Below are 57253 nucleotides of genomic sequence, written 5' to 3'. Positions count from 1 at the left end.
GGTTCGTCGTCTGCAGCCGTCGAGCGTTCTCGGGTTTACCTGGGGTCCGGAAACCGTTGCGGTAGCAGGATCTTTGCCAGACAAGGCGGCGAAGTGCTCGGCTGTGGTACAACTTGACGGCTCCATGACGGTGACCGACTACCAAACCGGTGTCGACTTCACCATCGGCCGATGTGCACAACAGTTGCAGGCCAATCCTATTCGCCTCAATGCTCCGCTATACGCCGACCCGGCGACTGTGGAGTCGATGCGAAACGACTCGGTCATCTCGAAGGCGCTGCAAGCCGGAACTGATTCCGACATCATGGTTTTCGGAGTTGGTGCCGTCTCGACTGCCACGACCTTGTTTGCCGGTAGCTTCGTCGACTCGACCATGCTGGACGAGTTGGAAAGTCGAGGCGCTGTCGGTGAAATCGGCGGCCGTTTCTACACGATCGACGGCAATCCAGTGGAGGGGCCACTGCCTGAGCGAACGGTCTCCGTATCGCTCGACGCAGTGAAATCCTGCGATCAGACGATTCTGATTTCGGGGGGAACACACAAACGCCAGGCCGTTCTGGGCGCATTGCGCGGAGGTTTGGCAAACGTACTCGTCACCGACGTCGAGTGCGCCCAGTGGCTGCTCGAAGGCTAGCGATCTCACGAGTTTCGCTGTCCGAGCGCGCGACTGACACGCAAGTGTGAAGGAAGGTAATCCGTGAAAACAGGAAGACGAGTGTGGGGCGCTGCCGCGGCGGCGCTCTGCCTCCTGGTGTCGGGATGTGCGGGCGCTGGTGCGCTCGGTGGTTCCGGCGAACGAACAGTCACCATCGCGATGGTGTCGAACTCGCAGATGCAGGACGCCATCAAACTGGCGCCGGCTTTCGAAGCCGAGAACCCTGGCATCGACCTCAAATTCGTCAGCCTTTCCGAGAACCAGGCGCGTGCCAAGATCACAGCGTCGACGGCAACCGGCGGCGGTGAGTTCGACGTCGTGATGATCAGCAACTACGAGACACCTCAGTGGGCCGCCAACGGTTGGCTCACGAACCTGTCCGAGTATGCAGACAAGACGCCCGGTTATGACGAGGACGACTTCATACCGTCGATCAAGACTTCTCTGTCATACGAGGACAGTATGTACGCGGTCCCGTTCTACGGGGAGTCGTCGTTCCTGATGTACCGCAAGGATCTGTTCGATCAGGCGGGGATAACAGTTCCCGAAGACCCGACGTGGCAAGAAGTTGCAGGTTGGGCAGCGCAGTTCGACAACCCGGATGCCAAGATGGCGGGAATCTGTTTGCGTGGAAAGCCTGGCTGGGGTGAGGTACTCGCGCCGCTGAACACCGTGATCAACACCTTCGGTGGACGCTGGTACGACGAGAATTGGAATGCGCAGCTGACCAGTCCGCAGGTCGAGGATGCGGTTCAGTTCTACGTGGACACGGTCAAGGAGCATGGTCAGCCGGGCCCTGCCACAAGCGGATTCGGTGAATGTGCAACACAATTCGCGCAAGGCAACACGGCGATGTGGTACGACGCGACGTCGGCTGTGTCGGTTCTCGAGGACCCTGCGTCGTCGAAGGTAGTCGGCAACATCGGATATGCGAAGGCCCCGAAGGTCGAGAAGTCCGATCCTGGTTGGCTCTACACCTGGGCGCTCGGAATCCCGGAGTCGGCAAAGAACAAAGATGACGCCTGGAAGTTCATTTCCTGGATGACGAACAAGGACTACATCCAGAAGGTCGGAACCGAACTCGGCTGGTCGAGAGTTCCCCCGGGAAGTCGCCTATCGACCTACGAGATTCCGGAATATCAAGAGGCCGCACAGGCATTCGGTCCGATCACCCTCGAATCGATCAACAATGCAGATCCGAAGAACCCGACAGTGCAACCGGTTCCGTACACCGGCGTCCAGTTCCTCACCATCCCTGAGTTTCAGGACCTGGGCACTCGCGTCAGCCAGCAGATCAGTGCTGCCATCGCGGGTCAGAAGAGCGTGAAAGAAGCACTCGAACAATCCCAGCAGTATGCCGAGGTGGTCGGCAAGACCTATCAGGAGAACCGATGACTACGGTTGCCGAGCCCAGAACTACGGTGGACGACGCGCCACCGGTCCGTGTCGAAAAGAAGATCTCCCGCGCCGAGGGTTGGCGTCGTAGAGGTCCCCTGTTGCCGGCGTTGATCTTCTCGATCGTCGTCACCCAGATTCCGTTTCTGTTCACCCTCTACTACTCGACGCAGTCGTGGAACCTTGTCCGGCCGGGATCGCGGCACTTCAACGGGTTCGACAACTACATCGAGGTTTTCAAGGACAGTCAGTTTCGGGAAGTCGCGGTCAACACGGTCATCATGATCGTGGGTACGGTCATCGTTTCGGTGATCCTCGGACTCGCGTTGGCACTGCTACTCGACAGAGCCTTCCTCGGTCGCGGGATCGTGCGGACACTGCTGATCACGCCATTTCTCATCACCCCCGTCGCTGGCGCGTTGCTCTGGAAGACAACAATGTTCGACCCGGTGTTCGGTATCGTGAACTTTGTCCTCCAGCCGTTCGGTGTCGGCCAGGTCGACTGGGTCAGCAAGTTTCCGCTCGCCGCCGTCATGATCAATCTGATCTGGCAGTGGACGCCTTTCATGATGCTGCTCATTCTGGCCGGCTTGCAGTCCATGCCCCGAGACATCCTCGAAGCCGCACGGGTGGACGGAGCCAAGCCGTTTGCGATGTTCCGCGAACTGACACTGCCGCACCTGCGCCGCTTCATCGAACTCGGTGCAGTTCTGGGTGCGATCTACCTCGTGAACACCTTTGACGCGGTGTACATGATGACGTCGGGCGGGCCCGGCGTGGCCAGTTCGAATCTGCCGTTCTACATCTACCAGCGCGCGTTCCTCGGCTTCGACGTAGGTCAAGCTGCGGCGATGGGTGTCGTGACAGTGATCGCGACCATCATCGTCTCGACACTCGCGCTCCGATTGATCTTCAAGAGCTTCACCGGCAACGAGGAGGCGGCGTGATGACTGCCGTAGAGACGACAAGCGCGACGACCGACAAACCCGTCGTCAAGAAAAAGAAGAGCAGTAAGTTCAGTCCGTGGTCGGTCGTGGCGTGGATCGCCGCTCTCGGATTCTTCTTCCCGGTCTTCTGGATGGTCCTGACCGCGTTCAAGACCGAGGCAGACGCCTACACGGACCCGCCGAAGCTGTTCTTCACTCCCACCCTCGAACAGTTCCGTGCCGTCCTCGATTCCGGTCTGGGTACAACGCTGGCGAACTCGGCATTTGCCACAGGAATGTCGACGATTCTTGTTCTGCTACTGGGTGTTCCGGCTGCGTTTGCATTGTCTCTTCGCCCGGTGAAGAAGACGCAGGATGTGCTGTTCTTCTTCATCAGTACCAAGATGCTCCCAGTCGTCGCCGCAATCGTGCCGCTGTACGTGATCGTCAACGACATCGGATTGCTCGACAACATCTGGGCGCTGGTCATCTTGTACACATCGATGAATCTGCCGATCGCAGTGTGGATGATGCGTTCGTTCTTTCTCGAAGTCCCCGGCGAGCTTCTCGAAGCCGCCAGCATGGACGGCGCGAGTTTGTGGACCTCGGTTCGAGAGGTGATCCTCCCGCTGATCTCGCCCGGAATTGCTGCGACTGCGCTGATCTGCGTGATCTTCTCGTGGAACGAATTCTTCTTCGCAGTCAACCTGACAGCTGTTCAAGCGCAGACGATTCCGGTCTTCCTGGTCGGGTTCATCACCGGCGAGGGACTGTACTGGGCTCGGCTCTCCGCGGCAGCGACCATGGCGGCATTGCCCGTCATCCTGGCCGGTTGGTTCGCCCAGAACAAACTGGTGCGCGGCCTGTCCTTCGGTGCAATCAAATAATTCTCCTCACCCTCTCAGGAGTTCGTCATGGCTGAAATCTCGTACCAGAAAGCGTCTTGCATCTACGAAGGTGCTCGGACCCTCGCTGTAGATTCACTCGATCTTGACATCAAGGACGGGGAGTTCATCGTGCTCGTCGGTCCGTCAGGTTCCGGAAAGTCCACGGCCCTGCGCATGTTGGCAGGGCTCGAGGACATCGATTCCGGTGCGATCACCATCAACGGCAAGGACATGACCGATGTCCCGTCGAAGGATCGCGACATCGCAATGGTCTTCCAGAATTACGCGCTGTACCCCAATAAAACCGTCGGCGAAAACATGGGGTTCGCGTTGAAGATGCGCGGTGTGCCCGTCGAGGAGCGTAAGAAGAAAGTTGCCGAAGCGGCCAAACTGCTTGACCTGACGGAATACCTCGACCGCAAGCCGGCCAAGCTTTCCGGCGGTCAACGGCAGCGAGTTGCCATGGGCCGAGCAATCGTTCGTGAACCGCAAGTGTTCTGCATGGACGAGCCGCTCTCCAACCTCGACGCAAAGCTACGCGTCCAGACCCGCACGCAGATCGCGGCGTTGCAGCGTCGTCTCGGAACCACCACCGTCTACGTCACGCACGATCAGGTGGAAGCGATGACGATGGGTGATCGCGTGGCAGTGCTCAAGGGCGGCAAGTTGCAACAATTCGCTTCTCCGACCGAACTTTACGATCGGCCGGCCAATGCGTTTGTTGCCGGCTTCATCGGATCTCCAGGTATGAACTTGGTAACGGCGCCGGTCAGTTCGGGTGGGGTGCGTTTCGGCGACGTCGAGGTTCCGCTGGACCGCGAGCAGATGGCGGCAATCGCCGCGGCCGGTCTGGCTTCGGTCACAGTAGGAATTCGGCCCGAGCAATTCCAGGTGGTTGCAGCCGGAGACGGAATCGCAGCTCAGATCGACCTGGTAGAGGAACTGGGCAACGAGTCGTACATCTACGCACACGTGCCTGGAACCGAAGCCGACCCGATCTCGCTCGTTGCACGCACCGGCGGGCGATCGAAGCTGCAGTACGGCCAGACGCTGGGCTTCGAGCGGGTGGACGGTCCTGTTCACCTCTTCGACCCGACTACGGGTGAGCGCGTGGGTAGCTGAATCCCACCACAATCGTGACCTGCTCGGCACCCGAACTCGTTCGTGCCGAGCAGGTCACATCCATCTTCGACTGGTGAGAAGGTTAGGGTCTACCGATGAGTGATACACGCGAACGATCCGTCGTGGTGTGTGGTGAGGGACTGGTTGATCTGGTTCCGGTGGGGGAGAACTTCTCACCCAAGTTGGGCGGTGGACCGTTCAACGTTGCGATCGCGGTGGGTCGACTCGGATCCGACGTGGGATTCGTCTCTCGCTTGTCCACCGACGCGTTCGGAGATCGGATGATCGACTCGCTGGCCGCGTCGAATGTCGACACGACCGGAGTCGAACGTGGGCCCGAGCCGACAGCTCTGGCCGTCGTGAACCTTGCGGCGGACGGAGGTGCTCGGTATTCCTTCTACCTCGAGGGAACGGCGGATCGACAGTTCGCGCTGCCGAAACTTCCCTCTGCCCGGGCATTCTCGTTCGGAACGCTGTCGCTGGTGCTCGAGCCCGGGGCCTCCGCTTACGAAGCCATGCTGCACGAAGCACACGCCCGCGGTCGACTCACCATGGTGGACCCCAACATTCGTCCGGCGGTGATCTCGGACCCGGAAGCATATCGACGACGATTTCGTTCGTGGTTGCCCGCCATCGATATTCTCAAAGTGAGCGACGACGACGCGAAGTGGTTGGGTTCGGTTGACGGCGCCGAGTGGCTCGACGAAGGCGTCGGCGCCGTACTGCTCACCCGTGGCGGTGACGGGTTGCGGTTGATCACCAAGGAACTCGATGTTTCGGTGCCGGCGCCCGCAGTTGACGTCGCGGACACGATCGGTGCCGGAGATACCGTTCACGGAGCCCTGCTGGCCTACCTTGATCGTCACGATGCACTCGACGTCGCCGTTGTGCGCGGGTTCTCCGAGGCAGACTGGTCGGCCGCGTTGACCTTTGCCGCACGCGCGGCAGCCGTCACCGTGTCACGACCAGGGGCGGATCCGCCGTGGTCAAGGGAGTTGGGCCTGCCCGTCTAGCACTGGGGACCACCGCCCTACTGCGAGCGCAGTACGTCGAACTGCCTACCTGTGCACGATGTGCGACGGGGTCGTGTATCGGCACAGTGATACGCATGTCGATATTCCTGTACAAACTCTCGCGACTCGCGTTTCGCCGCCGCTGGGCAATGGTGGGCTTCTGGGTCGTCCTGCTGGTGGCGGGCGGAGTAGGCGCAGCAACGCTGTCCGGTCCGACCGTCAATACATTGTCGATCCCGGGCACAGAATCGCAAGCGGCACAGGACCTTCTGGCTGAACGGTTCCCGGAATCGTCTACCGGCGGAGCCAGTGCTCGCATAGTCTTCGAATCTCCGGCGGGCACGACGCTCGCCGATCCGGCCATTCGGCAATCCGTCAGTGAATTGGTCTCTGCGCTCGGGAAGGACCCTGAGGTTGCAGCGGTATCGGATCCGTATGCCTCCGGCGGAGTGTCGCCGACTGGGACGATCGGATACATGCAGGTCTCCTATACAGCCGACTCGATGGACTTGCCGGACAGTTCGAAAGAACTGCTCGAGTCCGCTGTCCACGACGCCTCGGATTCAGGGCTGGCAGTCGATGTTGCCGGCAACGTGCTGATGGAAAGCAGCGCCGAATCGATGGGAGAGGTGATCGGAGTCGCGATCGCCGCGGTGGTGCTGACCGTCACCTTCGGTTCCTTGGTTGCGGCGGGGCTTCCTTTGATCAGCGCGTTGATCGGCATCGGCATCGCGATCTGCACGATCACCATCGCAACTGGTTTCATCGAATTGGGTTCGAGCACAACCGTCCTGGCAATGATGCTGGGGCTCGCCGTGGCGATCGACTATTCGCTGTTCATCGTCTCGCGCTACCGCTCCGAACTACGTGACGGACATGATCCGGAAATTGCTGCGGGCCGCGCAGCGGGGACTGCGGGTTCGGCCGTAGTGTTCGCGGGGTTGACCGTCCTCATCGCACTGGCCGGACTGTTCGTCGTGAACATCCCGTTCCTGACAAGCATGGGTCTGGCTGCAGCATTCGCAGTTGCTGTTGCAGTGGTGATTTCACTGACGCTGCTGCCCGCCACACTCGGATTTGCAGGGTCGCGCGTCCTGAGTCGGTCTGATCGTCGACTGCTGGCGTCCGGCGGTGAACTGACACACCGGAAACAGTCGGAGGGGGCGGGCTCGCGATGGGCCAAGTTCGTGATCCGGCGTCGAGTTCCGGTTTTGCTCGCGTCAGTCCTCGGGCTGGGATTGCTGGCGATCCCCACCTTCGGAATCAACCTGAGTTTGGCGAGCCCACCAGTGCCCGACACAACTGCCGTCAGGGCTACCGACCGACTATCCGAGGGGTTCGGTGCCGGGTTCAGCGGTCCGCTCATGGTGGTTGTCGACGTTGCCGACGCCGCAGATCCGGCAGCGGCATTGAGCGGCGCCCAGGAAAAGCTCGGTGCTCTGCCCGACGTAGCGGCAGTGACGCCGCCAGCACTCAATCAGGCCGGCGATACAGCAGTCATCACGGTGGTTCCCTCGAGTGGCCCGGAAACCGAGGCAACAAAGGCGCTCGTCGCAGATATACGTGAGGTCGCCGGATCACTGACCGACGAGACCGGGGCCACGATGTCGGTCACCGGTCAGACAGCGTTGACGATCGACGTCTCGGATCGCTTGGCTGATGCCCTCGTTCCCTACCTCGCATTGGTCGTCGGCCTCGCCTTCATTCTTTTGATGCTGGTGTTCCGCTCGATCTTGGTACCGCTCAAGGCAACTCTCGGATTTCTGCTCTCGATCGGCGCGACGTTCGGTGTGCTGGTCGCGATCTTCCAGTGGGGTTGGTTCGCCGGCATTCTCGGAATCGAAGGCCAAACCGGATCAGTTGTGGCGATGTTGCCCATCTTCATGATCGGCATCGTCTTCGGGTTGGCGATGGACTACCAGGTGTTCCTCGTGACCAGAATGCGTGAAGCGTTCGTCCACGGTGACGGACCGGACGAAGCAGTCGTGAAGGGCTTCGACCAGGGCGCCCGAGTCGTCACGGCCGCGGCGCTGATCATGATCGCCGTTTTCGCGGGCTTCATCTTCGGCGGCGACGCCTTCATCATGCAGATCGGACTCGGACTCTCGTTCGCGGTTCTGTTCGACGCCTTCGTGATTCGTATGACCGTCGTACCGGCCGTCATGTCCCTGTTGGGCTCGAAGGCATGGTGGTTCCCCTCATGGCTGGACCGGTTGGTCCCGAACGTCGATGTCGAGGGGGAGCAGTTGACTGCGCTGCTCGCAGATTCGAAGGAATCCAGTGAACCCACGAGCGACAAGTTGTCGGTATGACCCGGATACGGTAGATCGATGACTTCGACATCGACGTGGGGTCGATGGTGTGCGGAACACCCGCGCACCATCGACCTGGCACTGACGATCCTCGTGCTCCTAGCCACGTGGACGGCGCACCGCATCGCGCTCGATGGCAATGACACCCGCGAAGTAACAGTTGTGGGAGTCCTTGTAACAGCAATCGCAGCGGCAACCATCGTATTCCGGAGGCGCTACCCGTTCTCGGCGCTGGCGGTGGCAGTACTTCTCGGCGTATTGATGATTGCACTGTCAGCGCCGCCGAATGCCGGCACAGGTTCCGCGGCGATGGTGTGCCTCTACTACGTTGCCAGCACGAGTGACCGCCGGAGGACCTTCTTCGCAGCGGCGAGCACAGTCAGCTCGCTGATGCTCGTCACGATCTTCCTGGGAGTGGGGAACAATCTGCTGCAGGAGGCACTGGGGTTGTTGGCCTGGTTGCTGATGGCAAGTTTCGCCGGCGCCGAGGTCCGTTCTCGCCGAGCCTATCTGGAGTCCGTCGAGGCGCGCGCGGTGCAAGCGGAAAGAATGCGCGAGGACGAGGCCCGACACCGCGTCGTCGAAGAAAGGATGCGGATTGCGCGAGACTTGCACGACGTTGTCGCGCACCACATTGCCTTGGTCAACCTGCAAGTCGGGGTCGCGTCGCACTTGATCGGGAAAGACCCGGAGAAGGCGACGACTGCACTACGCGGAGTGGAGGAAACGTCCAAGGCGGCACTCGATGAAATTCGGGCCACGGTCGGAGTTCTCCGTGACGCTCAGGACGGTGATCGCTCGATGAAACCGGCACCGGGGCTTTCGGATCTACCGGCACTGGTGGATCAATTCGTCAGTGCGGGAATGGAAATCGAAGTGCGCGCAGTGGGTTCGCTGCGCCATCTCGGGCCAGCAGTAGACCTCACGGCGTACCGAATTATCCAGGAAGCACTCGTGAATGCGAGCAAGCATGCGTTGCCAGGGGCCGTCTCCGTGTCGTTGTCGTACGAAGCCGAGGTTCTGGTGCTGTCGGTCGAAAACTCCGGAACGGCAGTGCCTTCGACGTCGCCGCCCGGGTACGGACTGCTGGGAATGAAGGAGAGGGCACAGGCAATGGGAGGCGAGGTCTCAGCAGGATTCCGCGCGGACGGGGGATTTCGTGTGGACGCCCAACTGCCGCTGGTCTCGGTCTCCAGCGGTTCGGAGCGTGAGGAGTCGTGAGTATTCGGGTGGTAGTGGCAGACGATCAGGCGCTCTTCCGTCAAACGCTTGCGCTGCTGATCGGTTCGGAAGACGACATGGAGGTGGTCGCCGAGGCGGCAGACGGAGAGCAGGCATTCCAGGCGGCGCTCGAGCACCGACCCGACGTTGTACTGATGGACATTCGCATGCCGGGCACCAGCGGAGTCGAAGCGACCGCCATGATCGCCGATCATCCGGATTTGTCCGACGTACACGTACTGATCCTGACGACCTTCGAAGTGGATGAACATGTGGCACAGGCGATCCGGGCGGGAGCGAGCGGCTTCATCGGCAAAGGAATCCGAGCGGAGGATCTACTTGATGCTGTTCGGACGGTCGCAGGTGGGAACTCTTTGTTGTCGCCGATTGCGACCAGTGCGTTGATTTCTCGATTCCTTTCCACTCCGTCGCGGGCCGACTCGACTTCCGGGATTTTCGGTCAATTGACACCACGCGAACTCGAAGTGGTCACCCTCGTTGCCCTCGGGATGTCCAACGACGAAATCGCCGCGGAATTGGTGATCAGCGCGGTCACGGCAAAAACCCATGTGAACCGGGCGATGACAAAACTGGATGTCCGCGACCGCGCGCAACTGGTGGTTCTCGCCTATCAATGCGGTGTGGTGATTCCGGGACGCTCGGTGGATTGACTCGAGAAACTCTTGACTCGAACGGGTGTTCGAGTATTGTTGGGGGAGGGGATCGGGGGATTCAATGAGTGTTCTGTTGTCGGATGTGGTGTCTGGTTCTGCGGTGGGGTTGCGCGGACGACTGTGGCGGTTGTCTGCTGCGGAGTTACGTACCGCTGCTATCGAGGCGAGTGCGGAGATTCTTCGTCTCGAGGCTGTTCGTGTGGCGGTGGTCGACGAACTCTCGATGCGCCCGGATGATCAGGTGATTGCCAGCCGCGGGGTGGGTTGCTGGTTGGCGGCAAACACGATGCTGCAGGTCCGGGACGGGAAGAAGATCGCCGCGTTGGGTGCTGCGCTGCGACCGTTTCCCGCGGTGGCTGCCCGGTTCGATGTCGGGGATTGCTCGTTCGAGCACGCGGTGTTGATCGTGGCGTTCTGCGAGTCACCACCGAAGGGGATGCCGGAGGAAGCGCTCCCTCGCTGTATCGACTTGTTGTTGGCTGCCGCGTCGGGCGTGGAGGCGACGACCACGAAGGTGCGAAACATGATCGCGACCTTGGAGCGAGTGTTCGAGTCCGATGAGATTCCGCCCGCCGAAGATATCGACCGCAACGAGTTGCGGATCGCATCGACACTGAACGGTCGGGTGGTGGTGCGCGGCGATTTCGACGCCCTCACCGGCGAAATGCTGCTCTCCGCCCTGTCGAATCTGACGATGCCCACCCCGGCACCCGATGGAACCCCGGATTCTCGGTCGGCAGCGAAGCGGACCGCGGACGGGTTCACCGAACTGATCCGCCGCTACCTGGACTGCGCCAAGACTGGCACGGACGGTGGGCAGCGTCCGCACGTGAATGTGCACATCAACGCGCGTGATCTGGCTGAGCATCGGGACTGCGCCGCCGCACCCTCGCCCGATGGTGGTGGAGTGGCTGTGTCGGATCTTGATGTCGGACATATGCCCTGGCTGGGGCCGCTGTCGGTATCGCAGACCAGACTCCTCGGGTGTGACTGCTTCCTGTCCACTGTTCTGCTCGACGGTCACGGCGCGCCGTTGGATGCGAAACCCGGGAAACGGTTGGTCACTGCGGAGCAGCGAGTGGCGTTGATCGCCCGAGACAAGGGGTGCGCGTTCCCGGGCTGCACATGTGTGCCGGCGTGGACGGATGCGCACCATATCCGGCACTGGGCCAACGGCGGCCCGACGGTGATGAACAACCTTGTCCTGCTGTGCCGTTCACATCACCGGTTGATTCACCGAAAAGCCGGGTTCGTCGGGAAATGGGTGATCCGCATCGGCGTCGACAACAAACCGTGGTTCATCCCACCGCCCTCGATCGACCCCGGCCAGCACCCGCGGCCGGCGAACACCACATTCAAAACCTGAGGGGTCAAACCTCACATGCACCAGAACATGGCCAGGCCTGTTTCAGACCCGCTGCTCTGTGTCCGACCGATTGGTGGGAGGTGGAGTCGAATGGGTGCGTGCTTTCGGGGTGACTCTACTTTCGGGTGCCCGTGTGGCCTGTCCCACTCAGTGGGTCATTCCTTCGTCGTCGCCAAGCCGGTTGTGCCAGGTCATTTGGACGTCTGACCTGCAGTGCAAAATCTTTCGTTAGAACACGTTCCAATTTCGCGGATTTGTGGCTATGGTCACAGAGATAGATGCGGGTGTGCGAATGAAAGGGTGAAGTGACGTGAAGACCAAGGGTGCAATCCTGTGGGGCCTCAATGAGAAGTGGTCCGTCGAGGAGATCGAGATCGGCGAGCCGGTGGCCGGCGAAGTTCAAATTCGCATGGAAGCGGCCGGAATGTGCCACTCCGATCACCACATCGTCACCGGCGCGACCCCGATGCCGTCGTTCCCGGTCATGGGCGGGCACGAGGGTTCGGGCGTCATCACCAAGCTCGGCCCTGAGGTCAAGGGACTGGAGGTCGGCGACCACGTCGTTCTGTCCTTCATTCCGGCTTGTGGAACCTGTCCGGCGTGTTCGGCCGGACATCAGAATCTTTGTGACCTCGGGATGGGTCTCCTCAGCGGCCAAGCCATCAGCGACGGCACGTACCGGATCCAGGCTCGCGGCGAAAACGTGATCCCGATGTGCCTGCTAGGGACGTTCTCGCCCTACATGGTCGTGAACCAGTCGTCAGTGGTGAAGATCGACAAGGACATTCCGTTCGAGGTTGCCGCACTCGTCGGTTGCGGCGTCCCGACCGGTTGGGGATCGGCAACCCACATCGCCGATGTGAAGCCCGGCGAAGACGTTGTGATCATGGGCGTCGGCGGCGTCGGTATCAGTGCGCTACAGGGTGCGGTTGCATCGGGCGCTCGGTACATCTTTGCCATCGACCCCGTGCCGTGGAAGCGTGAGCAGGCTCTGAAGTTCGGCGCAACGCACGCTTTCGAAAGCGCTGCCGCTGCCATTCAGCCGATCATCGACGCCACGTACGGACGCATGGCGCAGAAGACGATCATCACCGTCGGCGAAATGAAGGGTGAGTACGTCGAAGAAGCCATGATTCTGACGGCAAAGGCTGGTCGTTGTGTTGTCACTGCAATGGGGCACTTGACGGACATGGATGTGAAGCTGAACCTGTTCCTGATGTCGATGCTTCAGAAGGACCTTCAGGGCAACATTTTCGGCGGTGGCAACGCTCGCCAGGACGTGCCTAACCTCCTCGCGATGTACAAGGCAGGCAAGCTGAACCTTGACGACATGGTCACTCGGACCTACACGCTCGAAGGCGTGAACGACGGGTACCAGGACATGTTGGATGGCAAGAACATCCGCGGCGTCATCCGCTACACCGAAGCTGACTGGTGATCGAAAGCGCAACTCTTGTGCCAGTAGTCTGATCGGGTGCCCAGTACTCACAGTCTCGACGTAATCCAGCAGTGGCCGGTCGACAATGCGGCAGCGGTCGTCCTCTCCGGGAATAATCCGGGTGAGGGCGACCGCATTCGTGGTTTCAGCGGCGACCAGTCGCATGTTTTCCCCCTGGCTTCGGTGACAAAACTGTTGTGCGCCTACGCGATTCTGGTGGCGGCGGAGGAAGGGGCGGTCGAGTTGGATGGGCCGGCCGGGCCTGAGGGGTCGACCGTTCGTCATCTCCTCGCACATGCTTCCGGGTTGGCATTCGCCGAACGTGTTGTTCAGGCGCCGGTGGCGTCGAAGCGGATCTACTCGAGTGCGGGATTCGAGGTGCTTGCCGAGTTGGTTTCCCGGGAGACCGAGATCGAGTTTGCCGACTATCTTGCCGAGGCGGTGTTCGCGCCGTTGGGGATGACCAGCGCGACTCTTGTCGGTCCTGCCGGTCACGGTGCACAGGCATCGGCAGACGACTTGGCCAAGTTCGCGGCTGAACTGCTCTCGCCGACCCTGATCTCGACGCAGACGTTCGCAGAGGCGACAACCGTGCAGTTCCCGGGGCTCAACGGAATTCTTCCGGGTTACGGCTCTCAGCGCCCCAACGACTGGGGACTCGGATTCGAAATTCGCGGCGACAAGCGTCCGCATTGGACAGGTCTCGAGAACTCGGCCGCAACCTTCGGTCATTTCGGCCAGTCCGGGACGTTCCTGTGGGTCGATCCCACGATCGATACTGCGTGCGTCGTGCTTACCGATCGCGACTTCGGTGATTGGGCCAAGCCTTTGTGGACTGAATTGTCAGATGGCGTGATCGGTGAAGTTTCGCGATAGAGCACAAATTTCTCTCCTTCCACTGGCGCAACACGGGTAACACAAGGCACACTGTTCAATCGAGCGTGCTGCACGAACTCGACAGAGGTCGTTGGGGAAGACGTCCCTCGTCGAAGCAGGAGGCTCGAGTGCGCGAAATGAATCAATTCGCGGACGTGACGACTGGTGTGGTTTACATCCACTCGTCGCCCGCGGCGCTGTGCCCGCACGTGGATTGGGCTTTGTCCGCCACGTTGGACAGCCCTGCCAAGCTCAGATGGACCTCACAGCCTGCCTACGACGGACTTCTGCGTGCGACGACGGACTGGACAGGTCCCGTCGGAACCTGTGCCCGCCTGGTCGATTCGTTACGGGCGTGGCCGATGTTGCGGTTCGAGGTCACGGAGGACCCGAGTCGTGGCGTCGACGGCGAACGGTACAGCCATGTACCCGGTCTGGGCTTGTGGCGCGGATCCACCAGTGCGAACGGTGATGTCGTCGTTGGGGAGATGAAACTGCGGTCCATCATGAATTCCGGTGGAGACATCGCCGCGGAGATCGATCGGGCGATAGGCGCACCGTGGGACGAGGAACTCGAACCCTTCCGGAGTTCGGGCGAAGGCGCCGAAGTGACATGGCTGCGAAGGCGTGTCAGCTGACCGAGGTCCATCCTGAAACTCGGGGCGACCCTTTAGCTGGAATGACACAGACGTGCAGACAAAGACTTGAATGACAAAGGTGGGCCCCGCCGTATCGGCGAGGCCCACCTTGCTGTCCAGGGTTGTCAGAGCGGAATGTTCTTGTGGCGCGCACGGACAGATGGTGCAGACGCGAGCGCAGCGGTGACGATGCTGCGAGTCTTCGCCGGGTCGATTTCCTCGTCGACGACGCCGATTTCGACAGCGCGGTCGACGCCGCCTGCGATCGCCTCGTGTTCGGCAGCGAGACGGTCGTGCAATGCTTCACGCTCGTCGTCCGGTGCCGCAGCGAGAGCCCGCTTGTGCAGTATGCCGACAGCAGCCTTCGCGCCCATCACGGCCACTTCGGAGTTGGGCCAAGCGAAAACGGCCGTAGCTCCCAGTGCTCGCGAGTTCATTGCGATGTATGCGCCGCCGTAGATCTTTCGAGTGACGACGGTGACGCGGGGGACAGTCGCCTCGGCGAAGGCGTGAAGTAACTTCGCGCCGCGCCGAACCACGCCTTCCCACTCCATCGACACGCCAGGCAGATACCCGGGAACATCGACGACGACTACGAGCGGCACGCCGAATGCGTTGCACAGTCGCACGAATCGAGCGGCCTTCTCTGCACTTTCGGAGTTCAGGCACCCCCCGAGTCGCAGTGGGTTGTTCGCGATGACGCCAACCGTGCGTCCGGCCATCCGGCCGAAACCGGTGACGATGCTCCGCGCGTAATTGCCTTGCAGTTCTTCGAAGCTCGACTCGCCTTCGACGTTGTCGAGCATTTCGTGAACGATGGGACGAACGTCGTATGCACGTTTTGCGGACGCAGGCATCATGGCGCGCAGATCGCTGTCGCCGAGTTCCGCTGCCCGCTGATCGAATTCGCCCTGCTCGCACATCATCGAGACCAGGCGGCGTGCGCGGTGCAATGCGTCGGCCTCGTCGTGTGCGGCGATGTGCGCGACACCCGACTTCTTGGTGTGTGTGTCCGGACCGCCGAGTGACACCATGTCGACCTGTTCACCGGTGACACTGCGAACTACGTCTGGGCCGGTGACGAACACTCGGCCTTCCGGCGCCATGATCACGACATCGGTGAGGGCTGGACCGTACGCGGCTCCACCAGCGGCAAAGCCGAGCACGACGGAAATTTGAGGTATGAGACCGGAGGCACGGACCATGGCCTCGAAGACCAGTCCGACTGCGTGGAGTGCTTCGACGCCTTCAGCCAGACGCGCGCCACCGGAGTGCCAGAGACCCACGATGGGGGACTCTTCCTCGATGGCGGTATCGATGGCTTTGACGAGGTGTTTGCAACCGTCGACGCCCATTGCGCCGCCCATGACGGTGGCATCGGAGCAGTATGCGATGGTGCGGACGCCGTCGATGTTTCCGGATGCAGCGAGCACGCCGGACTTGTCACGGGCGTGGAGCGGCACTGTTGTGCCGGGGTCGAACAGATTTTCCAGGCGCGCAAGAGGATCGCGCGGGTCTGTCGATGATTCGGACTTTGTCACGGGGGCCAGGATGGTCATCGCGTCCTCCTTCAGTACGAGCCTTGGGTGGAACGAAAGGTCGGTGTTGTCCGCGGGTGACGTTGTGTTGCAACGACACCCGCGGACAGGTGCAAACCGCGGTTCGGGCTAGGCCCGACCGAAGGCGAGCGCGACATTGTGCCCACCGAAACCGAACGAGTTGTTCAGTGCGAAATCGAAAGAGCCGGTTCGGGGTTCACCCTTGACGACATCGAGATCGATTTCTGGATCCTGGCTGTCAACATTGAGCGTGGGCGGGATGATCCCGTCACGCACCGCCAGAACCGTGAGGACTGATTCGAGGGCGCCGACAGCGCCGATCGAGTGTCCCAGCGCGGATTTCGGGCCGTACACCGCAGCGTGATTGCCGACCGCTGCGTTGATTGCCTTTGCCTCTGCGATGTCACCGATCGGCGTCGCAGTGGCGTGGGCGTTGATGTGCTTGATGTCGGACTTCGTCAGTCCGGCCATCTCGATTGCTCGGGTCATGGCTCGCGCCGCGCCCAGGCCTTCCGGATGCGGTGCCACGATGTGGTACCCGTCCGAAGTGATTCCGGAACCGAGCAGGCGGGCATGAATGGTGGCCCCGCGTGCCTTTGCGTGTTCCTCGGTTTCGAGGATCATCAGTGCGCCGGCTTCGCCGAAGACAAATCCGTCACGGTCCTTGTCGAAAGGACGTGAAGCTGCGGTCGGATTGTCGTTGTTGGTGCTCATTGCACGCATCATGGCGAAGCTCGCGATCGGAACCGCGTCGATGAAGCTCTCGACTCCACCAGCCACAACCATGTCCGCGTCACCCATGACAAGCATGCGGTGAGCGTGAGCAATTGCCTCGGATCCCGACGAACATGCCGAGACCGGGGTGATGACTCCACCGCGGGCCCCGAGTTCGAGCCCGACCGTTGCGGCCGGTCCGTTGGGCATGACCATCTGCACCGAGAACGGGGACACCTTGCGGTATCCGCCGCCACGGAGTTTGTCGACGGCGTCGATGAGCGTGTCGCCGCCGCCGAGTCCGGTGCCGATGACAACCGCGAGGCGGTCCTGATCGACTTCGGGGCTGCCGGCGTTGCTCCAGACCGTGCGGCTCAACGTGAGGGCAAGGCGTTCCACCCAGCTCATCCGTCGAATTTCGACGCGGGACAAGCCCTCGTCTGGTGAAACCTTCAGGTGCCCGCCGATGCGAATGGGAAGGTCGAACTCGTCGATGAACGGGTCATCGAGGATTCCGATGCCGCTTTCGCCGGCGAGTAGCGCCTTCCACGTGCCATCCACATCACCAGCCACCGAGGTCGACGTCGCGAGGCTCGTGACGACGATGTCGGGGAATTTCCCTTTGCGGGTAGAAGCGGAAGTCACGGTCGGCTCACTCTGCGTTCTTGGCTTCGGCGCCTTCGGCTTCGAGCTTCTGGATGTACGCGACGATGTCGCCGACGGTGCGCAGGCCTGCGAGATCCTCGTCGGGGACCTTCACGCCGTACTTGTCTTCGGTCTGAACAGCGATCTCGACCATGGACAGGGAGTCGATATCGAGGTCGTCCACGAAGGACTTGTCAACGGTGACCTCGGAAGGCTCGATACCGGTGACCTCCTCCACGATCTGGCCGAGTTCCGCGATGATTTCTTCCTGAGTGTGGGCCACTGGTGTGGCTCCCTTCTTGATCGATTGAGGTGGGGTGAAACGTCCGGCCGCCGTTCGGGCTGATCGGCCGGGTGGGCGTCCGAGCTAGGTCAGCTCGGACAGTGCGGAGATATCCTCCGGGTTCTTGAGGGCCACCGTCGGCGTGCCACGCATTTCGCGCTTGGCAATTCCGACGAGGGTTCCGGCCGGCGGGAGTTCCACGATCGCGCTGACTTCTGCTGTCCGCAACGACGCGGAGCAGAGGTCCCAACGAACGGGGCGGGTTACCTGCGCGGCAAGTTTGGTGAGGGCGTCGGCGCCCGAGGAGACGGGTGCGCCATCCGAGTTGGAAAGCAGCGTGCGCGTCGGATCGGACGGGGTGATCTTGGCGGCAGCAACTGCGACGGCGTCCTGTGCAGGTGCCATGAAGCGGGTGTGGAAAGCGCCGGCGACGGGCAGTGCGCGGACTCGGGCCTTTTCGGGTGCGTTTGCTGCGAGTTCTTCGAGCGCGGTGAGCAGTCCGGCAGCCACGATCTGGCCGGCCGCATTGCGGTTGGCCGCTTCCAACCCGAGTTCTTCGAGTCGTGCGAGCACTTCGGCTTCGTCGCCACCGAGAACGGCTGACATGCCGGTGGGCTCGAGCGCACAAGCCTTGGCCATCTCGGCGCCGCGGAGGGCGGCAAGCGCGACCGCGTCGTCAGCGGAAATAACACCGGCGACCGCAGCAGCGGCAAGTTCACCCACTGAATGGCCGGCAGCGATGACGTCGGCGCCGAGGAGCCCACGTGATTCGATTTCCTCGTACGCCAGCAGAGCAGCGGCAACGACGAGGGGCTGGGTTACCGAGGTGTCGGTGATTTCTTCTGCAGTCGCGGTCGTGCCGAGTCGGACGAGGTCAAGGCCGGCTGCCTTCGACCACACTTCGAGGCGGTCTTGCGCTCCGGGCAGTGCCAGCCATGGGCTGAGCATGCCGGGTGTCTGAGAGCCCTGTCCCGGGGCGAGCAACGAAATCACTTATTAAGAGAACACCGCCGCGAGTGACCTGCGAGATGTCGGTCGCGATGAACTCTGGCGAAGTGTTTTGTAGGGTTCCCACAAAATCCCACGTCGCGCCCGGCCATCGAAATTGGACGCTCGGGGGTTACAGGTTTGTTTGTCCGGATGTTAAAGATGTGACTGAAGTAACCGAATTGTTCGATTTGAGATCGATTTGTGTCAATCGGCCCACGGTAGCGGCGATCCGTAGTACGTATGCGTCGCGTGGATTCGTAGGATCCCGGCCGGTAACTTCCGCGATTCGCTTCAAGCGGTACCGAACGGTATTTGGATGAACAAACAGAAGACGTGCACAAGTCTCAACCGCACCTCCACAGTCGAGATAACTGTCTAAAGTGTCGGTCAAGACTGTGCCGGATTCCGCTAAAGGTGCGACCAGGAAATCGCGAAGAGCCTTTACGGCAGCGTCGTCTCCCAGTAGTGCCCGTTCCGGGAGTAGTTCAGTCGCGAAAACGGGACGAGGTGCGCCGCGCCACCCGGCGACGGCCTTGATTCCCGCGAGAGCTTCGGACGCACTGAAGTGTGCTGCGCTCAACGAGGGCGTTGTCGGGCCGATCACCACCGGCTCGTCGGCGAAACTCATGAGCAGGTCTTGAAGGAATTGGCTGCCTTCCGTCTTACTGCTCAGCTCGCCGCTGACGATCATCACCAGTCGCGGACCCTGCACCACGGCGAGAACAGCGCGCCCGTGCGCGGCGGCAGTCGCGTGGACGGTGCCGGCAACCGAGACCCGCTCGTCCGGCGGGGGAGACCCGACGATGACGGTCGCCGGAGCCGTGGCATCCCAGTTCAAGGTGGCGGCGCGGGAGAGCATGTCTGATCCGGTGTCGCCCTGCACGACGGCGTCGACGACGAGCGCTTCCAGTCGCGTGTCCAGGGCACCCCGCGATTCGGCGGCGCTTGCGTACACCGTCGCTGCTGCGAAACCGAGTTCACGCCCGTAGCGCAGGACCGCTTCTGTCAGCGCGATCAGCTGCTGATCGTTGCGGGCGAGAGCCGGCAGCCATTTCTCGAAGAACTCCATCGCCACCCGGACCATGTCGACGGTCTGGCGCAGCGTGAGCTGTCGAGCAAGATCCTGAGGGATGACCGGAAACGACTCGTATCCGAAGCTGATCTCCGAGTCGAGTTGCCGCAGCCATTCCAGGAAATTCACCACCGACGTCTGCACCAAGAGTTGAACGTCGGCACGTTGCGACGCGTCGAGACTGTCGAAGAACGGAAGCTGCTCCTCCATCACGGTCACGGCCTCGGTGGAGAGCCGACCGGAGAACTGTTTGACGCGGCGGAGCAAGGCTTCTGGAAGTGGATCGCGAACCTGACGACGGCGGGCGAGTACAGCCTGCAACCCGGACGACTGTGGTCGAGTGCGGCGTACGCCCTCTTCGGGTTTCTCGGGATCAGGTTCGGGCATGAGAAAAACCTACGCCCATCGCCGCAGCGGATGTCGAGATGACACCCGCGGCGATGGGCGTAGGTCTGTTTTCGATCGCTGGGACTGTTGCCCTACGACTTAGGCGCTACCGGTGTCCCCGGTCTGCTCGGGAGCAGCATTCACGTCGTCGATGCGGTATCGGCTCGCTGCTTCGACGGCCTTCGACCGCTCGATCGATCCTTCCTTCGCCAAACCGATCAGCACGGCAACGACGATGGACTCGGCATCGACGTTGAAGTAACGACGCGCAGCGGTGCGGGTGTCGGAGAAGCCGAACCCGTCCGTGCCGAGCGTGGTGTAGTCGCCGGGAACCCACTGACGGATCTGGTCCGAGACCGCCCGCATCCAGTCCGAAGCCGCGACGACAGGGCCTTGGGCCGAGGACAACGCCGTGGTGACGAAGGGAACCGGAGCATCCTCGGACGGATTGAGCAGCGCTTGACGTTCGCATTCGACGCCTTCGCGGCGCAGCTCACCCCAGGACGTGACCGACCAGACGTCGGCCGAGACGCCCCACTCGTCGGCGAGCAGCTTCTGCGCACGCAGACCCTCGGGCATCGCGACACCGGATACGAGGATCTGTGCCTTCGGGCCGGCTGCTTCGGACGTCTTGTAGAGGTAGATGCCCTTGAGCAAGCCCTCGACGTCGAGACCTTCGGGCTCGGCCGGCTGAACGTACGGCTCGTTGTAGATGGTCAGGTAGTAGAAGATGTTCTCGCCACCGAAACCGTCGACGCCCTCGGTGCCGCCGTACATGCGGCGCAAGCCGTCCTTGACGATGTGCGCCAACTCGTACGAGAACGCGGCGTCGTAGGTGACAGCGGCGGGGTTGGTGGATGCCAGGAGCAGCGAGTGTCCGTCGGCGTGCTGGAGACCTTCACCGGTCAGAGTGGTACGACCGGCGGTGGCGCCGAGAACAAATCCCCGAGCCATCTGGTCGGCAGCCGCCCACAGGCCGTCGCCGGTGCGCTGGAAACCGAACATCGAGTAGAAGATGTACAGCGGAATCATCGGTTCACCGTGGGTGGCGTAGGACGTGCCGACTGCGGTGAACGATGCCGTCGAACCGGCCTCGTTGATGCCCTCGTGCAGGATCTGGCCGATCGGGCTCTCCTTGTAGGCGAGCATGAGTTCGGCGTCGACGGAGGTGTAGAGCTGTCCGTTGCGGTTGTAGATCTTCAGCGACGGGAACCACGAGTCCATACCGAACGTACGGGCCTCGTCCGGAATGATCGGCACGATCCGCTTGCCGATCTCCTTGTCGCGCAACAGTTCCTTGAGGATGCGCACGATCGCCATGGTGGTGGCGACTTCCTGCTTGCCCGAGCCCTTGCGGATGACGTCGTACGTCTTGTCCTCGGGGAGCTTGAGCGGAGCAGCGTCGGTGTTGCGGGAAGGCAGGAACCCTCCGAGTGCTTTGCGACGGTCGAGCATGTACTTGATCTCGGGAGCGTCCGCGCCCGGGTGGTAGTACGGAGGCAGGTACGGATCCTTCTCGAGCTCGGCATCCGAGATCGGGATGTGCTGCATGTCGCGGAACGCCTTGAGATCGTCCAGCGTCAGCTTCTTCATCTGGTGTGTGGCGTTGCGGCCCTCGAAGTGCTTGCCGAGGGTGTAGCCCTTGATGGTGTGCGCGAGGATGACCGTCGGCTGGCCCTTGTGTGCCATGGCCGCTGCGTAGGCGGCGTGGACCTTGCGGTAGTCGTGGCCACCGCGCTTGAGGTTCCAGATTTCCTGGTCGGTGAGGTCCTTGACCAGTTCCTTGGTGCGGGGGTCACGTCCGAAGAAGTGATCGCGTACGAACGCGCCGTCGTTGGCCTTGTACGTCTGGTAGTCACCGTCCGGCGTCACGTTCATCAGGTTGACCAGTGCGCCGTCGCGATCGGCGTGCAGCAGCGCATCCCACTCGCGACCCCAGACGACCTTGATGACGTTCCAGCCGGCACCGCGGAAGAACGATTCCAGTTCCTGGATGATCTTTCCGTTGCCGCGGACCGGGCCGTCGAGGCGTTGGAGGTTGCAGTTCACGACGAACGTGAGGTTGTCGAGGCCTTCGGTTGCCGCGACGTGAGCGAGGCCGCGTGATTCGGGCTCGTCCATTTCGCCGTCGCCGAGGAATGCCCACACGTGCTGATCGGTGGTGTCCTTGATGCCGCGGTCGTTGAGGTAGTGGTTGAACCGGGCCTGGTAGATGGCGTTCATCGGGCCGAGGCCCATCGAGACCGTCGGGAACTCCCAGAAGTCGGGAAGCAGCCGCGGGTGCGGGTAGGACGGCAGTGCTCCGCCGAAGTCGGCGTGGGACTTCTCCTGGCGGAATCCGTCGAGCTGTTCCGCGGGGATGCGGCCCTCGAGGAAGGCGCGTGCGTAGATGCCGGGGGAGGCGTGACCCTGGATGAAGATGTGGTCGCCACCGCCCGGGTGGTCCTTGCCGCGGAAGAAGTGGTTGAAGCCGACTTCGTACAACGCTGCCGAGGATGCGTAGGTGGAGATGTGACCGCCGACGCCGACGCCCGGTCGCTGCGCGCGGTGGACCATGATCGCGGCGTTCCAACGGATCCAGGCGCGATAGCGGCGCTCGACCTCTTCGTCGCCGGGGAACCACGGCTCGTTTTCGGTCGGAATCGTGTTGACGTAGTCGGTCGAGGTGAGCGCGGGGAGTGCGACGTGCTTCTCACCGGCGCGTTCGAGCATGCGGAGCATGAGGTAGCGGGCACGCGTGGGTCCGGATCGATCCAGAAGTCCGTCGAATGATTCGAGCCATTCGGTGGTCTCGTCCGGATCGATGTCCGGCAGGTACGACGCAACACCTTCGCGAATGACGCGAACGCGACCGTCGGTTCCCCCCGGCGTGTTCGACGCGGGCGAACCCGACTCGCCGGCGGCGCCGGAATCGGCGTTCTGCCCGGACGCGGGACCCTGGATCAGGTCAGACAACGTGTGCTCCTCATTGGTTTGGGGACGCGTGGTGGGGCGTCCTTACATAGGTGATCGAGGCCTTGTTAGGTCCGACGCACTTCCATCGTGAATATGGCGCGTACCTCATCTTTCACCATCCCGGTCGGTCCGGCACACCTCGCCTCTGGTTACTCTCGGGTAGCGTTTTTCGGCGTGACGCAGGGGTGTGATGGTTCCCCGTAGTCACAGGCTTGGGGGATCGATCGGAACGTATGAAGGGGTGGGAAAAAATAAACAAAGAAATCAATTACGGCAGGGTCGGGGCGTGGGTCTCGGTCGGATCGATCGCAGTGGGACTGTCGGTGATCGTGGGATGTTCGGCGGCGGTGACCGGATCGGCAGTACCCAATGAAGCGCACGTGGCTGCATACCAATCCGAGGTGAGTATTTCGATGGCCGCCGTGTCCTCGTCGAAAGCGGCGGCAGATGCGGCAGAGGCAGCTTTCGCGATCTGTGAGGAAGCGGTCTCTCGATCGAAAAACGACGTGGTCGCGTTCAATGCCTACGTCGACGCCGGAAATCATGGTGAGACCGACCTGAGAGCCGAAGCAAGCGCTGCTGCTTCGTCGGCCAGGGACACCGCCTCGTGGTTCGACTCGGTCGCGAGTGAACTTCCGGCGCAACTTTCCGGACTGTTCGACGAATTGGCCGCGAACCTACGTTCATCTGCAGTCGTGATCGAGAGCGATCATTCGGCGGATGAAATCAATTCGATCAGCGATACGAGCAATTCGATTCGCAAGTCGATCTTCGATGAATGTGGATCCCTGTGACCTGCGGTAATCCGCAGGCGTAAGGTTCGCCGTGTGTCAGAAGACGATCTTTGGTGAAAGTTTTCGGCGTGGTCGGCTTGCGCTAACGCCTCAGACCATGTTCGCTTTCCCTAATTGATCGTCAAACGGTAGGTGTGCGGGGTCGCCACACACCATCAACAAAAGGAGGACCCCACCGTGGTCGCCGCGGCGGATGCCCAGAACTACGCTCAGAAACTCGGGATTACCACTGACATGGTGGTGCAGGAACTGGGCTGGGATGAGGATACCGACGACGGCATTCGTGCCGCGGTTGAGGAAACCATCGGCGGGGAAATGCTCGACGAGGATTCCGACGAGGTCATCGACGTTGTGCTGCTGTGGTGGCGCGACGAGGACGGTGACCTGGTGGATGCCTTGATGGATGCCATCGGGCCCCTCGCCGACGAAGGCTTCGTGTGGGTTCTCACTCCCAAGACCGGTCTCGACGGACATGTCGAGCCCAGCGAGATTGCCGAATCGGCGCCGACTGCCGGCTTGACGCAGACATCGGCAGCCAACCTCGGTGACTGGTCGGGAAGTCGACTGGTTCAGCCGAAGGCTCGTCCGGCCAACAAGCGCTGACCCGGCCCTTTCCTCACTTTCCCAAGGAATTGCACATGCCTCTCGAAGTTGGTGCCCAGGCACCGGATTTCACCTTGAAGGACCAGAACAACCAGGAAGTCTCGCTCGCAGATTTCCGCGGTAAGAAGAATGTTCTGCTGGTCTTCTATCCGTTGGCCTTCACCGGGACTTGTCAGGGGGAACTCTGCAAGGTCCGTGACGAGCTTCCGAAGTTCGAGAACGACGACACTGCCATTCTCGCGATTTCTGTCGGTGCTTCGCCGACTCACAAGATCTGGTCGGCTGAGCAGGGATACACATTTCCCTTGCTGTCGGACTTCTGGCCGCACGGTGAAGTCGCTCAGAAGTACGAGGTGTTCAACGACAAGTTGGGCTTCGCGAATCGTGGCACCTTTGTCATCGACAAAGACGGAGTCATTCGTTTTGCCGAGATGAACGGCCCCGGAGAAGCCCGTGACCACGGACTTTGGGCAAACGCGCTTGCCGCGCTAGAGTCTTAGAGCACTCCCGGTGAGGGTCTCACCGGGAGTTCGGGCGTGTAGCTCAGTGGTAGAGCTCTGGTTTTACACACCAGCGGTCGGGGGTTCGAAACCCTCCGCGCCCACCGAAGAATTCAAACCCCGATCTGCATGTCGACGCAGATCGGGGTTTTTTCATTTTCGGCAACGAATTGTCCGCAATACGCCATTCTGGACGCATGTCCAGTTCTGTGATCGAAGTAGCCGTCGACCCGACGCGCGTGCATCCCACCCGTCCACACATACACATCGCCGAGATGCCCAGTCTCAGTGTTGCGTTGTTCCCGGGGCAGACGATCCGGGTTCGTTCCCAAAGCGACGCACTGGCGACCGGGATTGCCCGAGTCTGGGAAATCAACCGAATGCACCGCTTGATCTACCTGACGATCGACTGGGACGGGTAGATATCAGCTCGGGCAGACACGTGACGGTTGGCCAGAGAACGAGCGTCGCTGCTACAACTACGCTCGTGCAGATTTCGGTTCGTTCGTCCCAATCTCGATTCAATGCGCGAGCTGCCGGGCTTCTCCTCGGCTTCGTTGCGGATCGGGCATTCGCCGATCCGGGGCGGTTCCATCCGGTCGCCGGCTTCGGAACCGCAGCTATCGCGCTGCAGAAGATGTCCTACCGGGACTCGCGCGCGGCCGGAACACTTCATGTCGCCGTGCTCTTGGCCGGCACCGCAGGACTTGGGCTCGCAGCCGAAGCAGCGTCGCGCCGGGCCGGTTGGGTGGCCGTCACGGGTACGACGGCGATAGCTACCTGGGCCGTGCTCGGCGGGACGTCGCTTGCACGCACCGGCATCGACATGGCCGCTCGATTGGAGGCGTCACAGGTCGACGGCGACCTGACGAAAGCGCGTGAGCTACTTCCTTCACTGTGCGGACGCGATCCCTCGGTGCTGGGCGAGGACGGCCTCACGCGTGCAGCGCTGGAGTCGGTTGCCGAGAACACCTCGGATGCAACCGTCGGCGCAGTGTTCTGGGGTGCAATTGGGGGCGTGCCAGGTCTGTTCGTCTACCGCGCTGCCAACACACTCGACGCGATGATCGGGTACCGCTCCGAGAAGTACCTCAGATTCGGGTGGGCTGCGGCGAGGTTCGACGACCTGGTCAACATCGTCCCGGCTCGGCTGACAGGTGCGCTGACGGCTGCGTGTGCACCGGTGGTGGGCGGCTCGGTTCAGGAATCACTGGCAGCGTGGAAACGCGACGCAGCGGCTCATCCAAGCCCCAATGCGGGCGTCGCGGAAGCGTCGGCGGCAGGGGCGTTGGGCATTTCGTTGGGTGGTCGGACCGAGTACGCGCACGGGGTGGAGATGCGTCCCGTCCTCGGCCGCGGGCCTGTGCCGACGCCGAACGATCTGCGCCGCGCGGCGAGGCTTTCGTCGGCGGTGCAGATCAGTGCAGCTGTGGTGTCAGCGGGTATTTCAGCGGGTATTTCAGCGGGTATTGCCGTATCGATCGGCAAGTTTGGCTTCCTGCGCCGTGAGCGGCACTGATTCCGGCTCGGGCTTCTTGCGACGGCTGAAGGTTCGAGCCGGTTCGCCGGGGGGTGCGGCAGGCGCGGACACTGCCGCTTCCGGGGTCGTCTCGGCAGCGGCGTCGTCGGCTGCGAAACCGTCCACAGCTGCTTGAGCTGCCTTTTCCTTGCGACGTTCGCGCCACTCGGCGCGAATGAAGTAAGCCAGTCCGAGCGGCGCCATGATGCCGAACGCCAGCCATTGGAACCCGTAAGAGAGGTAGGGGCCCGCGTCGAGTTGGGGGAGCGGGATCGTGCCGAGACCGCCGGGCTGGTCGGGTTCGAGTTGGATGTACGCGTCGATCAGGTCCGTTCCGATGAACTCGCCGATCGGCTGTGCGTCGATGGAGTAGACCTGCTTCGCACCGTCCTCGAACATCGGTACTCGGCCGGGTGCAGTGCCTTCCGACAGGCGCACACGGCCGTTGAGAGTGACCGGATCGGTCGGCGGCGCAGCGATGGGCGGTGCCTCGGCGCCGTTGATCGGCCGAACGTATCCGCGATTGACGAGGATTGTGCGACCGTCGTCCAGGCGGAAAGGCGTCAGGATCTCGTACGACGGCGCGCCCTCGATGGACTGCAGGCGGACGAGGATATCGGCGTCGGGTAGATAGGTACCTGCCGCGGTGATGTTTCGCCATTCGTCGTCCGGTGCGACCGTCGAATCGGCGACGACATCACCGATCGGCACGGTCTCCGCGTTGATCGAGTTCGAGATCAAATCATTGCGGTGCTCGGTCTTCGTGTTCTTGCCGAGCTGCCACGGAGCGAGCACGGTGAAGCACAGGTAGGCGAAGAGCCCGACCACAGCTGCCAGTACCAACCAACCGGGCCGCAACAGGAATTTCAGTCTTCGCACACGTCCACGGTATCCGTTGCCCGAACGGGAGTGAATTTTGCTCCGGGTTCAGGCTCGCTCGCGGATCCAGTCGAGTATGTCGGGAATGGCCGCTTCGATCTGGTCTCGAACCAGTTCGAAGTCCTCCTGATCCCCGTAGTACGGGTCCGGAACCGATTCTCCGTCCGCCTCGGGGTCGAACGATCGCAGTAGGCGCCGACGCTCGGTGGGCACGCCGAGATGAGCAAGCTCACGTTCGTGCCCGGTGTCGAGGGCGACGACAAGATCGGCGGCGAGATGATCTGCATTGACCTGCGCGGCGCTGTGGCCCGTCGGATATCCGGCCGATCGGAGCACGACGTTGGTCCGCTCGTCGGCCTCGCTACCGGTGTGAAACCCCTCGGTACCGGCGCTGCTGACACGCACCCGGTCGGCGAGGCCTTCACGGCCCAGATGCGCGAGCAAGATCTTTTCGGCCATTGGTGACCGGCAGATATTGCCGGTGCACACAAACGTCACATGTAGTGGTTCAGTCACACGGAGTGGTTCAGAGGCGGCCATCGAGAAGTCCTCCCAGTTCGGATGCCGACGATACGGAGCGAAACGCTTGCCGCGCTTCCTCGGCGGAACCGTAGCCCCATTCGACGACGACGGTGGGGATGCCGTACTTCGCGGCGCCGAGCACGTCGTGATCACGATCGCCGATCATGAGCACGTCGGGGGTTCCGCCGTCGGCGGCGAGGACGGGAGTGATCCCGAGTGAGGTCAGCGAGTGCGCGATCACATCGGGTTTCGCCCGACGAGTTCCGTCGTCACTTGCGCCGCCGATGAACTCGAAGTGCTCGGCCAGGCCGAAATGCTCCAGGATTCGAATGGCGAATCGCTCCGACTTCGAGGTGGCGACGGCCAGTCGGGTGCCGCTCGCGCGAGCTTTACCCAGGACGACGTCCATACCCTCGTACACCGAGTTCTCCTGCCACCCGGTCGCGTCGTAACGCTCGATGTACGCGGCGATCGCCCGATCCACGTCCGCCGGGGCCATGCCGAGTGACCTGAAGGTATCGACCATCGGCGGGCCGATCACCGATGCCAACATCGCTTCCGTCGGCTCCGGATGGCCGACAGTTGCCAACGCATGTCGGAAGCCGCCGTGAATGCCGGGAGCGGAATCGGTGATGGTTCCGTCCAGATCGAACAGAACTACAGGAAAACGGTCGAGGGGTGGTGTCGTCACGGCACTCATTGTCCCGGACGGCAGGGGTGATGTCCGCGCACGGTGCTCGACCGTAGGCTGACCGGGTGAGTACCGGAACGGTTGACCTGGAGAGCTTGCGACATCACGGAGATGTCGAAGCGGAGCCCGGGTTACTCGATTTTGCCGTCAACGTTCAAGGCTCCGGCCCACCGAAGTGGTTGCGGGATCGGCTGGCCGCAGGGCTGTCGACGCTCGGTTCGTACCCGTCGGCTGCAGCGGAACTGAAAGCCCGCGAAACCGTCGCGCAGCGGCACGGGCGCCGGCCCGAAGAGGTGTTGTTGCTCTCGGGCGGTGCCGAGGGATTCGCGATGCTGCCGCGCCTGGGCTCTCGGTCGGCAGCGCTGATCCATCCGTCCTTCACCGAGCCGGAACTGGCGCTGCGAGAGGCCGGTGTACCGGTGACGCAGGTGATTCTGGAGCCGCCTTTCGAGCTTCGGGCCGCGCAGGTACCAGAATCCGCGGACCTTGTCGTTCTGGGCAATCCGACCAATCCGACGTCCGTGCTTCACCCCAAGGCCGATGTGTTGGCATTGCGTCGGCCGGGCCGGATCCTGGTGGTGGACGAGGCATTCGGCGACGCGATCCCCGGCGAAGCGGAGAGCATCGCAGGTGTCGAGTCGGCGGATGTACTCGTGCTTCGGAGCCTGACCAAGACGTGGGCACTCGCCGGATTGCGGTGTGGGTACGCGATCGGCTCTCCGGATCTTCTCGCTCGACTGGCTCAGGGCCGAGCCCACTGGCCATTGGGCAGTCTGCAGATCGAGGCCATCACGGCGTGCTGCGAACCGTTCGCGGTCGAGCAGTCGAGGATCAAAGCCGAATCGATTGCCGCAGACCGCCGAGACATGTCCCGGCGACTGACCGAGATCGGGATTGCCGTGCACGAACCCGCTGCGGGGCCGTTCGTGCTCGTCGACGTCCGCGACGGCGCCTCGATGCGAGAGCACCTGCGTGCCCGCGGTATCGCCGTCCGCCGGTGCGACACCTTTCCCGGACTCGGGCCCGATCAGTTGCGCGTTGCCGTCCGTCCAGCCGAGCAGGTCTCGGTACTGATCGAAGCGATGAAGGAGATCTTGTGAGCGGCCCAATTCTTGCGGACGTCATAGCCGTGCTGGAATCTGCTTATCCGCCCGCCCTGGCGGAATCGTGGGATTCGGTCGGTCTGGTCTGCGGCGATCCTGCGGACGCGGTGACGAGAGTGGTTTTCGCGGTGGATCCGACCGAGGCAGTGGTCGACGACGCCATCGCCTCCGGTGCCGACCTTCTGGTCGTTCACCACCCACTTCTGCTGCGTGGGGTGGACACCGTCGGTGCTCACACACCCAAAGGTGCGTTGGTCCACAAGCTCATCAAGGCGGGGTGCGCACTGTTCTCGGCGCACACCAATGCGGACTCCGCCGACCCCGGAGTGTCCGACGCGTTGGCGCAGGCCCTGGGCCTGACCGTGCTGCGCCCGATCGAACCCAAGCCGACGCAGCCGCTCGACAAGTGGGTCGTCATGGTTCCGGTGGAGAATGCATCGGCCGTGCAGGATGCACTTTTCGAGGCAGGGGCTGGGCGGATCGGTGACTACAGCCAGTGCAGTTGGACGGTCACCGGTACGGGTCAGTTCTTGCCAGCCGACGGTGCGAATCCGACGATCGGGACTGTCGGCGCTGTGGAGCAGGTTCGCGAGGATCGTGTGGAAGTGATTGCCCCACGCGGAAAGCGAAGTGCGGTGCTGGGCGCATTGCGTGCCGCCCACCCGTACGAGGAACCAGCCTTCGATGTCTTCGAACTCGCAGCGTTCCCCAGTTCGCTCGGTCTGGGGCGGGTGGGTGAGCTCGAGCACCCCGAAACATTGCGAGAGTTCACGGCGCGAGTGGCGCGCTCACTGCCCTCGACCGAGTGGGGTGTTCGCGCTGCCGGAGATCCGGACGCGACCGTTCGTACCGTGGCGGTGTGCGGCGGTTCCGGCGACTCGTATCTGGACGTGGTGGCGGCGCTGGGCGCCGACGTCTACGTCACTGCGGACCTGCGGCATCATCCCGCGGACGAGCATCTTCGTGCCGGTGGCCCGGCACTGGTCGATGTCGCCCATTGGGCTAGTGAATACCCGTGGTGTGCGCAGGCGAAATCGGTGCTCGACGCCGCGTTTGCCGACAATCCGGGGTGGGAAAGCCGGGTTTCGACAATTCGCACCGATCCGTGGTGTTTGAGTGCGCATTAGTGCAGCGCTCTGCAAGGTACGGTTGCACGAACAATTCAAGAGCAGTTCTTCGAGAGCCGTCCTTCGCGAGCACTGCCGACATCGGACTTACAGCAGGAGTTATACAGCGTGAACGTCGAACCACAGGTGCAATCCAAGCTTCTCGACCTCGCCGGGGTGGATGCTGAGCTCACTCGGATCACCCACCGACGCGGAGCGCTTCCCGAGCAGCAGGAAGTCGAACGTCTCGAGGCCGAGCGAATCAGCCGTAAAGATGCGTCCGTAGCCGTCGAAATTCAGATCGACGACATTGATCGCGACATTCGCAAGCTCGAAGGCGAGGTCGACGCGGTTCGTCAGCGCGAGGATCGTGACCGCACTCTGTTGCAGAGTGGGTCGGTCGGGGCGAAGCAGCTCACCGAACTCGAACACGAACTCGGCAGCCTGGTCAGGCGTCAGGGGCTCCTCGAGGACGAGTTGCTCGAAGTGATGGAGCAGCGTGAGGCGTTGCAGGCCGATCACGATCATGCCGGTGCCCAGCTGTCTCAGGCCGAAGAAGAGCTGATCGACGCCAAGCGTCGCCGCGACGACGCCGTCGCCGATCTGGACAAGGCGCAAGAGCGTTGCGCCGCCGATCGTGAACGACTTGTCGGTGAATTCCCCGCCGATTTCCTTGCTGTCTACGAGAAGCAGCGCACCCTGGGCGGACCGGGCGCGGCGCTTCTGCAGGCACGCCGATGTGGCGCTTGCCGGATCGAGATCGACCGCGGCGAGATCTCCCGAATCGCCGCGACACCGGCCGACGTCGTCGTTCGTTGCCCAGAGTGCAATGCAATCATGGTGCGTACCAAGGAGTCCGGTCTGTGACTCCCACGCAGGTCATCGTCGAGGCCGACGGTGGATCACGCGGCAACCCTGGCCCGGCCGGCTACGGCGCCGTGGTCTTCGACTCCACCCGCTCGGTGTTGGCCGAACGCAAGGAAAGCATCGGAATTGCGACCAACAACGTCGCCGAGTACCGCGGGCTGATCGCAGGGTTGACCGCTGCCGGTGAACTCGGAGCGTCGACGGTCGACGTCCGTATGGACTCCAAGCTGGTCGTCGAGCAGATGTCCGGGCGCTGGAAGGTCAAGCACCCGGACATGATTCCGCTGCAGCGACGCGCAGCCGAGTTGGCGACGCAGTTCTCGCGAGTGACCTACACGTGGATTCCGCGCGGCGAGAATTCTCATGCCGATCGTCTTGCCAACGAGGCGATGGACGCTGCTGCCGGCATCGAAACCGCGACCCCCGCACCAGCTGCACCCGCCGCGCCGTCAGAAGAGACGTCGGAACCGCAGATCGCCGGCTCTCCGGGATGGATCGCCACCACCGGCAAGCCGACACGAATGTTGTTGCTACGTCACGGACAGACGGCGATGTCGGTCGATCGCCGCTACTCCGGACGCGGCAATCCCGAGCTCACGGAATTGGGCCGCGCGCAGGCCGCCGGCGCGGCTGCACGCTTCGGGAACCGCGGCGGTATCGACGCCATCGTCTGCTCACCCCTCGGCAGAACCCGTGAGACGGCAGAGGCATCGGCCCGCGTGCTCGGTCTTCCCGTCGTCGAGCACAAAGGTTTGATCGAAACCGATTTCGGCGACTGGGACGGACTCACCTTCCGCGAGGCAGCCGAGCGCGATCCGGACCTGCATCGCGAATGGCTCTCGGACACTTCGGTGCGCCCACCCGGCGGCGAGAGTTTCGACGAGGTACGAGAACGAGTCGTCGCCGCGCGCGACGACCTGATCTCGACCTACGGCGGCGCGACGCTGTTGGTCGTTTCTCACGTCACCCCGATCAAGACGTTGGTGCAACTGGCCCTCGATGCCGGGCCGTCGTTGCTGTACCGGTTGCATCTGGATCTGGCGTCGCTGAGTATCACCGAGTTCTATCCAGACGGGGGAGCCTCGGTCCGGTTGGTCAACGACACGTCACATCTTCGCTGAAAATGCCCCGACTGCTGATCATCCGTTGATCAGATCACCAACCACAGGGCGCTCACGGCGGCGAGCAGCGTCAGTGGCGTCGTGATGACCCCGAGCAGAGTGAACGTCGCCAGCGTGGGCGGTGCGCCCGCGCTGGTGGCAACTCGTCGCCAGAGCATTGTCGCGAGAGAGCCCACGTAGGTGAGGTTGGGCCCGAGGTTGACGCCGATCAACATCGCGAGCACCAGGCCTGGAGGTGCTCCCGTCCCGAGCGCCGCGATCATCAGCAAGGTTGCCGGCAGGTTATTGACGAGGTTGGACGCGAGCGCAGCGACCACGGCGACGAATAGCAGTGATCCGTAGCTGGTGTCGCCTGGCAGGATCTGCGCAATCCATTCTCCCACCGGCCCGTTCGCGACTCCGGCGACGATGATCCCGAGAACCAGGACGAACGCGCAGAACCAGAGGTCGGCAGCGTAGAGCATCTTGGCGGCGGTCGTACGGTGCCGAGCCAGAGCGATCGCTCCCAGAACACTCGCACCCACCACAGCGATCCAGGCGGGTTCGATCCCGAAGAAACCCGAAACCGCGAAACCGACCAGCGTCAGTCCGATCACCGCCAGCGGCAGACTCGGCGCAGGCGAGGAAGTTTTACTTGCCGGTGGCTCTGTGTTTTCCGAGCGGACGAGTTCGGAACGGAAGAACAGTCGGAAGATCAGATATTCGACAGCGATCGTCACGACCCACGGCAACGCCATCAACGCGGTGAAGTGCAAGAACGTCAAACCTGTTGCAGCAAAAGCGATGAGGTTGGTCAGGTTCGACACAGGCAGGAGCGTCGACGCCGAGTTCGACAGGTGCGCACTGGCATACGAATGGGGCCGCGGACTTGCTCCGATGGATCGTGCGGCGGCGATCACTGCGGGTGTCAGAAGTACGACGGTGGCGTCGAGGCTCAGGACCGCCGTGGTCAGGGCAGCCGCGCCGAATACGTAAATCAGCAACCGGTGCGGATCGGCGAGGGATTTTTGCTGCAGGATCTGGCTGACCCAGCGAAAGACGCCGAGAGCGTCCGCGGCATGAGCGAGAACCAGCACGGCAACCAGGAAGACGACGGTGGGTGCCATGCTCGTCAGTTCTTCGCGGGCTTCGTCGAGAGTGACGACACCGGTCAGGAGAACGACGACAGCTGCCGGCCCGGCGATGACGATCTCGGGAAGCCCACGTGGACGCACTATCGCGAAGACGAGGACGACGGCGACGAGCAGGATCGGTAGAAGAGTCACGCGCTGGTGCTCCGTGTCGGGGCAAGCGTCATTTGAGCAGTTTGTAGAGCGTGTTCAGGTTTCGGGTTGTGGTGAACGCCTTGAACTTCGGTTTTCCGGTGTTCCTGCCGAACGCGCTCTTGACGGTCTGCCCCTTCTCGACCTCCCAGTACAGGACTCCGTCGCCGGCCACCACGCGTTCGACCGAGGCATCGAGTTGCGCTGCCGCAGCACTCAATTCCTCGAGGATTTCCGGCTCGGAGGCAACCATCGCGTAAGCATGCCAACCCTCGCGTTCTCGGTCGAACGGGTAGTTGTCCACGATCGCTTGCAGTGTCGGAATGTCGAGGACGAATACCCAAGCCTCGTAGCCGAACTCGCGGGCGAGGGCGGATTCGATCTGTTTCTTCAGCGACGAGATGTCGGTGCTCGGACTGTCGAACAGAACGTTGCCCGAGGCCAGGACGGTTTTCACGCCTTGGAATCCGAGGTCGCCGAAGACTCTCGCGAGGTCCGCCATCTTGATGTTGATGCCGCCCACGTTGATACCGCGTAGCAGGGCCACGTACCGAGTCATAAGGTGACCATAGTGCCGGCCACCGACAGGCGCCCGGTAGCATACGGGGGCGGACGAGTTGGCCGGGCGGCCGCGGCTTCTGGAACCAGCGTGTACCACGCACAGGCCTGGGGCCGAGGAAAGTCCGGACTCCACAGAGCAGGGCGGTTGTTAACGGCAACCCGAGGCAACTCGCGGGACAGTGCCACAGAAAACAGACCGCCTGCCTTTCGAGGCAGGTAAGGGTGAAACGGTGCGGTAAGAGCGCACCAGCACCTCGGGTGACCGGGGTGGCTAGGTAAACCCCGCCCGGAGCAAGGTTGAAGGTCGCATCGCTCGCGGTGCGGCTGCGCAGGTGTTCGAGGGCTGCTCGCCCGAGCCTGCGGGTGAACCGCTCGAGGCACCCGGCGACGGTGTGCCCAGATGGATGGTCGCCACTCGGCACTTCGGTGCCGCAGGACAGGATCCGGCTTACACGCCGACTCGTCCGCCCGTGATCTGCACAGTGAGAAAAAGAAGACCCCCACCGGATCGGTGGGGGTCTTCTTTTGTTCGAAAAGCTGTCAGACAGGCTTGATGACCAGCAGCGTAGCCCAGTACGTTGCCGCGTCATGGCCCATGAGCGGGAGGAGGTAATCGTAAAGAATTGCGGACATGCGCACTCCATTTTCTGTTCGTAGCTTGTGTTGGGCATTCAAGCAGAACTCACCGTTCGAATGTCCGGTTCTCACCTGCCAGGCCAAGTAGAAAGAATATCAGTCTCACAGCGATCTACAAGCTTCTATCTCACTCTGATGTCACACTGTGGATATGACTGATGAAGATCGACTCTGGTACTTCGACGTGTCCGACGGTTCCGTCACGCAGGGAAAGGGCGCGTCCTCGTTGACGAGGATGGGGCCGTACCCTGATCGGGACTCTGCCGAGCATGCATTGAAGATCGCTGCCGAACGCAACAAAGCCGCCGATCGGGCAGACGAAGACTGGAACAACTGAGACTTGGAACAACTGGGACTCGAACAACTGGGACCGGTACAGCAGCTACACCGGCCCGAACCGATCATGGAGGATGCGTGCCCGCAAGTCGAATGATGGTGCAGGGAATCGACTTCGGAGTGGTTCGGGCGGAGTTCGACTTGCCGGGAGCATTCTCGGCCGCGGCGCAGGCCGAGGCCGAGAATGCCGTGGATCGTTTCGGTGCCGGGCGTGTCGACGAAACGGGTATCGCCTTCGTGACCATCGACCCTCCCGGATCGATGGACCTCGACCAGGCAGTGCACATCGAGAAGACCTCGACCGGGTACGTCGTGCACTACGCGATCGCCGACGTCGCGGCGGTGGTGACGCCGGGCGGTGCGCTCGACGTCGAAACCCGCAAGCGTGGCCAAACCTTCTATCTCCCGGACGGTTCCGTTCCGCTGCATCCTCGGGCGTTGTCGGAGGGATCGGCGAGTCTGCTGCCGGACGTGGTTCGCCCCGCCGCACTGTGGCGTATCGAGTTGGACGCCCAGGCCGAGCCCACGTCATGGCAGGTGAGACGCGCTCTGGTGAAATCGGTGGCGCGTCTGGATTATTCGACCGTGCAACGTGACGCCGACGCGGGCACCTTGCATCCGTCGATCGCCGCACTACCGGAATTCGGACGATTGCGCAGTGCCTCGGCGGTTGCCAGGGGCGCCATCGAGCTGAAACTGCCCGAGCAGTCAGTGGTTCGGGATCAGCCAGAGGACGAGTCCTCGGCTCGCTGGCGGATCGAGCTCGAGCCACGCACCGAAGCGGACGACTGGAACGCAGAAGTGTCGCTGCTGACCGGGATGTGTGCCGGCCGCATGATGATCGACGCAGGTATCGGGCTGCTTCGCACGCTGCCGCCGGCCGAGGAGTCCGCGGTTCGCACCCTGCGGAGAACTGCAGTGGCGCTGGGTATCACGTGGCCGGAGGGTCGAAGCGTCGGGCAGATTCTTGCCGGACTCGATTCCAACGAGCCGTCGACGATGGCGCTGATGTCGGTTGCGCCGTCGTTGCTGCGCGGCGCAGACTACGCGGCCTTCGACGGCCAGCTACCGGAGTTGACGGTGCATGCGGGGATCGGAGCGCCCTACGCTCATGTGACGGCTCCACTGCGCCGGCTGTCCGATCGCTTCAGCACCGAGGTGTGTCTGGCGATCACAGCTGGTACGCCAGTACCGGAATGGGTGCGCACCGCCCTTCCCGAGTTGCCCGACATCATGAGTGGGTCCGACTCACTGGCGAACAAGGTCGACCGCGCGTGCATCGATCTGACCGAGTCCACGCTGCTCGACGGTCGGGTCGGCGAGGTCTTCGACGCGGTGGTGATGCGCGCCAAGGACGGAAAGCGCTCGGCGGAAGTGTTTGTCCCGTCGGTCGCAGTGATTGCGAAATGCGTCGGAACGCCCGACGACGGTGAGCGCGCAAAGGTGCGACTCACCGCCGTCGACACGGTCAAACGGACGGTGGAATTCACGTTCCCGGCGTAGGGCGCTACCGGTACGAATCGGTGGCTTCCACCAAGTGATGTGCGATGCCGGGCTCCATCGCGGAGTGTCCCGCGTCGTCGACGATCACGAGCTTGGATTCGGGCCACGCCTTGTGCAGCGCCCAGGCGCTGGTGGCGGGGCAGACGACGTCGTAGCGGCCCTGGACGATCGTCCCCGGAATGCCGTGCAGTGCGGAGCTTTTGCGTAGGAGCTGGCCCTCGTCGAAGAATCCGCCGTTGACGAAGTAGTGGTTCTCGATACGAGCGAAGGCCAAGGCGAACCTGGTCTCGGAGTTCTGTTCGATCTTGTCCGCCTGGGGGTACAGGTAGCTCGTCGATCCTTCCCAAGCCGACCAGGCGATCGCTGCCCGGGCCGCGACGTCGGGGTCTTCGGAATGGAGCAGTTGGTGATAGACCGCGACGAGGTCTTCGCCGCGCTGCGCCTCGGGTACCGGTTCGAGGAATTTGTCCCAGCGCTCCGGGAAGATGTTTCCCGCGCCGCCGTTGTAGTACCAGTCGATCTCGCTACGACGCAGGAGAAAGATCCCGCGCAGAACCAGTTCCGTGACGCGCGTGGGAAACGTTTCGGCGTAGGCGATGGAAAGCGTGGAACCCCAGGACCCCCCGAATACCATCCACTTGTCGATCGAGAGATGTTCGCGCAGGGCTTCGATGTCGGCCAGCAGCTTGTCCGTGGTGTTCACCGACAGGTCGGCGCCGTCGGCAACGTGCGGGGTGGATCGCCCGCAGCCGCGCTGGTCGAGTAGAACGATGCGGTATGCGGCCGGATCGAAGAACTGGCGTACCGCCGGTTGTGCACCGCCACCGGGGCCACCGTGCAGGAACACCACCGGCTTGCCGTCCGGATTTCCGCTGACTTCCCAGTACATGCTCTGGCCGTCACCGACGTCGAGGAAGCCGGTGACAAAGGGTTCGATCGGGGGATAGAGACTCCGCAGAGCCGACGGCGGTGCTGACGTTTCGCTCATCAGAAGCCCACCAGTCCGGAGGCGAGATCGGGGATCTCGAGTGCGGAAATCGCGCCGCCCCGGACGTCCGGGCACGCGGCCGAGGTTGCCGCGTCGATGCTTTCGCGGTTCTGGGCGAGATCGAGCAGGTTGATGCCGTTCTGCGTCGCCCACGTGATGACGATCGTGTTCAGTCCGCCCTTGCCGAGCGTCGGGGTGACGGTCCGCCAGTTCTGCAGCTGCCCTTCCATATCCGAGCACAACTGCTGGACCTGAGCGTCGGTGAACGTCGAACCGGACGCGGAGGTTGTTGCCGGCGCCGTCTTGGTGGAACTCGCGGGTGTAGTGCTGCTGGGCGCGGGAGAGTTGGTGGACCCTCCCGCGCATCCGCTCAGCACCGTGACGAGAGCTGCCGCGCCGACTACAGCTGCGGCAGTAGAACTTCGACGGTTACCGATCATTGAACGCACCCCTGGCTGGTTGAGAGACAGGCGGCGTTCGCCGGTCTCGGATCAGAAACTGTGTTCTGCGGCCGGGAAAGCGCCAGTGCGAACTTCTGATGCATAGGCTGCGGCTGCGGAACGCAGTTCGTCACCGACGTTACCGAAACGCTTGACGAACTTGGCTGTCTTACCGCTCGTGTAACCCGCCATGTCCTGCCAGACGAGTACCTGAGCGTCGCATTCGGAACCGGCCCCGATGCCGACGGTGGGGATGGTGAGTTTGCGGCTGACCTGGCCCGCAATCTCGGCCGGAACCATTTCCATGACGACGGAGAACGCCCCGGCTTCCTGGACTGCAATGGCGTCCGCCACAAGCTGCTCGGCCGCGTCGCCGCGACCCTGGACGCGGAATCCGCCGAGCGAGTTCACGCTCTGCGGGGTGAATCCGACGTGAGCCATGACGGGGATGCCGGCCGAGGTGATAGCCGCGATCTGCTTGCTCATCCGTTCGCCGCCCTCGAGTTTGACGGCGTGCGCGAGGCCTTCCTTCATGAACCGTGTCGCAGTCGCAAGGGCCTGCTCGGCGGAACCCTCGTAGGTGCCGAAGGGGAGGTCGGCGACGACGAGTGCGTGCGGGGCGCCGCGAACCACGCCACGCACGAGCGGGAGCAGTTCGTCGACGGTGATCGGCACGGTGGTGTCGTAGCCGTAGACGACGTTGGCGGCAGAGTCGCCGACCAGCAGCACCGGGATGCCTGCGTCTTCGAAGATGCGTGCCGTGGAGTAGTCGTAAGCGGTGAGCATCGACCAGCGTTCGCCGTTCTGCTTCATCTCGGCGAGGTGGTGAATGCGCGTCTTACGCTTCGGTGCATCGGTAGAGCTTGCAGTGGGTACAGAACCATAGAGAGGTGTTTCGGACATCGTTGTCCCTTTCTGGCCTCGAGGCCCTGAGCGTTGATCGCCTTCGGGTCCCCGGGTGTGGGTGATGACGTGTTCAGTCTGCCACCGGACATCGCCGACACGAATAGTTGACGGGGTGCAATGGGTCACATCGCCGCGTGCCTGTCAGTCAGGTGCCGAACCGAGGCGAACCGCTGGCTACCGAGGTTTCCTGGCACCATCAATGGCATGTCGAAGTTCGTTCGCCTCTCCGGTGCCCTCGCCGGAAGCGCAGCAGTGCTCGTGTTGGTTGTCGGTTGCACCAGTTCGGAAGGCACGCCCGAATCAGTGGAACCTGCTGGTTCTGCCGCGTCCGCGGTGCCGTCCGGCCTCGAGAAATTCTACGAGCAGACGCTCGACTGGGGTTCGTGCGACCAATTTGTCGAAGAAGGAACTGCGCCGCTGGGGCGTGGGGTCGACTGCGCCGAGGTGAGCGTTCCCGTCGACTACGCGAATCCGAACGGCGACACCGCGAAGGTGGTGATCTCGCGTTCGAAGGCAACCGGCGACCGCATCGGCTCACTGTTGCTGAACCCCGGCGGGCCGGGTGGGTCCGGGCTGTCGATGGCGACATCGGGTTCGGGCACCGAACTGCAGGAACGTTTCGACATGATCGGCTTCGATCCGCGGGGGATCGGGGCATCGACCCCGCAGGTTCGGTGTTTGACGCCGGAGGAGACCGACGCGGAGCGTGCGGAGGTCAACGTCGACATGACGCCGGAGGGCATCGCTCTCGCCGAGGCGGACAGCAAGGACTACGCCGCCAAGTGCGCTGAGCGGACCGGTACGGAGTTCCTCGCTCATGTCGGTACCTACGAGGTGGCGCGAGATATGGACGTCATTCGGGGCGTTCTCGGCGATCCGAAGATGAACTACCTCGGGTTCTCGTACGGGACCCGGCTCGGATCCACGTACGCGGAAACCTTTCCGCAGAACGTCCGAGCGATGGTCCTCGACGGCGCGCTCGACCCCGAGCAGGATCCGGTCGACGAAGTGGTCTTGCAGGGGCAGGGCTTCCAAGGCGCGTTCGACGCCTTTGTCGCCGACTGTGTCTCGCGAACGGATTGCCCGCTGGGTGATGATCCGGCGCAGGCGCAGGCACGCTTTCAGGCACTCGTCGATCCGTTGATCGAGAAGCCGGCACAGACCACCGATCCGCGCGGGCTGAGTTATTCAGACGCGATCACGGGCGTGCAGCAGGCTCTGTATTCGCCACAGTTGTGGACGCCGCTGCGTGGGGGTCTGTCGAGTCTGGCCGACGGACGCGGCGACTCGCTGCTCAATCTCGCCGACATGTACGAAGGCCGTGAGGATGACGGCAGCTACTCCAACATCAACGACGCGTTCAACGCCATTCGCTGCGTGGACGATCCGGCAACCACCGACCGCGCCGAGGCCGGCGAATCCGACACTCGGTACCGCGAGGCGGCGCCGTTCCTCGACGACGGCCGCGGGACGGGTCAAGCGCCGCTCGACCTGTGCGCGTTCTGGCCCGTTCCGGCTACCGGCAGCCCCCACGCGCTCGACCCCCAGGCGCTCGCCGATGCCGGCCTGCCTCAGTTGGTCGTCGTCTCCACGACGCAGGATCCGGCAACGCCGTATCAAGCCGGAGTGGATCTCGCCAAGCAGTTGGGCGCTGCCCTGATCACGTTCGACGGAACCCAACACACGGTGGTTCTGGACGGAAACTCCTGCGTCGACGATGCCGTCGTCGACTACTTCGTTTACTTGAAGGCACCGGAAGAGGGTCTGACATGTTAACCAGCGCGACGCCGTACGCTGCGCCTATTCGATGGTGACCAATCACTCTGTTAACCGGGACCACTGATGTAACACAGATTTAACGTGGCTTGCTTAGTCTCGCGTGCATGGATCGCCAAAAAGAATTCGTGCTTCGTACCCTGGAAGAGCGCGACATTCGGTTTGTCCGCTTGTGGTTCACCGATGTTCTCGGGTACCTCAAATCGGTGGCGATCGCCCCCGCCGAACTCGAAGGCGCCTTCGAGGAGGGAATCGGATTCGACGGTTCCGCCATCGAGGGATTCTCTCGAGTCTCCGAAGCCGACACCGTCGCTCGGCCCGACGCCTCGACATTCCAGATCCTGCCGTGGGCCCACAAGGACGGTGCGCAACATTCCGCGCGCATGTTCTGCGACATCACGATGCCCGACGGTTCGCCGTCGTGGGCCGATCCGCGCCACGTACTGCGTCGCCAGTTGAGCAAGGCCAGCGACTTGGGCTTCAGCTGCTACGTCCACCCGGAAATCGAGTTCTTCCTTCTGGAGAACGGCCCGATCGACGGCACTCCGCCGATCCCGGCCGACTCGGGCGGATACTTCGACCAGGCCGTGCACGATTCGGCTCCGAATTTCCGCCGCCACGCCATCGACGCACTCGAGTCGATGGGCATCTCGGTCGAGTTCAGCCACCACGAGGCCGCGCCGGGTCAGCAGGAGATCGATCTGCGCTACGCCGACGCGCTCTCGATGGCCGACAACGTCATGACGTTCCGATACGTCGTGAAGGAGGTCGCGATCGGTGAAGGCGTCCGGGCGAGCTTCATGCCCAAGCCGTTCAGTGATCAGGCCGGCTCCGCGATGCACACCCACATGAGCCTGTTCGAGGGCGACACGAACGCCTTCCACAATCCTGACGATCCGATGCAGCTCTCCGAGACCGGCAAGGCGTTCATCGCCGGCATCCTCGAGCACGCCAACGAGATCAGTGCGGTCACGAACCAGTGGGTCAACTCGTACAAGCGACTCGTCCACGGGGGAGAGGCACCCACTGCTGCGTCGTGGGGCCCGTCCAACCGATCGGCTCTCATTCGCGTCCCGATGTACACGCCCAACAAGGCGTCCTCGCGCCGCGTCGAGATCCGAAGCCCAGACTCGGCCTGCAACCCGTACCTGACTTTCGCGGTCCTGCTTGCTGCCGGTCTTCGCGGCATCGAGAAGGGCTACACCTTGCCGCCCGAGGCAGAAGACGACGTGTGGTCGTTGACCTCCGCCGAGCGCCGCGCCATGGGCTACAAGGAACTGCCGAGCAACTTGGACAGCGCTCTGCGCGAGATGGAGAAGTCGGAACTGGTGGCCGAAGCACTCGGCGAACACGTCTTCGATTTCTTCCTGCGCAACAAGCGTCGTGAGTGGGAGGAATACCGCAGCCACGTGACGCCGTTCGAGCTCAAGACCTACCTCGGTCTGTGACGGTGAAACCGCCCGCTGCGAGATCAGCAGTTCCAGGACCGGGTCGACTCGGGCTGGTCGAGCCCACCGCTGCCGACGAGTTGCGTCAGCTCGGTTGGGTCGACGCCGAGAGCATCGAACTCTTGTGGTCGCTTTCGCGTGCCGCGAATGCCGACCTCGCTCTGCGCACCCTTGTGCGGATCAAGGACGGGCTCGACGACGGGTGGCGCGAACTCGATCAGGCATTGCGCAAGGACAAAAGCCTGCGAGGCCGCTTGTTCGCACTCGTGGGTGCGTCGTCGGCCTTCGGCGATCACCTGGCCGCGGATCCGATCGGCTGGAAACTGCTCGACGGAACCGCTCTGCCGACCAAGGACGAGGCCACCGCAGCATTGCTCGAGGCCGTGGGCGCCACCCTCGACGAGGGCGCTACCGAAGGCTCACTGACCTACCGCGCAACCCTGACCGGGCCGGAAGCTGTTGTTGCTCTGCGCAAGAGCTACAAGGACCAGCTGATGCTGCTGGCTGCGGCTGATCTTGCGGCGACCGTCGAGAACGAACCAGTAGTGCCGTATCAGACTGTGGGTCACCAGCTTTCCGATCTCGCGGACGCTGCCCTGACCGCCGCACTGGCGGTGGCTATCGCAACGGTGTGCCCCGAGGGAAGTTGTCCGATCCGGCTCGCCGTGATCGCCATGGGCAAATGTGGTGCGCGCGAGCTGAACTACGTCTCCGACGTGGACGTCGTGTTCGTCGCCGAACCGGCCGATGCGACGGCCAGCCGCGTTGCCGGCGAGATGATGCGTATCGGTACTTCCGCATTCTTCGAGGTCGATGCTGCGCTGCGCCCCGAAGGCAAGCGCGGAGAACTGGTTCGCTCCCTCGAATCCCACATCACGTACTACAAGCGCTGGGCCAAGACCTGGGAGTTCCAGGCACTGCTCAAGGCTCGTCCGATGACCGGCGACATGGAGCTCGGTCGCCAGTACTCCGAGGCGATGAGCCCGATGGTGTGGATCGCCTCCGAGCGCGAGGACTTCGTCCCCGAAGTCCAGGCCATGCGTCGACGCGTCGAGGAAATGGTTCCCCCCGAACTGCGTGAGCGTGAACTCAAACTCGGCCGCGGAAGTTTGCGCGACGTCGAATTTGCCGTCCAACTCCTGCAATTGGTGCACGGGCGCGCCGACAGTTCGTTGCATGTCCAGAGCACGGTCGATGCACTGACCGCATTGGCGGCGGGTGGATACGTCGGCCGCGACGACGCCGCCAACCTGACTGCGTCGTACGAATTCCTGCGCCTGCTCGAGCACCGTCTGCAGTTGCAGAAGCTCAAGCGCACACACACCCTGCCGCCGCCGGACGACGAGGAAGCGCTGCGTTGGCTGGCCCGCGCCGCGCACATGCGGCCAGACGGTCGGCTGGATTCCCTGGGAGTCCTGCGCGCCGAGATCAAGCGGAATTCGCATCGGATTCGCCGCCTGCACGCCAAGTTGTTCTACCGCCCGCTTCTCGAATCGGTGGCGCGGATGGACAAGGAAGCGCTGGTCCTGGGACCAGAAGCCGCGGTTCGGCAGTTGGCCGCTCTGGGTTACACGGCACCCGAGCATGCTCTCGGGCATCTGACTGCACTGACGAGTGGCGCTTCACGCAAGGGTCGCATTCAAGCGCTCCTGTTGCCGACTCTGCTCGAATCACTCGCGGACACACCGGATCCCGATGCAGGTCTGCTCGCTTACCGCAGGCTCTCGGACGCGCTCGTCGACCAGACGTGGTTCCTGCGCCTGCTCCGCGACGAGGCTGCGGTGGCCGAGCGTCTGATGACCGTGCTGGGCTCGTCGGCGTACCTACCCGACCTGCTCATCAAGGCTCCCGACGTGATTCGCTTGTTCGCGGATTCGCCGAGTGGACCGCGCCTTGTCGAGCCGAAGCCCGAGGACGTCGCTCGCGGAATCCTCACCGCCTCCGGCCGACACAGTGATCCCAATCGTGCTGTTGCCGCGGCCCGCTCGCTGCGGCGACACGAACTTGCGCGCATCGCTTCGGCCGACATCCTCGGCATGCTCGATGTTCCCGCCGTCTGCAAGGCGCTGTCCTCGGTGTGGGCCGCGGTGCTCAATGCATCGCTCTCCGCGGTGATCAAGGCCAGCGTCACCGAACTCGGGACCGAGGCGCCGGCCAGTTTCTCCGTCATCGGCATGGGCCGACTCGGCGGCGGCGAACTCGGCTATGGATCCGATGCGGACGTGCTGTTCGTGTGCGAACCCCGCGAGGGCGTCGACGAGACCGTTGCGGTCAAGTGGGCCAACAGCATTGCCGACAAGGTGCGCAAGCTTCTCGGGGCACCGAGCACGGATCCTCCGCTCGAAGTCGACACCGGATTGCGTCCGGAAGGCCGCAACGGACCGATGGTTCGCACGCTCGAGTCGTACGACGCGTACTACGCGAAGTGGGCTCAGGCGTGGGAGATTCAAGCGCTGCTTCGTGCGCACCCGGTTGCCGGTGATCCTGAACTGGGACTGCGGTTCCTGCACATGATCGACAAGACGCGCTACCCCGAAGGCGGCGTCAGTGACGCGGCGGTGCGCGAGATCCGGCGCATCAAGGCGCGCGTCGATTCCGAAAGGCTTCCTCGCGGAGCCGATCCGGCGACGCACACCAAACTGGGTCGCGGTGGCTTGGCCGACATCGAGTGGACTGTGCAATTGCTGCAGCTGCGCCACGCGGACAAGATCGAGTCGCTGCACAACACATCGACGCTCGAGACTCTCGACGCCATCGGCGCCGCGGAACTGCTCAGCGAAGGTGACGTCGAACTGCTGCGTGACGCCTGGATCACCGCGACGAAGGCACGCAACTGCCTCGTTCTGGTGCGAGGCAAGCCGACCGATCAGCTTCCCGGCCCGGGCCGTGTTCTCGCGGCGGTGGCGCAGGTCGCTGGATACGGCGACGACGCAGGGGAGTTCCTCGACAACTACCTGCGCATCACACGACGGGCAAAAGCTGTGGTGGAGAGGGTCTTCGGCGGGGAGTAGCGTTTTCGCTCAGTCCTGCCGAACCGGCGCGTTCGCGGCGAACTTGCGGACTTCGGCGTCCTGCCACACGTGGGCGGGCACGCCGCCGCCGAGTAGCTCGCGCGCGAGCGCGGGTTGCCCGCCGATCGGTACGTCGCTGCCCGCGATGATCATGTTGCCGTAGCGACGGCCCTTGAGCATCGCGGGATCGGCGATGATCGCCATGTGTTCGAACTGCGCACCGATCGTTGCGGCTTCACTGCGCGCGCCCTGAAGATCCGGGGTGTCGCCGCAGTTGACGATGTAGATACCGCCCGGTGCCAGCACGCGTCGTACGTGGGTGGTGAATTGCGCTGTTGTCAGCGGAGTCGGAGTTGTGTTGCCGGCAAAGACATCTCGAATCACGACGTCTCGGGTGGACTCGGTGAGAGTTTCGGTGACGGCGCGGGCTTCACCGACACGAATGCGCAGCAGCGGTGCGCGCGGTAGGTCGAACCAATCGCGCACCAGTTCGGCCAGGGCGCCGTCGATTTCGACAACCACCTGACGCGCGTCGGGGTAAGTGGCGGCGAAGTACCTGGCCATGGAGCAGGCTCCGCCGCCGAGATGCAGAACCCGCAGACGCTCGGTCTTGTCACGTTCGGAATCGACCAGATGCGCGATCCACCGCATGTACTCGAAATCGAGCACCGTCGGATCTGCGACGTTCACGTGGGAACTGGGCACTCCGTTGATCTGGATGATCCAGCTGTCGTCGGAGTACTGGTCGCGGACAAGTTCGCACGTCCCGGTATCGATCGGAAAAGTACCGGCGACGGGACCGGACTCGCCTCGCTCGGGAGTACCGCTGCGAGTTCTTGTCTTGCGAGTTCCCTTGGCCACTGTGTTGATACTAGCCGTGCGCGTTTCCGGTAGCGCCGAGTACCAAAAAGGCGCACGGACCGGCGGTATTCTCGAGTAGTTTCAGGCACACTCGTAGGTGGAGTGTGATCGGCGACACAAATGCCGGCGCGTTCTTTCGTCGTCCGTGCATCACGAAGAATTTCGAGGAGTGCAGGTGAAGGTCAAGGCAGCGGTAGTCAAGGCGCCAGGTCAGGCATGGGAGATCGAAGAGGTCGAGCTGGGGGACCCAGTCTCGGGTGAGGTACAGGTCCGACTCGCCGCATCGGGGCTGTGCCATTCGGACGAACATTTGCGTACGGGCGCCAGCCCGCTGCCCTTCTACCCGGCCTTGGGCGGGCACGAAGGCGCCGGAGTGGTGACGAAGGTCGGCCCGGGTGTCGCGAGCGTCGAAGAAGGCGACCACGTGGTTCTCGCCTTCATCCCGGCGTGCGGACGTTGTCCGTCTTGCGCGAAGGGTTTGCAGAACATCTGCGACGAGGGAGCCGGCCTGTTGACCGGGCAGGCGATCTCGGACAAGACGTACCGCGTCACCCTCAACGACGAGCCGGTCATCCAGATGTGCCTGCTCGGAACATTTTCGCCGTACGTGACCGTCAACGAGGCGTCGGTGATCAAGATCGAGAAGGACATCCCGCTCGACAAGGCGGCCTTGCTCGGCTGCGGTGTTGCCACCGGTTGGGGATCGGCCACCGCGATCGGTGGAGCCAAGGTCGGCGACACGGTGGTGGTCGTCGGCGTCGGCGGCGTCGGAATCAACTCGGTGCAGGGTGCGGCGTCAGCCGGAGCACGATTTGTGATCGCGATCGATCCCGTCGAGTTCAAGCGTGACAAGGCAAAGGAATTCGGCGCCACACACACGTTTGCCTCCCTCGAGGAAGCGCTACCGGTGATCGGCGAGATCACCTGGGGCAAGATGGCCGACGTCACCGTGATCACCGTGGGCGAGATTCACGGCGACATCATTCAGCCCGCGCTCAGCGCGACGGGCAAGGGCGGGCAGGTCGTAGTCGTCGGAATGGGGCACTACGCGGATTCGCAGGTGACGCTCAGCCTCTTCGAGCTGACCCTTCTACAGAAGCGTTTGCAGGGAGCCATCTTCGGCGGGGTAGGACCACGGTCCCAGATTCCCAAGTTGCTCGATCACTACCGAAGCGGCGCACTCAAACTCGACGAGTTGGTGACCAAGACCTACAAGCTCGAGGAGATCAACGAGGGTTACGCCGACATGCTCGAGGGAAAGAACCTGCGCGGAATGATCGTCTACACGGAGGACGATTACTGATCGTTCCCCCTCTGACTGAAGGGTCCGGCCCGACACCACACTTCGTGGTGTCGGGCTGGAGTCTTCTGCCCCCATGCAGATTTCTGTCGATCGATGAGTCGACTGCCCCGATAGTGGGCACTCGCAGAGTGAGGAAACCGGGCACCGTGTCCAGACCTCAGTCCACGACTCGACAGAGAAGAGCAGAACATGCCCTACATCACCACTTCCGACGGAACCGAGATCTACTACACCGAGCACGGCGTCGGCCGGCCGATCGTCCTCAGCCACGGGTGGCCGCTGAGTTCCGACGCGTGGCAGGTCGAGATGAAGCTGTTCGCCGACGCCGGATACCGGACCATCGCGCACGATCGTCGAGGGCACGGTCGCTCGTCGAAGACGTACACCGGCAACGACATGGATACATATGCCAAGGACATGGCTGAGCTGATCGACACGCTCGACCTGAAAGACCTGATCGTGGTGGGCCATTCGACCGGCGGCGGGGAAGTGGTCCGCTACGCGGCGCAGCACGGCAAGGGGCGCGTGGACAAGGTGATCACCGCCGGCGCCGTTCCGCCGATCATGGTCAAGTCGGACGGCAACCCCGAAGGCACACCGATCGAGGTGTTCGACGGCATTCGTGAGGGAGTTTTGCGAGATCGATCGCAGTTCTACAAGGATCTCAGCGAGAGCTTCTACGGCGCGAACCGCGAAGGGGCCGACGTCTCGCAAGGGGCGAAGGACGACTTCTGGCGACAGGGGATGTTGGTCAACCTCGCCGCGGCCTACGACTGCGTCAAGGCATTCTCGGAGACGGATCAGACCTCCGATCTCGAAGCCATCGACGTTCCGTTCCTCATCGCTCAGGGCGACGACGATCAGATCGTGCCGATCGGCGCAGCGGCGGAGAAGGCGATCAAGCTGGTGAAGAAGGGCACGCTGAAGGTGTATCCGGGCGCACCGCACGGAATTTACGGCTCGTATCAGCAGACCCTGGACCGGGACATCCTTGCCTTCATCGAGGACTGACGTCAGCGATTCGGAAGGATAAGAGTCGAAAGGATCAAAGGCCATGTCCACACACGTTGCCTCGCTGCGCGATGGTCCCAGTGTCTTCGAGAACGAACTCGGATCGATCTCGCAACTCGACACGAGTTCGTTGCCGATCCTGTCCGGTCTGTCGATCAAACGAATTGTTCTCGGCCCCGGCGCGATCCGCGAACCACAATGGAACGTCAATGCGAACCAGATCGCCTACGTCACCAGCGGAACCGTGCTCGTCTCGATGTTGGGCAATGCCGACGAATTCGCCAGTTTCGTGGTGCGAACGGGGCAGATGTATCACGTCGAATCCGGCGCGATTTATCACATCGAGAATGTCGGAGGGGAGGAGGCGGAGATCATCGCTGCTTTGCGAACGTCTCTCCCGCAGCACTTTTCGTTGCAGAGTAGCGTCAGCGCAATGTCGAACGCGGTGCTCGGCAATACCTACGACCTCGCCGCGTCAGCCTTCGACGTCTTCGGTAGGGCCGATGCGTGCCAGATAGTTCGGCGGGACGGCGCCGCCGTCGTTCCCGATACCGCCGGCTTTCCCAACGCGCATCTCTTCGATCTCGACGGCCAGATCGCGCCTCTCGCATACCCGTACGGACAGGCGAAAGTGGCGCGCAAGCAGTATTGGGCGGCGCTGGAGGATCTTTCGATGTACTCGTTGACTATTGGCGAGAGTGGGATGCGTGAGCCACACTGGCATCCCGTCACTGCCGAAATGGGATACGTGCATCGTGGTCACGGGCGGATGACGGTCCTCGATCCGGACGGTTCGCTCGACACCTACCTACTAGAGCCCGGTCAGGTGTATTTCGTTCCGCGTGCCTACCCCCATCACATCGAGGTTTTAGGTGACAAGGACATCAACTTCCTCATCTTCTTCGACCAGCCGACGCCGGGCGACATAGGCTACCGTGCAACGGCTTCCGCGTTCTCGCGCGGCGTTCTCTCGGCCTCGTTCGGTGTTCCGGAACGCGATCTGCCGCAATTTCCTTTCACGCCGGTCGATCCGCTCATTGTCTCGCGCAACAATCCGATCGACCGCCAGCACTGACCGGCAAGGACGCCCATCATGACCGACTCGCTGATCGTGACCGATCACGGTATGACGCTCGACTTCACGTACGAGGATGCTCTGCGCTATCACGGGCCGCAGGCGCCGGGAGGGGTGGCGCATGCCTACAAAGTCCTCGAGCGCGCACTCGGTGTGCTCGGCGGGGAAGGCTCTGTCGAGCGTCGCGAGTTGGTCGTCACCACTGCACACGGCGGACCAGGAGTGCGCGACGCGTTCGAGTTGGTCACGCGCGCAGTGACCGAAGGGCGGTACACCGTCGACAGTTCCCTGGCCCGGCCTGAACGAGGAAATACGCTCGCACTGTATGTCTTTCGGGTCGGCTATCGTGGCGCGAGCGCCACGCTGACTGTTCGGGAGGGATTTGTCGTCGACGAGTTGATCACTCTCTCCCGCAAGACTGACCGGACAGCCGAAGACGAGTCACGGCTGACAGTGCTCAAGCAGGAGATGGCGGACCGAGTGATGTCGAGCCCGGCCGAGAGCGTGTACGACGTCGAGATCGGCACGCTCCCCGACTGACTGACGGCGGGTAGGCGTCAGTGTGCATAACTCGGGGCTGTCTGAAGTCAGCGGCTGGCGAACATCCTTATCCGCTGGTCGCGACTGCGCTCGAGATGGTTGCGCATGTGGCCACGCGCGGACGATTCGTCCCTGGCGCGGATGGCGTTCAGGATCTCTTGATGTTCCGAATTGAGCAGGTCCGGTTCGCCGTAGTTCGACGGCGGGCCGCTGTCGTAGATTCGCAATTGGGTGGTGAGGCGGATCAGCAGTGCCGTGATCGTGGAATTGTGGGCAGCCTGCCAGAGGGCCTCGTGAAACTTGAAGTTCCCGGAACGCGCCTCGGTGCCTTCGGTTGCAGTGCAGCAGAACTCGTGTAATCCGTCCAGGCGAGCAAGGTCGAGATCGCTGTGGCGTAGTGCCGCGGCGCCTGCCGCTTCCGATTCGAGGGCTACCCGCGCCGCGTAGATCTCGATGACGTCCTCGGGTGTGCCGGAACGGACACGAAAACCGCGAGCGGCTCGTTCGAGTAGTCCGTCGTGTGCGAGCCAGTTGAGTGCTTCCCGGATCGGGGTGCGGGATGCGCCGTACGATTCGCACAATTGAGTCTCGTGCAGCGGAGCGCCCTGGGGGAACTTGCCGGCCAGGATGTCGGCTCGCAGGCGCAGGTACTGCCGCGAGGTCTGATCGGACCGGCCGAGCGCAGCCTCCGGCACCAGCAGATCGGTGGTGCTCGTATCGGCGTCGAGATCCATGTGTCCCCATTCCTGTGCATGCAAGTAGAGCGCGTTCGATTATGCCATCGACGACGAGTGAGTACTTGCGTATACGCTAGTACTCATTTAGGTTCGTGCTTGTTCGTTTCCGAGGGAGAGGGTCCGAAGTGGCTGGAGAGACCGCGTCGCCGCTGGTGAGTGCCGTTGAACTCGACGCGATGCTGCGTGAGGGAGGCGTCGCCGTGCTCGACGCGACGGTTCATTTTCCTCCCGCGCGATTTGACGGCGACTACCGCCCGGAATCCGGGTACGGCGGCTGGGTCTCCTCGCACATCCCGGGTTCGCGACATGTCGACCTCATGGACGTCTTCTCCGAAAGGGAAGCGGCGCTGCATTTCACACGCCCGTCAACGGAGCAGTTGGTTTCCGATCTCCAATCCAGTGGTATCGAGCCGGGCGCGACAATCGTGATCTACGACCAGGGATCGACCACCTGGGCATCACGGCTCTGGTGGGTGTTTCGCAACGCCGGCATCGAAGCAAGAGTTCTCGACGGTGGCCTCGCCGAATGGACTCGACGCGGCTTCGCGCTCGCGAGCGGCGACGACGAAACCCACACGTCGGCGTCGACGCGTTGGAGCGTGACGGATCTGGGTCTGTGGGTCGATTTACCTCGCGTTGCGTCGCTGTCCAGCGGAGGCGAAGCCGGAACGCTGGTGTGCGCTCTCGCGCCTGAGCAGTACGAGGGAACCGAGAAGACGCGATACTCGCGACGCGGACACATTCCGTCAAGCGTGAATCTGTCCGCGAAGAGTCTTCTCGACTCCGACTCCCGGATGCTTCCGATCGAGAAAGTCTTGTCGAAATCGGCCGACGTTCTACCAACCGCCACCGGCCCTGTCGTGATCTATTGCGGTGGCGGAGTTTCGGCGTGTTTGACCGCACTTGCGCTGATCCGCAGCGGCCACGCGGACGTCAAAGTCTACGACGGTTCGTTAGAGGAATGGACTGCAGATCCGGTTTTGCCGATGGTTGTCGGCAGTGAGCCCGGTGGCGCGAATCCGGATGTGCGATGTCCGCGGTCCTGAATCGCCGCAGTCCCCAAATACCTCCCGTCCTGAAGGAATTCTCATGTCTGACACTGTCTCTGTCGAAACCGTCGCGTCGGCGATCGACGCACTCCGCGATCAGGTACCGCTCGTCCAGTCGCTGACGAACATCGTTTCGGCGAACTTCTTGACCAATGTTCTGCTCGCTGCCGGCGCAAGCAACGCTCACATCGACAACGTTCATGAAGTGGGTGGGTTCGCTGCCGTCGCCGGGGGAGTGCTCGTCAACCTCGGAACGCCGGACGACGGGACAGCCGAAGCCTTCCTGATTGCCGCAGAAGCGGCCCGAACTGCCGGTACGCCATGGGTTTTGGATCCAGTCGGTGTCGGCGGACTACCCTGGCGGAGCGGTATTGCTGTGGATCTGCTGCGCTTTCACCCCAGCGCCATCCGCGGGAACGCATCGGAGATCATCGCTCTGGCCGGACTCGGCGGTGACACCCGCGGCGTCGACAGTGCCTCCGACTCCGCCGACGCAGTGCCCGCCGCTCTGTCACTCCTGAAGCATGCGGATGCCGTGTCGGCATCAGGCCCGGTCGACTACATCGTCGGCCGCGATGGTGGCGGCGACGTTCGGGGCATCCGAGTCTCCGGTGGCAGCGCTCTGTTGCCGCGCGTGACCAGTACCGGTTGCTCTCTGGGAGGCCTGGTCGCTGCCTACCTCGCCGTGACGCCGACCGCGCTGGACGGATTGGTTGCCGCGCATACGCATGTTGCCGTGGCATCGGAGATCGCCGAGGAAAAAGCCTCAGGTCCTGGTTCTTTCGCGGTCGCGTACCTCGACGCGCTCTACACCGTGAGTGCGGACACCATCCGCTCACGTGCCCGAATCGAATCGTTCGACCTGCCGGCTGGAGTGCAGAACTGATGGGCGTCAAGACATTCTGGTATCTCACCCAGGCCGACGGGGACTACCCGTGGAGCCCCGGCGGGCTGTTCCCCGTGGACGGGGCCAGGCAGATCGAGCTCGCGAAGACCATCGACGACGGCGGATTCGAAGGTGCGCTTGTTGCCACCTGGCCGAACGATCCGTTCATTTCGGCGACGTGGGCGGCAGCGCACACCGTGCGCATGAAGTTCCTCGTCGCCGTCTACGCGAACATGACGCCGGCGCGACTGCTGGCGGAGAAGGCATTGACTTTCGACGCCTTCAGCGGTGGCCGACTGTTGATCAACTCGGTCAACGGACGCGAGAACATCCTGACCAAGTACGACATGAACGTGCCCCACGACGACCGTTACGAGTTGGGGGAGCAGTACTGGGCGGACTTCCGCCGCATCTACGCCGAAGGCACGGAGTCGAACTTTCCCAACACACCACTGCGTATCGATGCGCCCGCTGGGCATCAGGTTCCGCTGTGGGGTACCGGTGATTCGCCTGCAGGCCTGGCGAATTCAGGCAAGGTGCTCGACACCTATCTGGCGATGTTGCGCGAGACTTCGTTCATCGAAGACAAATTCTCTGCCGCACGAGCGGCGGCGGAGGCAGCCGGGCGCGAGTTCACCGACTTCGGTGCGCTGACCGGTGTGATCGTTCGCCCCACCAAGGCGCAGGCGCACGACCGGTTCCGTTCGTTGTTCGAGAAGACGGGCGTCGAGCAGATCGCTCATGTCTTGGACAACGCAGTGCGTCGTCGTACTCAGGGGAAGCAAGACCTCAAGACTTTCACCGCTCGCGACGCACAGCGGCAGGGCTGGGCGGACAAGATTGCTTCCGGCCGACTTCCGGAACCGGAGGAGTTGTACGTCGGTGACGGGCTGTACGCGGGTATCACAGCGTGGTCGCCTCTCGACATCTTCGGCACCGGGTCATCGGCGGTGTACTACGTCGGCGATCCGGATTCGATCACGGACTCGGTACGCACGCTTCGCGGCCGAACCGGTTTGACTGCACTGATCCTGGCAGGTTGGCCGCTGATCGAGGAAGCGAAGTGGGTTGCGGAGCATATTGTTCCGCGATTCGACGAACTCAGCTGACTTCGCGCCGCAAGACAGTGGTACCGAGACCCAAAGTGTCGCGGAGAAATGCTGCGGCAGTGCCGATTTCATCGGCAGTGCAGTCGAGAAGGATCTTGACTTCCACGTCCTTCTTGTCGATGTCGGCAATAACGGCCATGGCAACAACGCCGTTGCCGACGGCAGAGCCTCGGAACAGATCGATCCCGTCGCCGTCCGCGCTGACGGTCCCGTCGAGATAGCCGTAATCGAGCGGATAAATCGCAGCGGGGTAACGCGGGTGTGCCGACCCTCGGGGGCGATCGATCACGACAGTTGACGTGGCAGCCAGGTGATCGAGGGCGGAGAACAGGTCTTCGCTCATCGTTATCGGTGCTCGCGCAGTAGCTGAGTCGGTGTCAGGCCTGTCAGCGCTCGCGTATCGCGCGCGAGGTGGGCTTGGTCGGCGTAGCCGGCGCGACCGGCCAGCGACGACAGCGTGAGATTTGCATCGCGGCTGAGAGTCAACACGTCCTGGATACGTTGCACTTTCTGAATCATTTTGGGGGACAGCCCGATCGACGACGTGATCGAGCGTCGAAAATGACGTTCGGAAACACCGAGGTCTGCGGCGATCTCTCGTATCGGAGTCGAAGGGGAGGAGATGAGCGCGGAGTAACCACGCTCGATTCCGTGGTCGGGTTCCAGTCCGCGCCACAACTGGCCCAGTAGGTGAGCGTCGACTGCCTCGTGGCTAAGGGCGTCGGCAAGTACCCGCGCTTGTCTGGAAGTGAGGATGTCGTCGAAGGCGATCTTCGAATCCTGCACCGCGTCGGCCGCTGTGCCGAGCAGGCTCCGCAGAGCCGGCGGATTGATCCGGATGCCCCACATGGTTGTACCGGCGGCGACCGAAACCAGATCGGCACCGGTTGCGGGTCCGACGAGCCACGACTTTCCGGTGCTGTCGACGATGAAGTCTGCGCAGAGATCGGGAAGAATCCGCTTTGCTTCCGTGGGCGCATGGGGGTCGGTAGTGCTTTTCCACGTGCAACTGAAGAGGCCGGCCGAACCGGTGATCCGAGTCTCGACATAGGTGTGGCCGTTTTGTTCAAGACTCGACGCTACCGTCCGACTACCGTCAAGAGCGAGGGTGTCAGTGCCGGTCATCAGATCATCGTCACACACTCGCCGATCACTTCTCGACCCGAAACAGGAGAAATACCGTGTCCGTCTCTCCGAGACTCGATCTCGTCGGAATCGTCACCAACGATCTCGCGCGTTCCCTCGCGTTCTACCGAACCCTCGGGCTCGACATTCCGGAAACACCCGCTGACGCTCCACACGTGGAGTCCACTTTCGACAGTGGGCTTCGGCTGGCCTGGGACGCGCTGTCCACCATCGCGAGCTTCGATCCTGACTTCGTCGTCGGGGAAGGTCGACACCCCGTCGCTTTGGCCTTCGATTTCGGGACACCCGCTGCAGTCGACGAGGCGTATCAGCGCATCACAGCCGACTTCCCCGGACATAAAGAGCCATTTGATGCCGTGTGGGGCCAGCGTTACGCCGTTCTTCTCGATCCCGACGGCAATACCGTGGATCTCTTTGCCGCGCTCTGATTTCGAACGACGCAGGCCCCGACCGAAATTCGGTCGGGGCCTGCGATTGTCGGTGATCGAGTCGTTGTCAGTTCACCAAGCGTTGAGGGTGTCGAGGATCTGGCCTCGGGCTTTCCACAGTTCCGCGCCCCAGTACGGCCACGAGTGAGTGCCGTTGGCCGGGAAGCTGTACGTTGCCGGAATTCCCAGGGAGTTCATGCGCAGCTGGAATGCCCGTGAGTTCATCAGGGCAAGGGCTTCGAGGCCGATGGCGCTACCGGTATTCACGAAGTCGACGGGACGACGAGGTTGATCGAACTGCCCGGGTAGGCCGCTCGCGGCGGAGATGTACAGAGAGAGCCCAGCCAGCTCGGGTGCAAATACGAAGGGGTCGTTGCGGAGCCAAGCGGGGTTCCATGGCGGTCCCCACATGGCATCGACATTGAAGGACCCTGCGCTGACCATGGCCACGCGGATTGCTTCACGCATGCCTGGAGCTGAGATGTTGAGGTATCCCGAGAGCGATCCGGCGAACTTGAACTGATCGCGGTGATAGGCGGCGAGCGTCAGTGCCGCGCTGCCACCCATGGACAATCCGAGCACACCGTTGTTGGTTCGGGAGACGCCGCGCGATTCCAGATAGGCGGGAAGTTCCTGGGTGAGGAAGGTTTCCCATTTGTACGTGACCGGCTGGCGATTCAAATTGCTGTTCGCATACCAGTCGGAGTAAAAGCTGGACTGCCCGCCGACCGGCATGACCAGGGTGACGTTGTCGCCGCGATACTGCTCGAGAGCGTTGGTCTCGAAACTCCATGCGTTTCGGTCGTCGCGTGCTCGTAGACCGTCGAGAAGATAGAGCGCCGCGTTGCCGCCGCGCGAAGCCCACTGGATCTGAACCTTGATCGGCCCCATCGAGGAGTCGACGAACACTTCCTCGTATCCACCGGCCGGGGCGGTGCGCGCGGGCGCTGCGGTCGCTACTGATCCGCTGATCAGGCCTGCGGTCAGGGGGAGTGCGAGTGCTGTCGCGGCGAGGCCGAGGATCCGACGCTTGATTCGTTTCGAAATGCGGTTTCTCGAAATATCCGGGTTCGAAATATCTGGGTTCTTCGCCAAATCTGTGTGAGCCTCGTGCATGTATTACTCCCGCCCCAAAGGTGCTTGCACACCGAAATCCGACCGAGCCCCCCGAGGCACGGAATTCCTGATGACACTAAGTGGTCTGTATTGACGTCGACGGCTCCGTTGCCGTTTCGTTATCAAACTGGTCTGATTCAGGTAGTGCCGTCATGCGTCGTCGACCGGAGGTTGCGCGTCGATTTGCCACCCTCCACGAATCAGGTGTTCACGTACCCGGGCGACGTCCGATTCGTGCGGAATATCGTCGGTGACCTTGGTGATGAGGACGCCGATGTCGATCGGATCGACC

General features: G+C 62.7%; 55 protein-coding genes, 1 tRNA gene and 1 other RNA gene (1 of these 57 only partly in view). 37 read left to right on the top strand and 20 right to left on the bottom strand.

Translation table 11 applies throughout. The features are described from left to right. The 13 genes from H7C86_RS09840 to H7C86_RS09780 all read left to right on the top strand — a co-directional run. A protein-coding gene (locus H7C86_RS09840; protein WP_021334180.1) for a sugar-binding transcriptional regulator crosses the window boundary here: on the top strand, positions 1-634 show its 3' portion. 365 nt of this gene lie to the left of the window's left edge; only the last 634 of its 999 coding nucleotides appear in the window; its start codon lies beyond the left edge, outside the window; its stop codon occupies positions 632-634. 63 nt (positions 635-697) lie between these two features. Beyond that, entirely contained in the window at positions 698-2050 is a 1353-nt protein-coding gene (locus tag H7C86_RS09835; RefSeq protein ID WP_019748979.1) for a sugar ABC transporter substrate-binding protein, read from the top strand. After that, on the top strand, positions 2047-2997 hold the full coding sequence (locus H7C86_RS09830) for a carbohydrate ABC transporter permease (protein WP_019748978.1): 951 nt from the start codon (positions 2047-2049) through the stop codon (positions 2995-2997). Before H7C86_RS09835 ends, H7C86_RS09830 begins: the two co-directional genes overlap by 4 nt. Next, positions 2997-3863 carry a carbohydrate ABC transporter permease gene (locus H7C86_RS09825; protein ID WP_020969937.1) on the top strand — a complete coding sequence of 289 codons (867 nt, stop codon included), beginning with the start codon at positions 2997-2999 and terminating at the stop codon, positions 3861-3863. Before H7C86_RS09830 ends, H7C86_RS09825 begins: the two co-directional genes overlap by 1 nt. Before the next feature lie 27 nt (positions 3864-3890). Beyond that, entirely contained in the window at positions 3891-4985 is a 1095-nt protein-coding gene (locus H7C86_RS09820) for an ABC transporter ATP-binding protein (protein ID WP_182261475.1), read from the top strand. A gap of 95 nt (positions 4986-5080) precedes the next feature. Further along, positions 5081-5998, top strand: coding sequence for a carbohydrate kinase (locus H7C86_RS09815; protein ID WP_182261474.1), 918 nt, complete (start codon positions 5081-5083; stop codon positions 5996-5998). A 95-nt stretch (positions 5999-6093) separates the two neighbouring features. Beyond that, positions 6094-8310, top strand: coding sequence for an MMPL family transporter (locus H7C86_RS09810; protein ID WP_182261473.1), 2217 nt, complete (start codon positions 6094-6096; stop codon positions 8308-8310). Between the two features lie 18 nt (positions 8311-8328). Then, on the top strand, positions 8329-9531 hold the full coding sequence (locus H7C86_RS09805) for a sensor histidine kinase (RefSeq protein WP_182261472.1): 1203 nt from the start codon (positions 8329-8331) through the stop codon (positions 9529-9531). After that, complete coding sequence (locus H7C86_RS09800) at positions 9528-10202, top strand: response regulator transcription factor (protein ID WP_019748972.1); 675 nt, start codon at positions 9528-9530, stop codon at positions 10200-10202. The genes H7C86_RS09805 and H7C86_RS09800 overlap by 4 nt, the downstream gene beginning before the upstream one ends. 64 nt (positions 10203-10266) lie before the next feature. Further along, on the top strand, positions 10267-11571 hold the full coding sequence (locus tag H7C86_RS09795) for an HNH endonuclease signature motif containing protein (RefSeq protein ID WP_182261471.1): 1305 nt from the start codon (positions 10267-10269) through the stop codon (positions 11569-11571). A gap of 310 nt (positions 11572-11881) precedes the next feature. Continuing rightward, positions 11882-13009 carry an NDMA-dependent alcohol dehydrogenase gene (locus tag H7C86_RS09790; RefSeq protein WP_019748970.1) on the top strand — a complete coding sequence of 376 codons (1128 nt, stop codon included), beginning with the start codon at positions 11882-11884 and terminating at the stop codon, positions 13007-13009. A gap of 36 nt (positions 13010-13045) precedes the next feature. After that, positions 13046-13885, top strand: a complete 840-nt coding sequence (locus H7C86_RS09785; RefSeq protein WP_182261470.1) for a serine hydrolase — start codon at positions 13046-13048, stop codon at positions 13883-13885. A gap of 128 nt (positions 13886-14013) precedes the next feature. Continuing rightward, positions 14014-14523 carry a DUF3145 domain-containing protein gene (locus tag H7C86_RS09780; RefSeq protein ID WP_020969931.1) on the top strand — a complete coding sequence of 170 codons (510 nt, stop codon included), beginning with the start codon at positions 14014-14016 and terminating at the stop codon, positions 14521-14523. 125 nt (positions 14524-14648) lie between these two features. Here the strand turns inward: H7C86_RS09780 and H7C86_RS09775 are convergent, their stop codons facing one another. From H7C86_RS09775 to aceE, 6 genes are all read right to left on the bottom strand, one after another. Beyond that, positions 14649-16082 (bottom strand): acyl-CoA carboxylase subunit beta, encoded by a 1434-nt coding sequence (locus H7C86_RS09775; protein WP_003941597.1) that lies wholly within the window; start codon positions 16080-16082, stop codon positions 14649-14651. A 108-nt stretch (positions 16083-16190) separates the two neighbouring features. Then, positions 16191-17441 (bottom strand): KasA/KasB family beta-ketoacyl-ACP synthase, encoded by a 1251-nt coding sequence (locus H7C86_RS09770; protein ID WP_020969930.1) that lies wholly within the window; start codon positions 17439-17441, stop codon positions 16191-16193. A gap of 7 nt (positions 17442-17448) precedes the next feature. Further along, positions 17449-17724, bottom strand: coding sequence for a meromycolate extension acyl carrier protein AcpM (gene acpM, locus H7C86_RS09765; protein ID WP_003941649.1), 276 nt, complete (start codon positions 17722-17724; stop codon positions 17449-17451). An 84-nt stretch (positions 17725-17808) separates the two neighbouring features. Beyond that, entirely contained in the window at positions 17809-18717 is a 909-nt protein-coding gene (locus H7C86_RS09760; protein WP_081329056.1) for an ACP S-malonyltransferase, read from the bottom strand. Between the two features lie 127 nt (positions 18718-18844). Then, positions 18845-20173, bottom strand: coding sequence for a CdaR family transcriptional regulator (locus H7C86_RS09755; RefSeq protein WP_019748966.1), 1329 nt, complete (start codon positions 20171-20173; stop codon positions 18845-18847). Positions 20174-20272: 99 nt separating this feature from the next. After that, on the bottom strand, positions 20273-23128 hold the full coding sequence (gene aceE, locus H7C86_RS09750) for a pyruvate dehydrogenase (acetyl-transferring), homodimeric type (protein WP_007735476.1): 2856 nt from the start codon (positions 23126-23128) through the stop codon (positions 20273-20275). A 233-nt stretch (positions 23129-23361) separates the two neighbouring features. Here aceE and H7C86_RS37190 point away from each other — a divergent pair, with 233 nt between their 5' ends. The 6 genes from H7C86_RS37190 to H7C86_RS09720 all read left to right on the top strand — a co-directional run bounded on the left by H7C86_RS37190 (position 23362) and on the right by H7C86_RS09720 (position 26544). Continuing rightward, positions 23362-23922, top strand: coding sequence for a hypothetical protein (locus H7C86_RS37190; RefSeq protein ID WP_259349076.1), 561 nt, complete (start codon positions 23362-23364; stop codon positions 23920-23922). A gap of 177 nt (positions 23923-24099) precedes the next feature. Next, positions 24100-24525: a DUF3052 domain-containing protein gene (locus H7C86_RS09740; protein ID WP_003941575.1), complete on the top strand. Its 426-nt coding sequence runs from the start codon at positions 24100-24102 to the stop codon at positions 24523-24525. A 35-nt stretch (positions 24526-24560) separates the two neighbouring features. Next, the gene (locus H7C86_RS09735) at positions 24561-25025 is read left to right on the top strand and encodes a peroxiredoxin (protein WP_019748962.1); all 465 of its coding nucleotides are present in this window, start codon (positions 24561-24563) and stop codon (positions 25023-25025) included. A gap of 32 nt (positions 25026-25057) precedes the next feature. Next, a tRNA-Val gene (locus tag H7C86_RS09730) sits at positions 25058-25129 on the top strand. Positions 25130-25222: 93 nt separating this feature from the next. Continuing rightward, positions 25223-25447 (top strand): hypothetical protein, encoded by a 225-nt coding sequence (locus tag H7C86_RS09725; RefSeq protein WP_003941648.1) that lies wholly within the window; start codon positions 25223-25225, stop codon positions 25445-25447. 65 nt (positions 25448-25512) lie between these two features. After that, positions 25513-26544, top strand: a complete 1032-nt coding sequence (locus H7C86_RS09720) for a cobalamin biosynthesis protein (RefSeq protein ID WP_182261469.1) — start codon at positions 25513-25515, stop codon at positions 26542-26544. On the opposite strand, the gene H7C86_RS09715 is transcribed toward H7C86_RS09720, so the two are convergent. The 3 genes from H7C86_RS09715 to H7C86_RS09705 are packed head-to-tail and all read right to left on the bottom strand — an operon-like array spanning position 26485 to position 28645. Then, on the bottom strand, positions 26485-27423 hold the full coding sequence (locus H7C86_RS09715; protein WP_020908149.1) for an SURF1 family protein: 939 nt from the start codon (positions 27421-27423) through the stop codon (positions 26485-26487). The genes H7C86_RS09720 and H7C86_RS09715 overlap by 60 nt on opposite strands. 48 nt (positions 27424-27471) lie before the next feature. Beyond that, complete coding sequence (locus tag H7C86_RS09710) at positions 27472-27963, bottom strand: low molecular weight protein-tyrosine-phosphatase (RefSeq protein ID WP_046378732.1); 492 nt, start codon at positions 27961-27963, stop codon at positions 27472-27474. Further along, positions 27950-28645, bottom strand: a complete 696-nt coding sequence (locus H7C86_RS09705; RefSeq protein WP_019748958.1) for an HAD hydrolase-like protein — start codon at positions 28643-28645, stop codon at positions 27950-27952. The genes H7C86_RS09710 and H7C86_RS09705 overlap by 14 nt, the downstream gene beginning before the upstream one ends. A gap of 56 nt (positions 28646-28701) precedes the next feature. Between H7C86_RS09705 and cobC the strand changes: the two genes are divergently transcribed. The 4 genes from cobC (at position 28702) to H7C86_RS09685 (ending at position 32833) form a co-directional block, all read left to right on the top strand. Then, on the top strand, positions 28702-29736 hold the full coding sequence (gene cobC / locus H7C86_RS09700) for an Rv2231c family pyridoxal phosphate-dependent protein CobC (protein ID WP_046378731.1): 1035 nt from the start codon (positions 28702-28704) through the stop codon (positions 29734-29736). Then, positions 29733-30866: a Nif3-like dinuclear metal center hexameric protein gene (locus H7C86_RS09695; RefSeq protein WP_019748956.1), complete on the top strand. Its 1134-nt coding sequence runs from the start codon at positions 29733-29735 to the stop codon at positions 30864-30866. The genes cobC and H7C86_RS09695 overlap by 4 nt, the downstream gene beginning before the upstream one ends. A gap of 108 nt (positions 30867-30974) precedes the next feature. Beyond that, the gene (locus tag H7C86_RS09690) at positions 30975-31712 is read left to right on the top strand and encodes a zinc ribbon domain-containing protein (RefSeq protein ID WP_019748955.1); all 738 of its coding nucleotides are present in this window, start codon (positions 30975-30977) and stop codon (positions 31710-31712) included. After that, a complete protein-coding gene (locus H7C86_RS09685) occupies positions 31709-32833 on the top strand; it encodes a bifunctional RNase H/acid phosphatase (protein ID WP_019748954.1) in 1125 nt (374 codons plus the stop codon). The genes H7C86_RS09690 and H7C86_RS09685 overlap by 4 nt, the downstream gene beginning before the upstream one ends. A gap of 29 nt (positions 32834-32862) precedes the next feature. Here the strand turns inward: H7C86_RS09685 and H7C86_RS09680 are convergent, their stop codons facing one another. Together H7C86_RS09680 and H7C86_RS09675 are read right to left on the bottom strand one after the other, a co-directional pair. Further along, on the bottom strand, positions 32863-34098 hold the full coding sequence (locus H7C86_RS09680; protein ID WP_019748953.1) for an SLC13 family permease: 1236 nt from the start codon (positions 34096-34098) through the stop codon (positions 32863-32865). 28 nt (positions 34099-34126) lie between these two features. Beyond that, entirely contained in the window at positions 34127-34654 is a 528-nt protein-coding gene (locus H7C86_RS09675; RefSeq protein WP_019748952.1) for a DUF1697 domain-containing protein, read from the bottom strand. Between the two features lie 54 nt (positions 34655-34708). Here H7C86_RS09675 and rnpB point away from each other — a divergent pair. From rnpB to H7C86_RS09660, 3 genes are all read left to right on the top strand, one after another. Continuing rightward, positions 34709-35123, top strand: an RNA gene (gene rnpB / locus H7C86_RS09670) — RNase P RNA component class A. Positions 35124-35443: 320 nt separating this feature from the next. Then, entirely contained in the window at positions 35444-35629 is a 186-nt protein-coding gene (locus H7C86_RS09665; protein WP_007735457.1) for a hypothetical protein, read from the top strand. Positions 35630-35721: 92 nt separating this feature from the next. Then, positions 35722-37131, top strand: a complete 1410-nt coding sequence (locus H7C86_RS09660) for an RNB domain-containing ribonuclease (protein ID WP_019748950.1) — start codon at positions 35722-35724, stop codon at positions 37129-37131. A 4-nt stretch (positions 37132-37135) separates the two neighbouring features. Here the strand turns inward: H7C86_RS09660 and pip are convergent, their stop codons facing one another. From pip to panB, 3 genes are read right to left on the bottom strand one after another with little or no spacing between them, the layout of a single operon-like run. Continuing rightward, positions 37136-38119, bottom strand: coding sequence for a prolyl aminopeptidase (gene pip, locus H7C86_RS09655; protein ID WP_019748949.1), 984 nt, complete (start codon positions 38117-38119; stop codon positions 37136-37138). Continuing rightward, a complete protein-coding gene (locus H7C86_RS09650) occupies positions 38119-38559 on the bottom strand; it encodes a hypothetical protein (RefSeq protein WP_020969914.1) in 441 nt (146 codons plus the stop codon). The genes pip and H7C86_RS09650 overlap by 1 nt, the downstream gene beginning before the upstream one ends. A gap of 51 nt (positions 38560-38610) precedes the next feature. Then, on the bottom strand, positions 38611-39462 hold the full coding sequence (panB, locus tag H7C86_RS09645; protein WP_003941624.1) for a 3-methyl-2-oxobutanoate hydroxymethyltransferase: 852 nt from the start codon (positions 39460-39462) through the stop codon (positions 38611-38613). Between the two features lie 207 nt (positions 39463-39669). Between panB and H7C86_RS09640 the strand changes: the two genes are divergently transcribed. The 3 genes from H7C86_RS09640 to H7C86_RS09630 all read left to right on the top strand — a co-directional run bounded on the left by H7C86_RS09640 (position 39670) and on the right by H7C86_RS09630 (position 45700). Continuing rightward, positions 39670-41241: an alpha/beta hydrolase gene (locus H7C86_RS09640; RefSeq protein WP_019748947.1), complete on the top strand. Its 1572-nt coding sequence runs from the start codon at positions 39670-39672 to the stop codon at positions 41239-41241. 107 nt (positions 41242-41348) lie between these two features. After that, positions 41349-42689, top strand: a complete 1341-nt coding sequence (locus tag H7C86_RS09635; protein WP_003941637.1) for a glutamine synthetase family protein — start codon at positions 41349-41351, stop codon at positions 42687-42689. Next, positions 42686-45700 (top strand): bifunctional [glutamine synthetase] adenylyltransferase/[glutamine synthetase]-adenylyl-L-tyrosine phosphorylase, encoded by a 3015-nt coding sequence (locus H7C86_RS09630; RefSeq protein ID WP_019748946.1) that lies wholly within the window; start codon positions 42686-42688, stop codon positions 45698-45700. Before H7C86_RS09635 ends, H7C86_RS09630 begins: the two co-directional genes overlap by 4 nt. 9 nt (positions 45701-45709) lie before the next feature. Here H7C86_RS09630 and H7C86_RS09625 read toward each other — a convergent pair whose 3' ends face one another. Beyond that, positions 45710-46570: a spermidine synthase gene (locus H7C86_RS09625; protein ID WP_029255610.1), complete on the bottom strand. Its 861-nt coding sequence runs from the start codon at positions 46568-46570 to the stop codon at positions 45710-45712. Positions 46571-46736: 166 nt separating this feature from the next. Here H7C86_RS09625 and H7C86_RS09620 point away from each other — a divergent pair, with 166 nt between their 5' ends. The 4 genes from H7C86_RS09620 (at position 46737) to H7C86_RS09605 (ending at position 50490) form a co-directional block, all read left to right on the top strand. Further along, positions 46737-47864 carry an NDMA-dependent alcohol dehydrogenase gene (locus H7C86_RS09620; RefSeq protein ID WP_020908136.1) on the top strand — a complete coding sequence of 376 codons (1128 nt, stop codon included), beginning with the start codon at positions 46737-46739 and terminating at the stop codon, positions 47862-47864. Positions 47865-48053: 189 nt separating this feature from the next. Next, a complete protein-coding gene (locus tag H7C86_RS09615; RefSeq protein ID WP_182261468.1) occupies positions 48054-48875 on the top strand; it encodes an alpha/beta fold hydrolase in 822 nt (273 codons plus the stop codon). 43 nt (positions 48876-48918) lie between these two features. Next, positions 48919-49950, top strand: coding sequence for a cupin domain-containing protein (locus H7C86_RS09610; protein ID WP_019748942.1), 1032 nt, complete (start codon positions 48919-48921; stop codon positions 49948-49950). Positions 49951-49968: 18 nt separating this feature from the next. Further along, a complete protein-coding gene (locus H7C86_RS09605; protein WP_182261467.1) occupies positions 49969-50490 on the top strand; it encodes a hypothetical protein in 522 nt (173 codons plus the stop codon). 47 nt (positions 50491-50537) lie between these two features. Here H7C86_RS09605 and H7C86_RS09600 read toward each other — a convergent pair whose 3' ends face one another. Continuing rightward, entirely contained in the window at positions 50538-51224 is a 687-nt protein-coding gene (locus H7C86_RS09600; protein WP_021344625.1) for a GntR family transcriptional regulator, read from the bottom strand. A gap of 128 nt (positions 51225-51352) precedes the next feature. Between H7C86_RS09600 and H7C86_RS09595 the strand changes: the two genes are divergently transcribed. From H7C86_RS09595 to H7C86_RS09585, 3 genes are read left to right on the top strand one after another with little or no spacing between them, the layout of a single operon-like run. Further along, the gene (locus tag H7C86_RS09595) at positions 51353-52273 is read left to right on the top strand and encodes a sulfurtransferase (protein WP_084326252.1); all 921 of its coding nucleotides are present in this window, start codon (positions 51353-51355) and stop codon (positions 52271-52273) included. 43 nt (positions 52274-52316) lie between these two features. Then, entirely contained in the window at positions 52317-53162 is an 846-nt protein-coding gene (gene thiM, locus H7C86_RS09590; RefSeq protein WP_019748938.1) for a hydroxyethylthiazole kinase, read from the top strand. Beyond that, positions 53162-54271 carry an LLM class flavin-dependent oxidoreductase gene (locus H7C86_RS09585; RefSeq protein ID WP_182261466.1) on the top strand — a complete coding sequence of 370 codons (1110 nt, stop codon included), beginning with the start codon at positions 53162-53164 and terminating at the stop codon, positions 54269-54271. The genes thiM and H7C86_RS09585 overlap by 1 nt, the downstream gene beginning before the upstream one ends. Here H7C86_RS09585 and H7C86_RS09580 read toward each other — a convergent pair. Together H7C86_RS09580 and H7C86_RS09575 are read right to left on the bottom strand one after the other, a co-directional pair. Then, positions 54264-54614 carry an inorganic pyrophosphatase gene (locus tag H7C86_RS09580; RefSeq protein ID WP_019748936.1) on the bottom strand — a complete coding sequence of 117 codons (351 nt, stop codon included), beginning with the start codon at positions 54612-54614 and terminating at the stop codon, positions 54264-54266. The genes H7C86_RS09585 and H7C86_RS09580 overlap by 8 nt on opposite strands. 2 nt (positions 54615-54616) lie before the next feature. Next, positions 54617-55396 (bottom strand): helix-turn-helix domain-containing protein, encoded by a 780-nt coding sequence (locus H7C86_RS09575; RefSeq protein ID WP_244891358.1) that lies wholly within the window; start codon positions 55394-55396, stop codon positions 54617-54619. Between the two features lie 56 nt (positions 55397-55452). Between H7C86_RS09575 and H7C86_RS09570 the strand changes: the two genes are divergently transcribed. Continuing rightward, entirely contained in the window at positions 55453-55845 is a 393-nt protein-coding gene (locus H7C86_RS09570; protein WP_182261465.1) for a VOC family protein, read from the top strand. A gap of 72 nt (positions 55846-55917) precedes the next feature. On the opposite strand, the gene H7C86_RS09565 is transcribed toward H7C86_RS09570, so the two are convergent. Both H7C86_RS09565 and H7C86_RS09560 read right to left on the bottom strand, forming a co-directional pair. Next, positions 55918-56961, bottom strand: a complete 1044-nt coding sequence (locus tag H7C86_RS09565) for an alpha/beta hydrolase family protein (RefSeq protein ID WP_019748933.1) — start codon at positions 56959-56961, stop codon at positions 55918-55920. Between the two features lie 150 nt (positions 56962-57111). Further along, complete coding sequence (locus H7C86_RS09560) at positions 57112-57204, bottom strand: hypothetical protein (protein WP_397517265.1); 93 nt, start codon at positions 57202-57204, stop codon at positions 57112-57114. Positions 57205-57253 lie beyond the last annotated feature (49 nt).

Origin of the sequence: Rhodococcus sp. UFZ-B548 (assembly GCF_903819475.1) — a bacterium.
In the GTDB taxonomy this organism is placed as follows: Bacteria; Actinomycetota; Actinomycetes; order Mycobacteriales; family Mycobacteriaceae; genus Rhodococcus_F; species Rhodococcus_F erythropolis.
The sequence above is the reverse complement of the archived record's forward strand: the minus strand, read 5'-3'. Positions and strand labels throughout refer to the sequence as shown.

What these genes read in the sequence shown, in the direction of transcription:
- H7C86_RS09580 (WP_019748936.1), bottom strand. Translation starts at nt 54,614, where the DNA reads ATGAGCGAAGACCTGTTCTCCGCCCTCGATCACCTGGCTGCCACGTCA.
- H7C86_RS09660 (WP_019748950.1), top strand. Translation starts at nt 35,722, where the DNA reads ATGATGGTGCAGGGAATCGACTTCGGAGTGGTTCGGGCGGAGTTCGAC.
- H7C86_RS09810 (WP_182261473.1), top strand. Translation starts at nt 6,094, where the DNA reads ATGTCGATATTCCTGTACAAACTCTCGCGACTCGCGTTTCGCCGCCGC.
- H7C86_RS09775 (WP_003941597.1), bottom strand. Translation starts at nt 16,082, where the DNA reads ATGACCATCCTGGCCCCCGTGACAAAGTCCGAATCATCGACAGACCCG.
- H7C86_RS09710 (WP_046378732.1), bottom strand. Translation starts at nt 27,963, where the DNA reads ATGGCCGCCTCTGAACCACTCCGTGTGACTGAACCACTACATGTGACG.
- H7C86_RS09600 (WP_021344625.1), bottom strand. Translation starts at nt 51,224, where the DNA reads ATGGATCTCGACGCCGATACGAGCACCACCGATCTGCTGGTGCCGGAG.
- H7C86_RS09755 (WP_019748966.1), bottom strand. Translation starts at nt 20,173, where the DNA reads ATGCCCGAACCTGATCCCGAGAAACCCGAAGAGGGCGTACGCCGCACT.
- H7C86_RS09650 (WP_020969914.1), bottom strand. Translation starts at nt 38,559, where the DNA reads ATGATCGGTAACCGTCGAAGTTCTACTGCCGCAGCTGTAGTCGGCGCG.
- H7C86_RS09675 (WP_019748952.1), bottom strand. Translation starts at nt 34,654, where the DNA reads ATGACTCGGTACGTGGCCCTGCTACGCGGTATCAACGTGGGCGGCATC.
- H7C86_RS09615 (WP_182261468.1), top strand. Translation starts at nt 48,054, where the DNA reads ATGCCCTACATCACCACTTCCGACGGAACCGAGATCTACTACACCGAG.
- pip (WP_019748949.1), bottom strand. Translation starts at nt 38,119, where the DNA reads ATGAGCGAAACGTCAGCACCGCCGTCGGCTCTGCGGAGTCTCTATCCC.
- H7C86_RS09805 (WP_182261472.1), top strand. Translation starts at nt 8,329, where the DNA reads ATGACTTCGACATCGACGTGGGGTCGATGGTGTGCGGAACACCCGCGC.
- panB (WP_003941624.1), bottom strand. Translation starts at nt 39,462, where the DNA reads ATGTCCGAAACACCTCTCTATGGTTCTGTACCCACTGCAAGCTCTACC.
- H7C86_RS09565 (WP_019748933.1), bottom strand. Translation starts at nt 56,961, where the DNA reads ATGCACGAGGCTCACACAGATTTGGCGAAGAACCCAGATATTTCGAAC.
- H7C86_RS09795 (WP_182261471.1), top strand. Translation starts at nt 10,267, where the DNA reads ATGAGTGTTCTGTTGTCGGATGTGGTGTCTGGTTCTGCGGTGGGGTTG.
- H7C86_RS37190 (WP_259349076.1), top strand. Translation starts at nt 23,362, where the DNA reads ATGAAGGGGTGGGAAAAAATAAACAAAGAAATCAATTACGGCAGGGTC.
- H7C86_RS09725 (WP_003941648.1), top strand. Translation starts at nt 25,223, where the DNA reads ATGTCCAGTTCTGTGATCGAAGTAGCCGTCGACCCGACGCGCGTGCAT.
- H7C86_RS09585 (WP_182261466.1), top strand. Translation starts at nt 53,162, where the DNA reads ATGGGCGTCAAGACATTCTGGTATCTCACCCAGGCCGACGGGGACTAC.
- H7C86_RS09575 (WP_244891358.1), bottom strand. Translation starts at nt 55,396, where the DNA reads ATGACCGGCACTGACACCCTCGCTCTTGACGGTAGTCGGACGGTAGCG.
- H7C86_RS09635 (WP_003941637.1), top strand. Translation starts at nt 41,349, where the DNA reads ATGGATCGCCAAAAAGAATTCGTGCTTCGTACCCTGGAAGAGCGCGAC.
- H7C86_RS09820 (WP_182261475.1), top strand. Translation starts at nt 3,891, where the DNA reads ATGGCTGAAATCTCGTACCAGAAAGCGTCTTGCATCTACGAAGGTGCT.
- H7C86_RS09610 (WP_019748942.1), top strand. Translation starts at nt 48,919, where the DNA reads ATGTCCACACACGTTGCCTCGCTGCGCGATGGTCCCAGTGTCTTCGAG.
- H7C86_RS09640 (WP_019748947.1), top strand. Translation starts at nt 39,670, where the DNA reads ATGTCGAAGTTCGTTCGCCTCTCCGGTGCCCTCGCCGGAAGCGCAGCA.
- H7C86_RS09825 (WP_020969937.1), top strand. Translation starts at nt 2,997, where the DNA reads ATGACTGCCGTAGAGACGACAAGCGCGACGACCGACAAACCCGTCGTC.
- H7C86_RS09705 (WP_019748958.1), bottom strand. Translation starts at nt 28,645, where the DNA reads ATGAGTGCCGTGACGACACCACCCCTCGACCGTTTTCCTGTAGTTCTG.
- H7C86_RS09735 (WP_019748962.1), top strand. Translation starts at nt 24,561, where the DNA reads ATGCCTCTCGAAGTTGGTGCCCAGGCACCGGATTTCACCTTGAAGGAC.
- H7C86_RS09815 (WP_182261474.1), top strand. Translation starts at nt 5,081, where the DNA reads ATGAGTGATACACGCGAACGATCCGTCGTGGTGTGTGGTGAGGGACTG.
- H7C86_RS09605 (WP_182261467.1), top strand. Translation starts at nt 49,969, where the DNA reads ATGACCGACTCGCTGATCGTGACCGATCACGGTATGACGCTCGACTTC.
- H7C86_RS09830 (WP_019748978.1), top strand. Translation starts at nt 2,047, where the DNA reads ATGACTACGGTTGCCGAGCCCAGAACTACGGTGGACGACGCGCCACCG.
- thiM (WP_019748938.1), top strand. Translation starts at nt 52,317, where the DNA reads ATGTCTGACACTGTCTCTGTCGAAACCGTCGCGTCGGCGATCGACGCA.
- H7C86_RS09665 (WP_007735457.1), top strand. Translation starts at nt 35,444, where the DNA reads ATGACTGATGAAGATCGACTCTGGTACTTCGACGTGTCCGACGGTTCC.